Annotated in this window: 59 protein-coding genes (1 of these 59 running past the window's edge); 41 read left to right on the top strand and 18 right to left on the bottom strand. The window is 42.5% G+C overall.

Annotated features, from left to right (window positions below):
• The 3 genes from acnB to J3455_RS17810 all read left to right on the top strand — a co-directional run.
• Positions 1-251, top strand: the end of a protein-coding gene (gene acnB / locus J3455_RS17820) for a bifunctional aconitate hydratase 2/2-methylisocitrate dehydratase (RefSeq protein WP_130049980.1). It extends 2,347 nt beyond the left edge of the window; 251 of the gene's 2,598 nt are visible here — the last part of the coding sequence; its start codon lies beyond the left edge, outside the window; the stop codon is at positions 249-251.
• A 196-nt stretch (positions 252-447) separates the two neighbouring features.
• Entirely contained in the window at positions 448-1,080 is a 633-nt protein-coding gene (locus J3455_RS17815) for a 2OG-Fe dioxygenase family protein (protein WP_054563473.1), read from the top strand.
• A 9-nt stretch (positions 1,081-1,089) separates the two neighbouring features.
• Complete coding sequence (locus tag J3455_RS17810; RefSeq protein ID WP_349562121.1) at positions 1,090-2,328, top strand: cysteine desulfurase-like protein; 1,239 nt, start codon at positions 1,090-1,092, stop codon at positions 2,326-2,328.
• Between the two features lie 114 nt (positions 2,329-2,442).
• Here J3455_RS17810 and J3455_RS17805 read toward each other — a convergent pair whose 3' ends face one another.
• Positions 2,443-4,485 carry a glycoside hydrolase family 97 protein gene (locus J3455_RS17805; protein WP_349562120.1) on the bottom strand — a complete coding sequence of 681 codons (2,043 nt, stop codon included), beginning with the start codon at positions 4,483-4,485 and terminating at the stop codon, positions 2,443-2,445.
• 161 nt (positions 4,486-4,646) lie between these two features.
• Between J3455_RS17805 and J3455_RS17800 the strand changes: the two genes are divergently transcribed.
• The 3 genes from J3455_RS17800 to J3455_RS17790 all read left to right on the top strand — a co-directional run bounded on the left by J3455_RS17800 (position 4,647) and on the right by J3455_RS17790 (position 8,156).
• A complete protein-coding gene (locus J3455_RS17800; protein ID WP_239977116.1) occupies positions 4,647-5,261 on the top strand; it encodes a methylamine utilization protein in 615 nt (204 codons plus the stop codon).
• Positions 5,251-6,480 (top strand): hypothetical protein, encoded by a 1,230-nt coding sequence (locus J3455_RS17795; protein ID WP_349562119.1) that lies wholly within the window; start codon positions 5,251-5,253, stop codon positions 6,478-6,480. Before J3455_RS17800 ends, J3455_RS17795 begins: the two co-directional genes overlap by 11 nt.
• Positions 6,481-6,554: 74 nt before the next feature.
• Positions 6,555-8,156 (top strand): methyl-accepting chemotaxis protein, encoded by a 1,602-nt coding sequence (locus J3455_RS17790; RefSeq protein WP_130049973.1) that lies wholly within the window; start codon positions 6,555-6,557, stop codon positions 8,154-8,156.
• A 56-nt stretch (positions 8,157-8,212) separates the two neighbouring features.
• On the opposite strand, the gene speE is transcribed toward J3455_RS17790, so the two are convergent.
• Entirely contained in the window at positions 8,213-9,076 is an 864-nt protein-coding gene (speE, locus tag J3455_RS17785) for a polyamine aminopropyltransferase (RefSeq protein WP_054562846.1), read from the bottom strand.
• A gap of 198 nt (positions 9,077-9,274) precedes the next feature.
• Between speE and speA the strand changes: the two genes are divergently transcribed.
• From speA to J3455_RS17765, 4 genes are read left to right on the top strand one after another with little or no spacing between them, the layout of a single operon-like run.
• The gene (gene speA, locus J3455_RS17780) at positions 9,275-11,155 is read left to right on the top strand and encodes a biosynthetic arginine decarboxylase (RefSeq protein ID WP_297331366.1); all 1,881 of its coding nucleotides are present in this window, start codon (positions 9,275-9,277) and stop codon (positions 11,153-11,155) included.
• 21 nt (positions 11,156-11,176) lie between these two features.
• Positions 11,177-12,055: a 1-acylglycerol-3-phosphate O-acyltransferase, YihG family gene (gene yihG, locus J3455_RS17775; protein ID WP_178926502.1), complete on the top strand. Its 879-nt coding sequence runs from the start codon at positions 11,177-11,179 to the stop codon at positions 12,053-12,055.
• Between the two features lie 28 nt (positions 12,056-12,083).
• Positions 12,084-13,007: a 1-acylglycerol-3-phosphate O-acyltransferase, YihG family gene (gene yihG / locus J3455_RS17770; protein WP_130049969.1), complete on the top strand. Its 924-nt coding sequence runs from the start codon at positions 12,084-12,086 to the stop codon at positions 13,005-13,007.
• Entirely contained in the window at positions 13,004-14,254 is a 1,251-nt protein-coding gene (locus J3455_RS17765; RefSeq protein ID WP_130049968.1) for a mechanosensitive ion channel family protein, read from the top strand. The genes yihG (J3455_RS17770) and J3455_RS17765 overlap by 4 nt, the downstream gene beginning before the upstream one ends.
• On the opposite strand, the gene chrA is transcribed toward J3455_RS17765, so the two are convergent.
• A complete protein-coding gene (gene chrA, locus J3455_RS17760; RefSeq protein WP_239977112.1) occupies positions 14,251-15,387 on the bottom strand; it encodes a chromate efflux transporter in 1,137 nt (378 codons plus the stop codon). The genes J3455_RS17765 and chrA overlap by 4 nt on opposite strands.
• 33 nt (positions 15,388-15,420) lie before the next feature.
• Here chrA and J3455_RS17755 point away from each other — a divergent pair, with 33 nt between their 5' ends.
• A complete protein-coding gene (locus tag J3455_RS17755) occupies positions 15,421-16,290 on the top strand; it encodes a substrate-binding periplasmic protein (protein ID WP_130049966.1) in 870 nt (289 codons plus the stop codon).
• 80 nt (positions 16,291-16,370) lie between these two features.
• Positions 16,371-17,003, top strand: a complete 633-nt coding sequence (locus tag J3455_RS17750; protein ID WP_130049965.1) for a YiaD family glycine zipper/OmpA-like lipoprotein — start codon at positions 16,371-16,373, stop codon at positions 17,001-17,003.
• A gap of 225 nt (positions 17,004-17,228) precedes the next feature.
• On the opposite strand, the gene J3455_RS17745 is transcribed toward J3455_RS17750, so the two are convergent.
• Positions 17,229-19,001 (bottom strand): ABC transporter transmembrane domain-containing protein, encoded by a 1,773-nt coding sequence (locus tag J3455_RS17745; protein WP_239977110.1) that lies wholly within the window; start codon positions 18,999-19,001, stop codon positions 17,229-17,231.
• Between the two features lie 77 nt (positions 19,002-19,078).
• On the opposite strand from J3455_RS17745, the gene J3455_RS17740 reads away from it, so the two are divergent.
• The 5 genes from J3455_RS17740 (at position 19,079) to J3455_RS17720 (ending at position 28,200) form a co-directional block, all read left to right on the top strand.
• Positions 19,079-19,483: a DUF3224 domain-containing protein gene (locus J3455_RS17740; RefSeq protein WP_130049963.1), complete on the top strand. Its 405-nt coding sequence runs from the start codon at positions 19,079-19,081 to the stop codon at positions 19,481-19,483.
• A 39-nt stretch (positions 19,484-19,522) separates the two neighbouring features.
• Entirely contained in the window at positions 19,523-20,140 is a 618-nt protein-coding gene (locus J3455_RS17735; protein ID WP_130049962.1) for a LysE family translocator, read from the top strand.
• A 186-nt stretch (positions 20,141-20,326) separates the two neighbouring features.
• Positions 20,327-23,221, top strand: a complete 2,895-nt coding sequence (locus J3455_RS17730) for a TonB-dependent receptor (RefSeq protein WP_349562118.1) — start codon at positions 20,327-20,329, stop codon at positions 23,219-23,221.
• 22 nt (positions 23,222-23,243) lie between these two features.
• Entirely contained in the window at positions 23,244-27,560 is a 4,317-nt protein-coding gene (locus J3455_RS17725; RefSeq protein WP_349562117.1) for an alpha-1,6-glucosidase domain-containing protein, read from the top strand.
• 97 nt (positions 27,561-27,657) lie between these two features.
• A complete protein-coding gene (locus J3455_RS17720) occupies positions 27,658-28,200 on the top strand; it encodes a PH domain-containing protein (protein WP_130052212.1) in 543 nt (180 codons plus the stop codon).
• Here the strand turns inward: J3455_RS17720 and J3455_RS17715 are convergent.
• The 3 genes from J3455_RS17715 to J3455_RS17705 form a co-directional block, all read right to left on the bottom strand.
• Positions 28,197-29,987 carry an alkaline phosphatase D family protein gene (locus J3455_RS17715; protein WP_349562116.1) on the bottom strand — a complete coding sequence of 597 codons (1,791 nt, stop codon included), beginning with the start codon at positions 29,985-29,987 and terminating at the stop codon, positions 28,197-28,199. The genes J3455_RS17720 and J3455_RS17715 overlap by 4 nt on opposite strands.
• Positions 29,988-30,049: 62 nt before the next feature.
• The gene (locus J3455_RS17710; RefSeq protein ID WP_130049958.1) at positions 30,050-30,394 is read right to left on the bottom strand and encodes a rhodanese-like domain-containing protein; all 345 of its coding nucleotides are present in this window, start codon (positions 30,392-30,394) and stop codon (positions 30,050-30,052) included.
• A gap of 1 nt (position 30,395) precedes the next feature.
• Positions 30,396-30,584 carry a YgaP family membrane protein gene (locus J3455_RS17705; protein ID WP_054562832.1) on the bottom strand — a complete coding sequence of 63 codons (189 nt, stop codon included), beginning with the start codon at positions 30,582-30,584 and terminating at the stop codon, positions 30,396-30,398.
• Positions 30,585-30,716: 132 nt separating this feature from the next.
• Between J3455_RS17705 and J3455_RS17700 the strand changes: the two genes are divergently transcribed.
• The 3 genes from J3455_RS17700 to J3455_RS17690 are packed head-to-tail and all read left to right on the top strand — an operon-like array spanning position 30,717 to position 35,364.
• Positions 30,717-31,022, top strand: coding sequence for an ArsR/SmtB family transcription factor (locus J3455_RS17700; protein ID WP_130049957.1), 306 nt, complete (start codon positions 30,717-30,719; stop codon positions 31,020-31,022).
• Positions 31,023-31,025: 3 nt separating this feature from the next.
• Positions 31,026-34,313, top strand: a complete 3,288-nt coding sequence (locus J3455_RS17695; RefSeq protein ID WP_239977102.1) for an efflux RND transporter permease subunit — start codon at positions 31,026-31,028, stop codon at positions 34,311-34,313.
• Entirely contained in the window at positions 34,303-35,364 is a 1,062-nt protein-coding gene (locus J3455_RS17690) for an efflux RND transporter periplasmic adaptor subunit (RefSeq protein ID WP_239977100.1), read from the top strand. The genes J3455_RS17695 and J3455_RS17690 overlap by 11 nt, the downstream gene beginning before the upstream one ends.
• Here J3455_RS17690 and J3455_RS17685 read toward each other — a convergent pair.
• From J3455_RS17685 to J3455_RS17675, 3 genes are read right to left on the bottom strand one after another with little or no spacing between them, the layout of a single operon-like run.
• Complete coding sequence (locus tag J3455_RS17685; RefSeq protein ID WP_130049954.1) at positions 35,357-36,034, bottom strand: nitroreductase family protein; 678 nt, start codon at positions 36,032-36,034, stop codon at positions 35,357-35,359. The genes J3455_RS17690 and J3455_RS17685 overlap by 8 nt on opposite strands.
• 28 nt (positions 36,035-36,062) lie before the next feature.
• The gene (locus J3455_RS17680; protein WP_130049953.1) at positions 36,063-36,425 is read right to left on the bottom strand and encodes a DUF5329 family protein; all 363 of its coding nucleotides are present in this window, start codon (positions 36,423-36,425) and stop codon (positions 36,063-36,065) included.
• Between the two features lie 8 nt (positions 36,426-36,433).
• Positions 36,434-37,288, bottom strand: coding sequence for an endonuclease/exonuclease/phosphatase family protein (locus tag J3455_RS17675; RefSeq protein WP_349562115.1), 855 nt, complete (start codon positions 37,286-37,288; stop codon positions 36,434-36,436).
• Between the two features lie 174 nt (positions 37,289-37,462).
• On the opposite strand from J3455_RS17675, the gene J3455_RS17670 reads away from it, so the two are divergent.
• Positions 37,463-37,777 carry a Bor family protein gene (locus J3455_RS17670; protein ID WP_054554401.1) on the top strand — a complete coding sequence of 105 codons (315 nt, stop codon included), beginning with the start codon at positions 37,463-37,465 and terminating at the stop codon, positions 37,775-37,777.
• A complete protein-coding gene (locus tag J3455_RS17665; RefSeq protein ID WP_130049950.1) occupies positions 37,774-38,097 on the top strand; it encodes a Bor/Iss family lipoprotein in 324 nt (107 codons plus the stop codon). The genes J3455_RS17670 and J3455_RS17665 overlap by 4 nt, the downstream gene beginning before the upstream one ends.
• Here J3455_RS17665 and J3455_RS17660 read toward each other — a convergent pair whose 3' ends face one another.
• From J3455_RS17660 to J3455_RS17645, 4 genes are read right to left on the bottom strand one after another with little or no spacing between them, the layout of a single operon-like run.
• On the bottom strand, positions 38,098-39,336 hold the full coding sequence (locus J3455_RS17660) for an ABC transporter permease (protein ID WP_130049949.1): 1,239 nt from the start codon (positions 39,334-39,336) through the stop codon (positions 38,098-38,100). It abuts the gene before it with no gap.
• On the bottom strand, positions 39,329-40,036 hold the full coding sequence (locus tag J3455_RS17655; protein ID WP_063702351.1) for an ABC transporter ATP-binding protein: 708 nt from the start codon (positions 40,034-40,036) through the stop codon (positions 39,329-39,331). Before J3455_RS17655 ends, J3455_RS17660 begins: the two co-directional genes overlap by 8 nt.
• Positions 40,036-41,202, bottom strand: a complete 1,167-nt coding sequence (locus tag J3455_RS17650; RefSeq protein ID WP_239977099.1) for an efflux RND transporter periplasmic adaptor subunit — start codon at positions 41,200-41,202, stop codon at positions 40,036-40,038. Before J3455_RS17650 ends, J3455_RS17655 begins: the two co-directional genes overlap by 1 nt.
• Positions 41,203-41,250: 48 nt before the next feature.
• Positions 41,251-41,961, bottom strand: a complete 711-nt coding sequence (locus J3455_RS17645; protein WP_058586182.1) for a YIP1 family protein — start codon at positions 41,959-41,961, stop codon at positions 41,251-41,253.
• A 170-nt stretch (positions 41,962-42,131) separates the two neighbouring features.
• Here J3455_RS17645 and J3455_RS17640 point away from each other — a divergent pair, with 170 nt between their 5' ends.
• A complete protein-coding gene (locus J3455_RS17640; protein WP_484581680.1) occupies positions 42,132-43,025 on the top strand; it encodes an aldo/keto reductase in 894 nt (297 codons plus the stop codon).
• Positions 43,026-43,088: 63 nt separating this feature from the next.
• On the opposite strand, the gene J3455_RS17635 is transcribed toward J3455_RS17640, so the two are convergent.
• From J3455_RS17635 to J3455_RS17620, 4 genes are all read right to left on the bottom strand, one after another.
• Positions 43,089-43,766: a TorF family putative porin gene (locus tag J3455_RS17635; protein ID WP_130049946.1), complete on the bottom strand. Its 678-nt coding sequence runs from the start codon at positions 43,764-43,766 to the stop codon at positions 43,089-43,091.
• 287 nt (positions 43,767-44,053) lie between these two features.
• On the bottom strand, positions 44,054-45,220 hold the full coding sequence (locus J3455_RS17630) for a hypothetical protein (protein ID WP_130049945.1): 1,167 nt from the start codon (positions 45,218-45,220) through the stop codon (positions 44,054-44,056).
• A 145-nt stretch (positions 45,221-45,365) separates the two neighbouring features.
• On the bottom strand, positions 45,366-45,566 hold the full coding sequence (locus tag J3455_RS17625) for a helix-turn-helix transcriptional regulator (protein WP_130049944.1): 201 nt from the start codon (positions 45,564-45,566) through the stop codon (positions 45,366-45,368).
• An 8-nt stretch (positions 45,567-45,574) separates the two neighbouring features.
• Entirely contained in the window at positions 45,575-45,994 is a 420-nt protein-coding gene (locus J3455_RS17620; protein ID WP_130049943.1) for a hypothetical protein, read from the bottom strand.
• Between the two features lie 224 nt (positions 45,995-46,218).
• Between J3455_RS17620 and J3455_RS17615 the strand changes: the two genes are divergently transcribed.
• The 18 genes from J3455_RS17615 to rplQ all read left to right on the top strand — a co-directional run bounded on the left by J3455_RS17615 (position 46,219) and on the right by rplQ (position 56,918).
• Positions 46,219-48,162, top strand: a complete 1,944-nt coding sequence (locus J3455_RS17615) for an AsmA family protein (RefSeq protein WP_349562114.1) — start codon at positions 46,219-46,221, stop codon at positions 48,160-48,162.
• A gap of 274 nt (positions 48,163-48,436) precedes the next feature.
• On the top strand, positions 48,437-48,805 hold the full coding sequence (gene rplN, locus J3455_RS17610; protein WP_010378257.1) for a 50S ribosomal protein L14: 369 nt from the start codon (positions 48,437-48,439) through the stop codon (positions 48,803-48,805).
• A 10-nt stretch (positions 48,806-48,815) separates the two neighbouring features.
• Positions 48,816-49,130: a 50S ribosomal protein L24 gene (gene rplX / locus J3455_RS17605; protein ID WP_036974032.1), complete on the top strand. Its 315-nt coding sequence runs from the start codon at positions 48,816-48,818 to the stop codon at positions 49,128-49,130.
• 16 nt (positions 49,131-49,146) lie between these two features.
• On the top strand, positions 49,147-49,686 hold the full coding sequence (rplE, locus tag J3455_RS17600; RefSeq protein ID WP_054554390.1) for a 50S ribosomal protein L5: 540 nt from the start codon (positions 49,147-49,149) through the stop codon (positions 49,684-49,686).
• A 10-nt stretch (positions 49,687-49,696) separates the two neighbouring features.
• Positions 49,697-50,002: a 30S ribosomal protein S14 gene (gene rpsN / locus J3455_RS17595; RefSeq protein ID WP_130049941.1), complete on the top strand. Its 306-nt coding sequence runs from the start codon at positions 49,697-49,699 to the stop codon at positions 50,000-50,002.
• A gap of 21 nt (positions 50,003-50,023) precedes the next feature.
• Complete coding sequence (gene rpsH, locus J3455_RS17590) at positions 50,024-50,416, top strand: 30S ribosomal protein S8 (protein ID WP_054554388.1); 393 nt, start codon at positions 50,024-50,026, stop codon at positions 50,414-50,416.
• 13 nt (positions 50,417-50,429) lie between these two features.
• On the top strand, positions 50,430-50,963 hold the full coding sequence (gene rplF / locus J3455_RS17585) for a 50S ribosomal protein L6 (protein WP_054554387.1): 534 nt from the start codon (positions 50,430-50,432) through the stop codon (positions 50,961-50,963).
• Between the two features lie 9 nt (positions 50,964-50,972).
• Positions 50,973-51,323 carry a 50S ribosomal protein L18 gene (gene rplR / locus J3455_RS17580; protein WP_130049940.1) on the top strand — a complete coding sequence of 117 codons (351 nt, stop codon included), beginning with the start codon at positions 50,973-50,975 and terminating at the stop codon, positions 51,321-51,323.
• A gap of 9 nt (positions 51,324-51,332) precedes the next feature.
• On the top strand, positions 51,333-51,839 hold the full coding sequence (gene rpsE, locus J3455_RS17575; RefSeq protein WP_036974018.1) for a 30S ribosomal protein S5: 507 nt from the start codon (positions 51,333-51,335) through the stop codon (positions 51,837-51,839).
• Between the two features lie 3 nt (positions 51,840-51,842).
• Entirely contained in the window at positions 51,843-52,025 is a 183-nt protein-coding gene (gene rpmD / locus J3455_RS17570; protein ID WP_016710201.1) for a 50S ribosomal protein L30, read from the top strand.
• Between the two features lie 4 nt (positions 52,026-52,029).
• On the top strand, positions 52,030-52,464 hold the full coding sequence (gene rplO / locus J3455_RS17565) for a 50S ribosomal protein L15 (protein ID WP_054554386.1): 435 nt from the start codon (positions 52,030-52,032) through the stop codon (positions 52,462-52,464).
• Between the two features lie 10 nt (positions 52,465-52,474).
• The gene (secY, locus tag J3455_RS17560; RefSeq protein ID WP_036974013.1) at positions 52,475-53,803 is read left to right on the top strand and encodes a preprotein translocase subunit SecY; all 1,329 of its coding nucleotides are present in this window, start codon (positions 52,475-52,477) and stop codon (positions 53,801-53,803) included.
• 22 nt (positions 53,804-53,825) lie between these two features.
• Positions 53,826-53,939, top strand: a complete 114-nt coding sequence (gene rpmJ / locus J3455_RS17555) for a 50S ribosomal protein L36 (protein ID WP_002959476.1) — start codon at positions 53,826-53,828, stop codon at positions 53,937-53,939.
• 128 nt (positions 53,940-54,067) lie between these two features.
• The gene (gene rpsM / locus J3455_RS17550; RefSeq protein ID WP_036974011.1) at positions 54,068-54,424 is read left to right on the top strand and encodes a 30S ribosomal protein S13; all 357 of its coding nucleotides are present in this window, start codon (positions 54,068-54,070) and stop codon (positions 54,422-54,424) included.
• Positions 54,425-54,437: 13 nt separating this feature from the next.
• Positions 54,438-54,824 (top strand): 30S ribosomal protein S11, encoded by a 387-nt coding sequence (gene rpsK / locus J3455_RS17545; protein ID WP_036974009.1) that lies wholly within the window; start codon positions 54,438-54,440, stop codon positions 54,822-54,824.
• A gap of 21 nt (positions 54,825-54,845) precedes the next feature.
• Positions 54,846-55,466: a 30S ribosomal protein S4 gene (gene rpsD, locus J3455_RS17540; protein WP_036974007.1), complete on the top strand. Its 621-nt coding sequence runs from the start codon at positions 54,846-54,848 to the stop codon at positions 55,464-55,466.
• A gap of 24 nt (positions 55,467-55,490) precedes the next feature.
• Entirely contained in the window at positions 55,491-56,477 is a 987-nt protein-coding gene (locus J3455_RS17535) for a DNA-directed RNA polymerase subunit alpha (protein ID WP_130049939.1), read from the top strand.
• 39 nt (positions 56,478-56,516) lie between these two features.
• Complete coding sequence (gene rplQ / locus J3455_RS17530) at positions 56,517-56,918, top strand: 50S ribosomal protein L17 (protein WP_004589197.1); 402 nt, start codon at positions 56,517-56,519, stop codon at positions 56,916-56,918.
• Positions 56,919-57,437: the final 519 nt, after the last annotated feature.

Raw genomic sequence — 57,437 nt, 5'->3', positions numbered from 1 at the left:
CAACTGTTGTTTCTACCTCTACGCGTAACTTCCCTAACCGTCTAGGTACTGGCGCGAACGTATTCTTAGCATCAGCAGAGCTTGCTGCAGTAGCAGCAATCCTAGGTAAATTACCTACACCTGCTGAGTACCAAGAGTATGCAGATAAGATCAATGCAACGGCAGCTGATACATATCGTTACCTGAACTTCCACCGTATGCCTCAATACACTAAAAAGGCAGACCAAGTAATCGTTCAACAAGCTGTTTAATTAGAGATAAATTAAATTGCAAGAAAAGCCCGCATTAAGCGGGCTTTTTATTTTAGATAAAATTTCTAAATTACTTGTTTATTCGATCTTAAAACTACATAAACAATCATTGCTGTTTACATAATAACGCAAAAATTTCCTATCAATTGCATTAAAATCCTCGCCAATATTCTCAACGTATTAAGGCGAGATCTAAATGACTACATTAAACAACCAGAACCTTCTACAACTTCGTTTTGTAAGCCAAGCGCATATTGACGCAGTAAAACCTTCTTTTGCTAACCTACCTGCGAATCCATACGCAGATGGTGAGTTTCGTAAGCGTCGTTATTCAGTAATTAAAGTTGTTGATGGAGAATTAAAATTACAACCAACAAAAGCATTCGTGCAAGATGACTCAATTAATACCTTTCAAGGTAATGTTGAGCGTACTTATGAAAATCTAGAAGATAGCTTATTAGCGACTGATGGCATGAAGCAAATCGTTAATCAGTTTCGTGATATGACAGGTATTAGCGATGACCGCGATATTGAAATTCACCAATTTAGAATGCTTGCTATCGACAGCGACACACCTGCTGCGCCTGAAGGTGTTCACCAAGATGGTTTTGATCACGTTTGTGTATGTGGTGTATCACATGAAAACCTAGAAGGTGGTGAGCTACTTGTTTATGAGCACCAACAAGCTGAGCCATGTTTCAAAATGGAAATTAAGGACGGCATGTTTGCGCTTATTAATGACCGTGAAGTATGGCATAACGCAACCCCAATGAATAAATTAGACGCAAGCAAAGAAGGTTACCTTGATTGCTTCGTACTAACTGCGTAAGGGTATATCATGAACTTAACGCAATTACGTCGCCAATTCCCTGCGCTTATGCAACAAGTTGCCGGTCAGTCACCGATTTTCCTTGATGGCCCGGGTGGCTCTCAAGTGCCACAGTCAGTTTTAAGTGCCATGACTGCTTATTTGGGTTACTACAACTCAAACTTAGGCGGTGCATTTTTCTCAAGTGACAAAACAGTAGAGTTAATGGCAAACGCTCGCCAAGCTGCAGCCGACTTATTAAATGCGCCATCTAAAGAGCAAATCGTGTTTGGTGCAAACATGACAAGCTTAACGTTTAGCTTTAGCCGTGCAATCTCGCGTGATTGGACTGCAGGTGATGAAATTATCGTCACCAATGCTGATCACTTCTCAAATGTATCATCTTGGCAGCAAGCTGCTGAAGATAAAGGTGCTACTGTAAAAACAGCCCTTATCAACGAAGCTGATTGCAGCTTAGATATGGCACACTTGGAAAGCCTTTTATCTAACAAAACAAAGCTTGTTGCAGTGACATATGCATCGAACACTACTGGCTCAATTAATGATATTAAACGCATCGTTGAACTTGCACATGCTGTTGGTGCGCTAGTATATGTTGATGCCGTTCATTATGCACCTCATGAGCTTGTGGATGTACAAGCACTTGATTGCGACTTCTTAGCCTGCTCTGCGTACAAGTTCTTTGGCCCTCACCTTGGTATTGTATATGGCAAACGTGAGCACCTAGAAGGTTTCACGCCATATAAAGTTGAGCCTGCAAAAGATGTTGCGCCAGGTCGCTGGGAAACTGGAACACAAAGCTTTGAAGCATTGGCTGGCTTAATTGCTGCTGTGGACTACATTGCTGCAATTAGTGAGCTTGATGATAGTCACTCACGCCGAGATAAATTAGCTGCTGCATTTGCTATCACTAAACAACACGAAATGGCATTAAGTAAGCATTTCTTAACGCGTTTGGCTGATTATCCGCGTATCAAGTTGTTCGGTATTGATGCTTTAGATCGTTTATCTGAGCGTACACCGACTTTTGCACTAACTTTTGCAGGCATTGAGCCACGTATTGTTTCTGAGTTTTTAGGTAAGCAGCACATTTGTGTGTGGGATGGTAACTTCTATGCCCAAGGCTTATGTAAGCAGCTAGGGGTATTAGAAACCGGCGGCGTAGTTCGCATTGGTTGTATGCACTACAACACTATAGAAGAGCTCGATAAAGTTTTTGATTTATTTGATCAATTACTAGCAGAGTAAGTTGCTAGCTTTAAGCCCTAAATGATAAGTTTTAAGCAGCCTGACAGGGCTACTTTTTTATGCCAATAAAAAAGCGCGACATCAAATGCCGCGCTTTTCATAATTTTTAGCAACTTACATCGCTTTAAATCGAATCGCTGTGCCGCCACTGGTAGCAAGCTTTAACGTCAACTTATCATCAGCAGTAACAATGCGTTTTTCTACTTTTAAGTCGTAAGGGTTATTAACCCACTGTGCTTTATCACCGTCACGGTAGATTTGCGCTTCAAACTTTTTGCCTTTATCTAAGAAGTCTAATTTCACTTCTAAAGTGCGGGCTTTTTCGTCTGTGACAGCGCCTAGATACCAGTCGTTACCTGAGTATTGCTCACGCTTGCGCTCTTTACGTGCAAATACAACGTAATCGCCAACTTCGCCTTGTAGTGCAATACTTTGTTGCCAATCAGTTGGTACGTCCTGAATAAACTGAAATGCATCTGGCTTGGCCAAGTAATTACGTGGTAAATCAGCGGCCATTTGAATTGGGCTGTACATTACAACATATAGCGCTAATTGCTTCGCTAGAGTTGTTTGTGGGCGATTGGTATCGGCACCTAGACCGTTAAAGCCCATATCAAAAATACCTGGTGTGAAGTCCATTGGGCCGGCAAGCATACGGGTGAAAGCAAGCATTGGAATGTGCTCAGGTGGGTTCGGCGGTGTACCCCATGCGTTAAACTCTTGGCCACGAGCACCTTCACGAGCAATCCAGTTCGGGTATGTACGACGTAGGCCAGTATCTTTTACTGGCTCATGCGTATTGATACTAATCTTATGCTTAGCAGCAAGTTTCACGTTGTATAGGTACTCGTTTACCATGAACTGACCATCGTGCCATTCTTTACGCACAATGCCGTTTTCATCGATACGCTTGATGTTACCACCGTCAGCTACATAACCTGTTTTAACTTGGCTTACATTTGATTTTTCATATAACGCAAATGCAGCTTCCATTTGGTTACGGTAGTTAGTCACGTTACCTGAAGTTTCGTGGTGACCAATTAATTGCACGCCTTTTTCTTTGCCGTAACGTGTTAGCTCTTCAATATCAAAGTCGTCATAAGGTTGAGTAAAGCTAAATACATCACCGTTATAAAACCAGTCGCCATCCCAGCCAATATTCCAGCCTTCGACTAGCACGCCATCAAAGCCATATTTAGCAGCAAAATCCATATAATATTTAGTGTTTGCAGTGGTTGCACCATGAATTTTACCGCTACCCCAAGTATTTTCATTGATGTGCATACCCCACCAAATACCTACGTATTTACCCGGTTTAACCCAAGATACATCACCGAGTTTATTCGGCTCGTTTAGGTTTAAGATGATATCAGAATTGATTAAATCAACGGCTTCATCACCAATTTGAATTGTACGCCAAGGTGTATTGAATGCGCCGTGCTTTTTAACTGCTACACCGTCTGACCAAGGTGTTAAATCTGCTTGGAAAGTACCATCACGACGTTGATTTAAAACCATGCCTGCATAATCAACAAGGGCAGCTTCGTGAATACTGATATGCACACCCTCTTTATTTTTTAAAGTAAATGGTGTGTGCACAAGTGCGGCTTTATGAAGTGGGGTAGTGTTATAAACATACTCATAACGGTTCCAACCTCGGGCGGGGATCCACCAAGCTGTTGCATCTGATGAATCTGTAATAGCAAACTCTGTAAGCTCTTTAGTGATTTCTACATCATCATAGCCAGCTTGTTTTGGTAATTCGTATCGAAAACCTACACCATCATTAAAAGCGCGAAAACGTACTGTAAACGTGCCACCTTGTGGTTGTGGCTTTTTAAAGGTAACAGCGACTTCGTTATGGTTATCAACTACCGTTTGGCGTTCACCCCAAGGTTGCTCCCAGCTGCTTTTTACCGAATCAGTGGTTTGGCTGCTAATTTTGTAACCTTCGCTCATTGCTGGTTGTTGTTTAAAAACAAGGCCTAACGAAGAGTTAGCAATGACTTGTTTACCTGCAAAGCTGATTTCGTAGCTAGGTGTGTGTTGCTCATCTGAGATAGTTACTTTGATCTGCCCATCAGGTGAACTGACGGTTGTGGTTTGTGCTAGGCAAGTACCTGAAAAGGCTGCTAACATTAAGGCAGTTAATCGCATTGTTGTTCCTTGGCGGCTTATGGTTATGGATTGTTGTCACGTATTCACATACATCCTTAAAGCATAAAGTGACTTGCCGGTTAATACGAGAGATCTGCATACGTATTCAACAAAGTGAACGTTGCGATACCAAGTCCAGCACCTAAAAAGGTTTAGCAAAAATGACAAGAATAACCCTGTTGCTACTACTATTGTTTAGTCAATGTTTATTGGCACAGCAAATACAGATAGTTGATAAGCAGAATCAACCTCTCAAAAATGCCGTGGTTTGGCTTAAAGGTTCAAAACAAGTTACAGCTCTTGATAGTCATTACACTATGAGTCAAAAAAAACGTGCCTTTGTGCCTCATGTGCTGGCAGTGCCACAAGGGGCTAATGTTGAGTTTCCTAACCTTGATTCAATTATGCACCACGTTTATTCATTTTCTAAAACAAAGCAATTTGAGTTAAAGCTTTACCACGATAAACCAGAAAAACCGATTAACTTTGCACAAACAGGCGTTGTCGAGCTTGGCTGTAACATTCATGACTGGATGCTGGGTTATATTGTAGTCGTTGATGGCGGTATTTATGGGCAAACCGATGAGCAAGGTATGGTTGAACTAAGCTTACCTAAAGGTAAGTTTACTTTGGCTGTTTGGCATGACCGATTTAATGATATCAGCACACCAGAAACCATCGAGATCAAAAACACGGCTAAGCAATTAAGTTATCAGTTAAAACAAACTTTATTACCAAAATTAGAACTAAGCAGCGACGAATTTGATGATTATTAATAAATGGCACGCCTTGGCATTATTTAGTGTTGTGGGGTTACCTATACAGGCCTTTGCCGAGCATGATGGGCAGCTAACCGTAACGGCTGTGCGTGGCGACCAACTGTCGAGTTATCAGCGTAAGGGAATCGGCTTATACCGTTATGACCAAGAGCATGATGGTGTCGTAATATCACAAGCTATGCTAAGTAGTCGTTTTGAATTAAATAGCGATTGGTCTGCGCATACTGTGCTTAACGCTCATCCAGATCCTGAACTGACAGTAGGCTTTACTCAGGCTTATTTACAATATCAGCCTCTCACTGCAAGTCGCTACAAATGGGCTGTTAAAGCTGGTGGCTTTTATCCAAAAATGTCACTAGAGAATCCACAAAGTGGCTGGATGTCACCTTATAACTATACTAATTCTGCGATTAATACATGGATTGGTGAAGAGGTACGTGCTTTTGGTTTAGAGGCAAGCATTAAGCGCCCAGGTCGACAGTTTAGAAGTAACCACAGCTTTGAAGGGGTTGCGTCGGTGTTTAAAGGCAATGATCCCGCCGGTACTTTATTGTCATGGCGGGGCTTTGCTATGCATGATAGGCAAACTACCTTTAATGAACGTATTGATTTTGCAACCCCTAATTCATTTAATTGGTATCAGTTAAGTAAGCAAGCTGAGCATGTTGAGCCTTTCGAAGAAGTTGATGGCCGCTTTGGTTATTACGTTGGCGTGCATTGGGATTATCAGAAGCGATCGCAATTACGTGTTTATTATTATGATAACAATGGCGATCCAGGTGCTTTGAATACCGATACTGGTCAATACGCATGGGATACTCGCTTTTTAAGCGTTGCTTGGCTATATAAAGTTAATAAGCAAACACGCATTATTGCGCAATTGTTAGATGGTAAAACTTCAATGGGCCCTCACCGTGGGGTAGATAATGATTTTTATAGTCATTTTGTTTTATTAAGCCACAAGTTAGACCAGCATCGTCTCACAATTAGGTATGATTATTTCAAGGTTAGCGATCATGATGATTGGCAATTTGATCCTAACCAAAGTCGTGGAGAAGCTTTAACCGCAAGTTGGCGTTATCAACTGTCAACTCAGTGGCAAGTAGGTGCTGAATATTCAGTGCTGAGCAGTGACGCTCAAAACAGACCCGGTATGGGATTTAATGAGCATAACTCGCAGCAGCAATTGCAATTTTCAGCGAGTTGGTTTTTTTAATTTCATACACTTTTTTAGTTTTTCTACTAACATTCTAATGAACGTGCTGATTAGAATTTGAATTGGGATAATGTATGAAGTTACAAAGCATTCGCGTCAAAAGCTCTTTACCAATTGTGCTACTTGGCATTGCTGTCGTCATTTTAATTGCCGGCTATACCTATCTAATTAACCTTCAAAAAGAAGCGATTGATGCACAGTCAGAACGTTTCTTAAATGCGGTTTCTGTGGTTGTTAATGCTGACCGAGACCTGTACCAAGCTAAAGTGGCAGAGTTGCATCTTGTTACTCAAATGAAAGGTGATAAAGAGCAACTAACAGATCACCAAGAAAATGCCGAGCAAGTTAAAGAACGATTTAAGCAATATCTATCTTATATGTCGCCATACTCTGAGATTACGAGTCAATTCCGTAACTTTGATAGCGCATTTGATGCATGGTACACAGCATCAACAAGTTACATAAATAACCCTGCTGATGCTTCGCAAAGACAAGCTGCAGAGCAATCCTTTTCGGCACTACGTGATATTTTAGATAAAGCCGGTGAAGCGGCAGATAAAACCTCTCAAGCAGAAACAGAAAAGCTGATGGATAAAGTAATGGGCTTTAAAGTGATGCTTATGCTGATGATTGCAGTTGTTCTGGCAGTTGCTGGTTGGTTTAGTTATTTTGTGCCACGCCAGCTTACAAAACAAATTAACTTTGTCACAGAACGAATTAACGAAATTGCCTCTGGAGATGGAGATTTAACAGGTCGTATTAATGTTAAAACGCAAGATGAATTTGCTGAGTTGGCTACTGCATTCAACCGCTTTTTAGATAACTTACAACAGTTAATCAAAGATATTTTAGAACAAGCGAAAGAGCTACATAATCTTGGTAATGATTTAGACAACTTTGCTAATCAAAACCACCAAGTAAATCAAAAGCTCAGCCAAGCGTCTGAGTCGATAGTCAGTGCTGTACACGAAATGAGTGTAGCAAGTCGCGAAGTGGCCAATGTGGCGCAAAACTCATCTCATGAAGCCGATAATTCACAACAGCTAGCTAAACAAGGCTTAGCTGCGGTTGATAATTCAAGCCGTAAAATTATTGCGCTGTCAGACAACATGGAGCATGCCAGCCAGCGTTCAACAGAATTGCAGCAAAGCTCAGACAACATCGCCAAAGTGCTTGAAGTAATTCGAGCAATAGCTGAACAAACAAATTTGCTTGCTCTGAATGCTGCAATTGAAGCCGCGCGCGCCGGTGAGCAAGGTCGCGGTTTTGCGGTCGTTGCTGATGAGGTTCGTACCCTAGCAACTCGCACACAAGAAAGTACTAATGACATTCAAACTATGGTTGAACAGTTTGCTACAAGCGTTGAGCAGTCACTGCAAGCTATTAATAGTGGTAAGCGCTATGCCGATGAAGCGGTTGAGTCATTTACACAAACCAATGATGTGCTTAACTCAATGCAAGAGTCATCAGTTAAGGTAAATGATATGGCGATGCAGACAGCGCAAGCGACGGAAGAGCAAACTGCTGTGGCAGATGAAATTAGCCAAAATTTATCAGACTTAAACGATCAAACCCAACAAGGGGGCGGCTTAGCAAGTTCAACACAAGAAGTAGCTAATCGTATGAACCAACTCACTGATGAGCTCAATCATTTAGTAAATCGATTTAAAGTCTAATCATAAGCCAACAAAAAAGGGCTCAATGAGCCCTTTTTTACATCTAGCTAAAACGCTTACTTTTTCTCAAAAGCACGCTTCATATAATTTGGTGTCGCTAATGCGCCGTGGTGAATACCTGCATTATAGTACTCTGTGCTTTGCGCCAGTGTATTTGCATCATCTTCACGAAACCCTGCGAATGCTTCTGACTTACGAGCAAGGGTTACTGACCATAAGCCACTTGGGTAAATTGGCTGTGGGAAAGGCAGAGTTTGTAGATCAACAAAGCCCACTTCTGTCATCGCATCGCGCATTTCTACTAATAGTGGCATATGCATAAGTGGTGATTCACTTTGCTGAATTAAGATACCGCCAGGGCGAAGTGCAGTTAAACAGCTCGTATAGAAAGCATGGTTGAATAAACCTTCGCCTGGACCAACAGGATCTGTACCATCGACAATCACTACATCGATTGATTCAGGCGCTGCTTCACGCATGTACTTGATGCCGTCGTCAAACATCACTGTAGCGCGAGGATCTTGATTTGATTCACACAGCTCAGGGAAGTATTTAAGTGACATTTGTGTCACGACTTCATCGATATCAATTTGTGTTACGCTTTCAACACCTGGGTGCTTTAATACTTCGCGCAATGTACCGCAGTCACCACCACCAATGATCACAACATTTTTTGGATTTGGGTGTGCAAGCAATGCCGGATGGCTGATCATCTCGTGATAAAAAAAGTTTTCACGGCTACTTACCATAGTACAACCGTCAATAATCATCAGATTACCGAAGTCAGTTGTTTCGTACATTTCTACTTTTTGAAATGGCGACTGTTGTTCATCAAGCTTTTTAGTAATGCGTAGTGAAAAGGCACTACCATCACGGTCACTAATTTCAGTGAACCAGTTGTTTTGATCTAAATTAGCCATCTTGCTCATACACTTTTGGTTAATGGTAAAAAAGGGGGGCAATTTTGCCAGTGCTTGACCAATTGCTCAATCAAATTTTAATCAGTATAGCGAATATTTTTTATCACTTTGGCATATAGCGCAATTTTTGTTAGCGTGGTCAGCCCTAGCGTATTAAAATGTGCGTTTATATTTAATGAAATTACAGAAGATATTGCCATGACTTGGGGTTTAGACAAAGCACGCGATACATACAATGTTGCTCACTGGAGTGACGGTTACTTTGACATTAACGCGCAAGGTGAGCTGGTGGCTTACCCTGATGGTGATCAAACTAAAGCTGCGGTGTCTTTATCTGAACTGACCGAGCAATTCAAAAAGCAAGGTCTTACTTTACCTGTACTAGTACGCTTTACTGACATTCTACAAAATCGTGTTGATACTCTGACGAGTGCTTTTACCAAAGCGTGTAACGCCCGTGAATATCAAGGTAGTTATACTTGTGTTTATCCAATTAAGGTTAATCAACAGCGCTCTGTTGTGAGTAAACTACTCGCTCATCCAAGTGGTTTAGTAGGCCTTGAGGCCGGCTCAAAGCCTGAGCTTATGGCGATTTTAGGTGTAGCGAAAGAGCCAATTACCATTGTATGTAATGGCTACAAAGACAGTGAATTTTTGCGCTTGGCCTGTATTGGTCAAGGCATGGGGCACAAGGTTCACATTGTTGTTGAAAAACTCTCTGAACTGACTACCTTGTTAGCTGAAATTGATGACTTAGGAATTGAGCCATCAATCGGTATCCGTATTCGCTTAAACTCGGTAGGTAAAGGTAAATGGCAAAATACCGGTGGTGAAAAAGGCAAGTTTGGTTTAACTGCAGGCCAAGTACTTTCTGCGGTTGAGCTACTTAAGTCGCGTAATAAACTTCATTTAATGCAACTAGTGCATTTCCATATTGGCTCTCAGATTGCCAATATCCGTGATATTCATCGGGCACTGCGTGAATGTGCTCGCCATTTTGCTGAGTTAACTCAGTTAGGCGTGCCACTTAATACAGTTGATGTAGGTGGCGGTTTAGGTGTTGATTATGAAGGGTCTGGTTCACGTAGTTCGTGTTCAATGAACTACAGTGTTGATGAATATGCACGTAATGTAGTGAATGCGTTTGCTGAAGTGTGCCAACAACATGACCTTAAACACCCAGCCATTATTACCGAATCAGGTCGTGCGTTAACAGCGCATCATGCGGTATTAATTACTGATGTTATCGATGTCGAGCGTGCGCCAAATCATGAAAACCCAACAGCGCCTGAGGCCGGTAGCGTATTGGTACTAGATGAAATGTGGCAGTGTTTACAGCGTTTAACACCGCGTATGGCGCTGGAAATTTATCATGATGCAATGCATCTATTTAGTGAAGCTCATGATCAGTATGTGCATGGCTTACTCACTATGCTTGAATGGGCGAAGCTTGAGCAGCTGTATTTCACCATTTTACACCGCGTTCGAGCATCCCTCAGCGAAAATGCCCGTGCCCACCGTGAAGTGTTAGATGATTTAAACGAAAAACTGGCCGACAAGCTATTCGTTAATTTCTCATTATTCCAATCACTGCCTGATGTTTGGGGTATTCAGCAATTATTCCCTGTGATGCCTGTTGAAAACCTACACCAGCCGTTAACGCAACGCGCTATTATTCAAGACATTACCTGTGACTCTGATGGACAAATTCGTAACTATGTTGAAGGTACCGGCATTGAGAGCAGCTTACCTATACCTGAGTACAAGCAAGGCCAGCAATATCACATTGCGATGTTCTTAGTGGGCGCGTATCAAGAAATTTTAGGTGATTTACATAACCTATTCGGCGACACAGATTCAGTGCATGTTGAACTTACTGAAGCTGGTTATCAGCTGACTAACGCGATTAAAGGTGACAGCGTTAAGGACGTATTAAAGTTTGTTGATTATGATAGTGACATTCTTGCTGAAAACTTTGCAAAACGGGTTAACTCACTGGCAATTGATGAGCAATCTAAGGCACAATATTTGTCAGAACTAAATGCTGGCCTTTCTGGCTACACGTATTTTGAAGATTAAGCATTAAAGGAATAAGTAGTAATGTCCATGATCCGTTGTGTGTTCAGTTTTTTATTCTACACCCTCAATACACTTTTTTGGTTCGTGCCCATCTTTATTTGTGGCGTGATTAAACTGATCCCAATTAAACCTCTGCAAAAATTAATGAGTTGGGTTGCTAAGCAATGCGCCACTATGTGGGTGAGTTGTAACAGTATTAACCAAAACTTATTTGCTTCTTATAAGCTAAACGTAACCGGACTTGAGCAGCTCAAAGCAAAAGATTGGTACTTGGTGATCGCTAATCATCAAAGCTGGGTAGATATTGTCGTAATGCAACGCGTGTTTAATCGCCGCATTCCTTTTTTAAACTTTTTCTTAAAAAAAGAACTAATTTACGTGCCTTTCTTAGGTCTTGCGTGGTGGGCATTAGATTTTCCCTTTATGACTCGCACTAGCAAATCACAATTAAAGAAAAACCCTAAATTACGTGGCAAGGACTTAGAAACAACGCGCAAAGCTTGCGAAAAGTTCAAAGAAATGCCGGTAAGTATCGTTAACTTTGTTGAAGGCACACGTTTTACTGCCGAAAAACATTCACGCCAAAACAGCCCTTTTGAACACTTGTTAAAGCCAAAAGCGGGCGGGGTTGCGTTTGTTATGCAAGCTATGGGTGAACAAATTTCAAAAGTGGTCAATGTAACCATTCATTATCCTGATGGTATTCCGAGCTTTGTTGATTTTGCCAGTGGTCGTGTTACGCAAGTTGATTTGCGAGTAGAAGTGATGGAAGTGAGCCCTAATTTAATCGGTGATTACACCGGTGATGCTGACTTTAGAGTTAACTTTCAAGCTGAGTTAAATCGCATTTGGAATGAAAAAAATCAGCAGCTAGCCGAGTTAGAAGCAAAAACGCAGTAGTATTGCTAACGCAGTCGAGAGCACATATATGTTAAAGAAATTTTTACCAAATTGGTTAACAGGCATCCTAGTCAGCATTGTTTTGTTTGCTAATGTGATTATTTGGGGCACGCTAGTGCTGCTGTTCGGTGTGCTTAAATTATTACTACCGTTTAAAGTGGTTAGCGATATTCTCCATGTAGCTTATCGTGGTTGGTGCAAAGGTAACCGTTTCGCTTTGTGGTTAGGTTGCCCAACGATTGATATCGATATTAAAGGCAATATCAGTAAAGATGGTTGGTACTTACTTATTTCTAATCATATGAGTTGGCTCGACATTGTTGTGTTAAGTGCGATTGATGTGTTACCTGCGCCAAAATTCTTCTTAAAAGACGAGCTGAAGTATGTGCCGTTCATTGGCACCGGCGCTTGGGCTATGGGTATGCCTTTTATGAAGCGCGTTAGCAAAGCGCAGCTGGCAAAAAATCCCAAGCTGAAAGGACTTGATGTAGAGCGTACCAAACGCAGTTGCCGCGATTTTCGTAATCACCCAACGACTATAATTAACTTTGTTGAAGGCACTCGCTTTACTTGTCAAAAACACAGTAAACAGAATAGCCCGTTTACTTACCTCTTAAAGCCAAAAGCGGGTGGTACTGCATTTGCCCTTGAGGTATTAGGTGAGCAGTTTGATGCATTATTAAATACCTCGATTATTTACCAGGGGGAAGGCGAGCATATTTGCCGAAATCTGATGCGTGGTCGTCTTAATGTCATAAAAGTTGAGATGCATGTGCAAGCAATTAGCGCAGATATGATTGGTGATTATCAGCATGACAGAGCTTTTAGAACAGCTTTTCAACAACATATTAATGAGTTATGGTTGCAAAAAGACGCTCAGCTACTAACTTATCATCAAGCCCAGCAAGCTGAGTACCTTGCCAACATCAATAAAGAGGTTGAAGCGCCATGAAGCAAACTCACCTGCAAGAATTGGTGATGCCTTGGTTTGAATCAATGCCAGACGCGACGCTGTTAAGCGCATTAACGGCGACAGCTATCGGCGTTGGCTCATTACTAATAATCTATACGTTTACCCGCCGCCTGCTACTGCCGGGCATCCAAAAGGTTGTTACTCGTCTTTCACCAGAGCGCATTGGCGCGCTGACACCTATGCTCAATAAGCTCAATCGTCGCTTTGCTGGAGCATTGTGTTGCGTTCTTTATTTGGCAACTTTTGATTACGTATATCCTGTCCATGATGTTGCCTCGTTGGTCCTTAAAACCGTGGGGCAAGTTGCCCTGATCATTTATGGTGGTTTCATTTTAAGTAGTGTGGTGAGTATTGCAGGTGGTATTTATAACCAACTTGACTTTGCCCGTGATATTCCGATTCAGGGTTTGATACAGGTAGTAAAACTTATCACTTTTATGGTTTGTGCCATCCTTATTGTGAGCATTTTACTAGAGAAGTCACCGACATATATTCTCTCAGGTTTTGGTGCGATAGCTGCGGTCACCTTACTGGTGTTCAAAGATACTATTTTGGGTTTTGTAGCCAGTATACAAATTGCAGCTAATCGTTTAGTGACCTATGGTGATTGGATCCAAGTGGATAGCTATGGCGCAGACGGTGAGGTTATCGACCTTGGCTTAAATACCGTAAAAGTACGAAACTGGGATAACACCATTACAACTATCCCAACTTATATGCTGGTTGCTGGATCATTTAAAAACTGGCGAGGTATGCAAGAGTCAGGTGGTCGTCGTATCAAGCGTGCTTTAAATATTGATATGAATAGTATACGTTTAGTCGATGATGCGTTTCGTGAACAAATTGATGCTGCTATCCCACTTAACGATTATATTCGTGTTTCAAGCTTGCCTGATCCGGTGACAAACCTTGGTTTATTCCGTCGTTATGCTGAAGGTTACTTAAAACAGCACGAAAAAATTAATCGTGATTTAACCTTAATGGTGCGTGAGTTACAACCGATGAATCATGGTTTACCCATTGAGTTTTACTGCTTTAGTGAAGATAAGCGCTGGATTTCGTATGAGCACTTGCAAGCAGAGATTATGGATCATCTACTTGCTGTGTTGCCTATATTTGGACTTAGACCTTATCAAAGTGTTACTGGGCAGTTAAGTACAAGCGAATCCCAAACAGGGCTAAAACCAAGTATCAAGGTTGCTAACACTGTGCGTGAAAAAGCTTAAAACTGACTAATCAGTACGCTGATAGCAATAAATCCTAACAATAGCCACCAAATTGGTGGCTTTGCTATTCTTAGCCAAGTAAATGCCGCAATAACTAAAGCTACTTGCCACAGATTTTGCACGGCCGATTGCCAAATAGGTGAATAAAGGGCGGCAGCTAAAAAGCCTACCACGGCGGCATTTAATGCTGAAATACTGCCTGCAAAGCGAGGCTTATCAGCCAGTTGTAGCCAGCTTTTCATAAAAGCTAACATCAATAAAAATCCCGGCAAGAAAATCATGATGGTCGCGACAATTGCACCTATAAGTGGCGTATTTGGAGACACTTGTGCGCCTAGGTATGTTGCTATGGTAAACATTGGTCCTGGAATGGCCTGAGCACTGGCATAAGCAGATAAAAACTGCTCGGTTTCAAGACTCGGCACACCAGCTTGTAAAATGGGTAATACAACATGGCCGCCGCCAAAGACCATAGCGCCTGTTTGGTAAAATGGTGCAAACAAAGAGAACCACTCGCCTAAAGGTAAAAAGCTCATCAGTAACAAGGCGGTAAATAAACCAAGCGGTAACCAAGCAATTTTCACAGGTTTATGTTCTTGGTTCTCTGGCAGTTTAAGCTGAGGATAAAACCAACCTATGGCTGCAGCCGCAATAAGTACTAAAATTTGACTTGATAACTGTGAAAATACAATCAGCGCAACAGTACTCAGTACTGCTATGAGTTTATGTAAGTGGCTTTTGCAAAAGCTCATTGCCATGCTGTAGGTTGCATCGGCAACGATCACTACAGCAAATAGTTTAAGTCCAGCAATGACTGCAAAGTAAATATCACCAAATTGGTGAGCACTGAGAGCCAGAAAAAACATGATTAAAAATGAGGGCAGGGTAAAGCCTACAAAAGCACAAAGACCTCCCAGTAGCCCACCTTTTTCAACCCCCATTGCAAAGCTAACTTGGCTCGACCCCGGGCCTGGTAACGCTTGGCTCAGGCTAATTAGTTGAGCATAACGTTCTGCTGAAAGCCATTTTAAATTATCAACAAAGTGGCGCTTAAAATAACCAAGGTGTGCTGCAGGACCACCAAAGCTCATACAGCCTAATAAAAAGAATTGTTTAAAGATGATAAATAACATTACTTTTGCCGTTCCAGGGTGAATGTTTCTATTATGACAAAATTGTATGACATTTTTGTGGTTTTTATGACACAAGGCCGTCTACAATATAGAGAACGAGTGAACGTAGTTATGAGTATCACTATGAAACGCTATATTACCTGTTTATTGTTATCGCTATGCAGCAGCTTTGCACTTGCAACTTCTTTTGAGAAGGTTGTGGTGGCTGTTGATCATGCGCCTCCTTATGGCATGGTCACTGAAGATGGTAAAGTGAGCGGCGCGATTGTTGATATTATGCGTGAGGTGCGGCGTACTTTACCAATCAAACTTGAGTATGTTGCTTGCCCGTTTTCTCGTTGTCTGAAAATGCTCGAACAAAATGAACTAGATGTGATGGGCGGACTCATTCGCACCAAAGCACGTGAACAAAAAATGCAGTTTCTCACCCCTCCATACATGATGTTGTCGTCTTCTTTTGTGTTTTATGCAAGAACTGATAGCGAGCTTGAAATAAATAGCTATCAAGATTTAGCCGGTAAACGTATTGCTGTAATGCGAGGTGCAGCACACTTTCCTCGTTTCGATAACGATAAAACACTTATAAAAGTTGAGGCTTTAAGTGAAAATAATGCATTTGAAATGCTATTAAAAAATCGTGTTGAGCTAGTGATTGCTGTTGAGAGCACAGCTGATCATGCCTCTGTATTTCTGCAGCGACCTTCACAAGAAATCGTAAAAATGCCGTATCGCCATAAAGATGTCATATATGGTCACATTGCGTTAAGTAAACAATTCGCACGCTCAGATTTGGCCGAAAAAATTCAAGAGCGCCTCAATACGTTAGTCCTCAATGGCCGCTTAACAGAATTGGTCAAAAGATATAACTTACCTCCGATTACTACTGTAACACTTGATAAGTAACCCACTCTTCATCGTTTGTTCATAGAAACTCATTCATAATTGTTAACAATTCAATTTGAATAATTGCCATGGAGAGACACATGACTTTTACAAAATCAGTTTTAACAGTGGGCGTTTTAGCCGTTCTTTTAACAGGTTGTGAGACAACTAATACAGGTAAAGGCGCTGCGATTGGCGCCGCAACAGGTGCAGTTCTAGGTAAAGCAACAGGTGATCACGACGATAAACGTATCTTCATTGGTGCAGCTATTGGTGCATTAGCTGGTGCAGCCGTTGGCGATTATATGGATAAGCAAGAAGAAGCATTTCGCGATGAGCTAGCGGGCTCTGGTGTTGAAGTGGTTCGTGAAGGCGATAATATCCGTCTGGTCATGCCATCAAACATTACTTTTGCGACAGATCAGTCATATATTTCATCAGGTTTCCACAGCACGCTAGACGCGATTGCTAACGTGATGAATAAGTACGAAAAAACGTATTTAAGTGTTGAAGGTCATACAGATAGCACAGGTAAAGATAGCTACAATATGACGTTGTCTCAGCAGCGTGCACAAAGCGTAAAAGATTACCTAGTTAATCATCAGATCATGTCTGCGCGCATTAGCACAAAAGGTTATGGTGAAACGCGTCCTGTAGCGAGCAATGACTCAGCAAATGGTCGTGCTTTAAACCGTCGCGTAGAAATTCAGATCGTACCAAATACACAAGGTTAGATTTTATACCAATCCGCAATAATACTTAGTCATTTTGAGGGATTAAACCTGTCGCTAACTGCGTTAAAAATTTCTGATTTAGAACAACTAAATAACGAAATTTTTGCCTTGTTATCAACGAGGTTTTATTGCCTCAAAATAGACTACTTAATTAAGCTAATTGGTATTACATCTAAAGTTGTGGTCAGGTTTGATATGCCCTTTCAAACCTGACATTCCTCTTTTTTAATCTCGATTAAACTGTAATTCGCACAATTGTTTATACAATGGGTTAGTCTCAAACAATTGCTGATGTGTACCAGTTGCAATTATTTCCCCTTTATCCATTACAACAATTACATCGGCATGTTTAACCGTTGCTAAACGATGGGCAATAATGAGTGTTGTTCTGTCTTTCATTAGATGCTTTAACGCAGCTTGTACATGAAACTCACTTTGTGCATCGAGTGCACTGGTTGCTTCATCAAGCAATAAGATAGCTGGGTCTTTTAATATTGCTCGCGCGAGGACTATGCGTTGTTTTTGCCCACCAGAAAGCCTGACACCTTGCTCCCCTAAAAAGCTGTGATAGCCATCAGGTAGTTGATTAATAAACTCATCGGCATGGGCATATTTAGCCGCAGCATATACTTGTTCGTCGGTGGCGCTTGGGTTGCCATAGCGTATGTTATGCATTACGTCCGAGCTAAATAAAATAGGGTTTTGTGCCACCATACCCATTTGCTGGCGTAAGCAATCAAGGGAAAGCGCTTTTATGTCAATGCCTGCCAGCGAAATACTTCCTGAACTTGGGTCGTAAAAACGTTGCAGTAATTCAAACAGTGTGGTTTTACCAGCGCCTGACGGGCCAACTATAGCGACAGTTTGCCCCCGCTTTACCTGTAAATTCAGTGTATTTAAAGCGGCTTTATCAGGCCTTGAAGGGTAATGGAAAGACACATCATTAAATTGGATAGCAGGGTGGGTGAGCTTGTTTGCTTCAAATTGTGCATCGTTATTCGTATCCGGATTTTGGATCATGCTTTCAACGGCTAGTAGCTCTAACAATCGTGCTGCTGCCCCTGCGGCTCTTTGTAGTTCCCCATATACTTCTGCAACTGTTGCTACAGACATGGCCACCATAATTGCGTAAAACACGAAAGCGCCTAGTTCACCACCTGTCATGGTGCCAGCTAATACGTCACTGCCGCCAACCCAAAGCATCACACTAATGGCACTAAAGGTTAGGAATATAACCGCAGCAATTAAAAACGAGCGCTGTTTGATGCGGCTCTTCGCTACTTGAAACGCTTTGTTTGTCTCTTCGCTAAATGCCGCTTTTTCACGCTCTTCATGGCTATAACTTTGCACGACTTTGATATTTTGAATGATCTCACCTGCATAGGTGCTGATATCGGCAATAGCATCTTGGCTGTAACTTGCGAGCTTTCGTACTTTGCGACCAAAAATCATCATCGGTAGTAATACCACAGGCACGCAGGCAACAACCACAAGGGTTAGCTTTAAGTTGGTGATAAGTAGCATAGCTAGACCACCAATGAGCATTAAGCTACTGCGTAGTGCCATTGAAAAAGATGAGCCGATGATAGATTGCAACAAGGTGGTATCGGTGGTGAGACGCGACATTAGCTCGCCGCTGCGGTTTTCTTCAAAGTAGCTGGGGTGCAACGTAACAATACGATCAAACACAGCTTTACGCATATCGTTACTGACTCGCTCGCCAATCCACGACATTAAATAAAAGCGACAGAAAGTACCTACCGCTAATAAGCTAATCAAACCAATCAGTGCCATTACTGCTTGTTGGAGCTGAGCTTGTGAGCCAGCAATAAAGCCATGATCAATAACAAATTTAACGCCTTGCCCAAGTGATAAGTTCACACCAGCGGTGAGCAACAAGGCGCCAAGCGCTGCAAACACCACCCATTTATAGGGTTTTATAAAAGCTAAAATTGGTAACAGGCTGCTAAATGCCGCCTTTTCTTTATTGTTAGGCATGCTAGATTCTTATTGGTGAATAGGGTATAGATATGGTTATCAACGCTCTAAAAATCAACAGTTATTAAGGGATTAGTATGGAATCTACAACGATCAGTGGTCAATTCAGCGTAAAATTAAACCCAATTGGCGGATATGCCACAGGCCAAGATGGCGTTAATTTAGGACGCATGTCGATTGATAAACAGTTCTCAGGCCCATTAGAGGCAACAAGCCAAGGCGAAATGCTCAGTGCCATGACTGCAACTCAAGGCAGTGCAGGCTATGTAGCAATTGAGCAAGTTGTTGGTAGCTTAGAAGGTAAGCAAGGTAGTTTTGTACTGCAACATTTTGGCACTATGGATAAAGGGACTGACCGATTAACTTTAGAAGTGGTGCCTGACTCCGGTGCTGGAGAGCTTGAAGGTATTTCAGGTAAAATGGCAATTCGAATTGAATCGGGTATTCATTATTATGACTTTGAATACCAACTGATGGACTAACATTACATCAGTTTTATTGTTAATAGAGAATAAAGAATAATGACACTAACTGAGTGGTTGAGTTTAGTTTTAATTTGCGTGATGGGTGCTATGTCTCCGGGGCCAAGTTTAGCTGTGGTTTTAAAGCACAGTCTACATGGAGGTGTGAAGAACGGCATGTTAGCGGCGTTAAGCCATGGTATTGGGGTTGGTTTTTATGCGTGTGCCTCGTTACTTGGCTTAGGCGCGCTGATGACTCAGTTACCAACGCTTTATCAAGTGCTGGTCTATGGCGGTGCAGCATATCTCGCCTATTTGGGGATTCGTATTCTGTTAGCTAAACCTAGCCCGCAAACACTGAATGTTGAGCAGACTAAGCCAAGTCCTCGCATCGCTTTGCAAGATGGTTTTGCCATTGCTTTTTTAAATCCAAAGCTTGCGGTATTCTTTCTAGCCCTATTTTCGCAGTTTATTGACCCAGAGAATCTGACTTTGCAAGTCGGGTTGATCATGTGTTTAACCGTGTTTGTACTCGATACAGGCTGGTATCTACTTGTTGCACTGTTAACCGAAATATCAAAAAAGCGTTTTGGTTTTACTAAGGCGAATCCATGGTTTGAAAAATTGCTAGGGGTAATTTTTATTACCTTAGCAGTTCGCGTCGTTATTACCCTATAAATCTCTCTTTGTTGCGATTACACCACTAATAAAAAGGGAGGTGATCGCAGCTCTCCCCAGTAAGCTCCTATTGCATACGTATTCATCACACAATATTCACCTTTTGGTTACACTTTATTGGTTGTTTTTTGACAACAACAATAACCACAAATACAACACCTCCAACGACAACAGGGTGGGAATCCAATGGGGAAATTCAAGCTAAGTGCGCTTATGCTGGCCTTGGTGGCAGCAAATAGTGCAATGGCGGCGACGGAAGAAGAACGCACATCGGCAAAGGAAGTAGATCCTGAGCTTGAAGTAATTGAAGTGCGCGGCTTCAGTCGCAGCTTAATTCAATCATTAAATCAAAAACGTTTTAGCGACACAGTCTCTGAGCAACTATCAGCTGATGACTTAGGAGCATTACCTGATGTGTCGATGGCTGATGCATTAACACGGCTACCGGGGATCTCAGCGGTACGTACCGGTGGCCAAGCTGCCGAAATAAACATCCGCGGTTTATCCGGTGGATTTGTTTTTTCGACATTAAATGGTCGTGAGCAAGTATCTACCAGTGGTAGCCGTAGTATTGAGTTTGACCAATATCCGTCTGAGTTAATCAGTTCGGCGGCGGTGTATAAGTCACCCAAAGCATCACTTATAGAAGGGGGCGTAGCGGGTACAGTAGAGTTACAAACAGCCAGCCCATTGGATAATGACCAGCAACACAAATTTACCGCTAATGTGCGGGGTATGTATAACGACCGTGCTTCAGAGGTATTCGATGCTACCGAATACGGCGATCGTATTAGCTTCTCTTACCAAGGTAAGTTTCTTGACGATACATTAGGTGTCGCATTGGGTTACGCACGTTTATTCCAGCCAAGTGTGGCGACTCAGTTTATCGGCTTTGCATATAACGGCAATAAAGATGTTGATGGGTTAGCAAATGATACCGATGGCCCTGCAGATAACCCTGCTAATGAATACATCAGCGAGGGTTTTGAGCTTCAGCATTTAGGCGGTGAAGAAACCCGTAATGGCTATTTAACCTCGATTGAATGGGCGCCAACCGATAGCTTTAAATTAAAAGGTGATGCGTTTTTATCTCGTTTTGATAGCGAGTCATTTGCCCGTGGTTTCCGGGTTAAGTTCGGTGGCCCATCTGCTGTATATGCTAACCCAGTACTTGATGGTAATGCGGTTATTGGTGGTGCGATTAACCGCACATCAAATAGCTTTACTCGCGTTGAAATCGTTAATGATGATAACCAAGACTTCGATGAAGTAGATAGCTACGGTATTAATGCAGATTGGCAAATTACCGAGCGTTTAAACATGAACGCTGACGTGTCGCTATCACGTGCTAAGAGTAACTTCCGAAATGGTTTACTTTGGGCATTGGTTGCAGAAGATGCTACCGTTGAAAACCCTGTGTTTGATACCAATGTATCACTTAACTATCAATTGAACGGCTTAAACTTACCTGATATTGGCTTTAATCAAGCCGACGCATTTAGCGATATCGACCGAGTTATGGTGAGTAAATACGGTATTTATCCGTATGAAAATGAAGATGAAGTAAAAGCATTTCGACTCGATTTTAAATATGAGTTAGAGAACAATTGGTTTAGCTCAATTGAATTTGGCGCTCGTTATTCAGACCGTGAGTACAGTAATAATCGCTCTGTATTTGAATACGGTAACGATGGCGCATTCTCTTCGACACAGCCGCCACTTCGTCTAACTGACGATATGACTACAGTAGTTGATTGGCAAGGTGAATTTAGTTATTTCCCATCATACTTAGCGATAGATTTAGATAAAGCGCTCAATGCGTGGTTCCCTGATGGTATTCCACAGCCAGTACAAACTTGGGGTAATGCTGATGGTGTTGTTGATTTAGATGGTGATGGTGAGCCAAATGCACAAGGCTATACTACTAACTATTCATGGACCATGCTACAAAGCGGATCAGTTTACGAAGAAGTGGTATCAGCGTATCTTATGCTTAATATTGATACCGAAATTGGTACTCTACCAGTCACAGGTAACCTTGGTATTCGCAGAGTTGATACAGACCAGTCAGCGACAGTACTTGAAAATGTCGGTGGCGATCCGCAGCTTGGTGCGCAATATATTGTCGATGACAATGGCATTGTTAATGACCTTTATGCGCCTAGCGTGTTAGGTATTAAATACACTGATTACTTACCATCGTTAAACCTGAATTTTAAAGTAAGTGACGCGACACAAATTCGTTTTGCTGCGGCAAAAGTGATGGCGCGTGCTCCAATTAACCGTTTAGCAGGTGATGCTAGTGCATCGGTTAACAATGACGGCGAAATTAACGGTTCAAGTACCAATAATCCATTCTTAAAACCTTTCTATGCGGACCAGTACGATATCTCATACGAGCAATACTTTGAAGACACAGATGGTGCTCTGGTTGTTGCTGCGTTTTATAAGAATATTGACTCATTCATAGATACGGTAGCCATAGAGAACTTTGACTTCAAAGGTAATGGTTTTAACGTACCAGAATACATTGTGGACCCTGTCAGCGGTGAGCAAATCGAAACTACTAATGGTGTGTACACTACTGCGGTTAATAATGCCAAAGGTGGTTATATTCGTGGGATTGAGCTTGCCTATACGCAAGTTTTCTCTTTCTTACCATCACCGTTTGAAGGTCTAGGCATTAACGCTAGTTACTCATATACCGAGAGCGAAGTGCAATCTATTACTGATTTAGGTGGCGATTCTGTGTCGCAAGATTTGCCTGGCCTTTCAAACAATGTCTTTAACGGCATACTTTTTTACAGCTATGAAAACTTTGAAACACGTTTGAATGTGCGTTATCGCGATGACTTTGTTTCAGAGCAAGTTGCTGTCAATGAGCAAGTGGTGAATTTTGATGCGGAAACGGTTGTCGATTTCCAAACATCGTATCAGTTCACAGATTCATTCGGCATGTTATTACAAGTGAATAACCTGACTGATGAACCAACACAAAGCTACTTTGGAACAACCAGTAAAACAGGGACCACGCAATTCTTTGGTCGCCAGTTTTATCTAGGTTTTACCTATAACCATTGATCAGTAAGCTGGAGATAAAAACATGAAAATAATAGCTAATTTTAGCCGCTTACTGATTGCATGCAGTATGGTATTGCTAGCTGCATGTGGTGGTGGCGCAAGTAACGATATAGATTCAGGGCAAGTTTTATTGACCTGTAGTGTCCCGCAAGTCCCCAATGAAGCGGGTACTGAGTGTGTTGATCCACCGCCGATTAGTTGTCCGGCACCAACGGTACCAGATGAGAATAATGAGAGCTGTGTAGTTGGTGCTGATCCAACTCTTCCTGACCCTGTGGTTTTCCCCGCAGATGACGAAGCCATCTTATTTTATAACCGCACCAGTGATGATGCCTATGAAGGTTACCGTCTTCACTCATGGAATAATGATGACTGTGATGCGTACGCAGCGCCGTTTGATGCCACTGATTGGGCCAATGGGCATGAATACGATGGTATTGATCCTAACTATGGTGCGTACTGGATTGTAAAACTAAAAGAAGGTTATAACGAGTGTGCTAACTTCATCGTGCATATTGGTACCGAAGGATCTGGCAAAGCGTTTGGTGATGTCGATTTAAAAATGCCATTGATGCAGGACGATGAAAAGTTCCAACGAATGAACTTTACTATTCATGGTGAACCATCAGTATTTGAATACCCAATTGTTAGCTTAGGTGAGCGCCCGGTGAGTATTTCTGGTGCATCAGCGCATTGGATTGATTTATCTACTGTGATTTACCAGCCAAGTAATGAGCTGACAAGCATCATTAAATTACACTCATCAAACAATGCAGATTTAGCTGTCGATGAAGATACTGGTGAGTTAAATGGTCAAGTGGTTGAGCTTACATCGACATCTTTGAGCGATGAACAAATCGCTAAAGTGCCACACCTTGCTGGATGGAATGCATACCAAGGTAGCTGGGATGCAACTGCAGCAAAAGAGCTTATTAAACAACAGTTGGTTGTGGCAGGCTATGATGCTGATGGCAAGCTAATTGAAGCAACCTATGTGCAAACAGCTAAAGCCCTAGATGATTTATATACCAGTGGCGAAAGTGACGCTAATGAAGCACAACTAGGTGTGCATTACACCAATAATGGCATTGATGTGTCGGTATGGGCGCCGACTGCCAGCAATATGAAATTAGCGCTTTATGATGCTGATAAAACAGAGCTTGAACAACTTGCTATGACCTTTGATAGCGCAACGGGTATTTGGTCAAGCAATCTCGATATCAATCACGATCGTCATTACTACCGCTTTATGTTTGATGTTTATCATCCTACGACTAAGAAAATTGAAAGCTTATGGAGCACAGATCCCTATTCATTGAACGTTTCAACCAATGGTTTATACAGCCAACTGGTTAACCTTGATGATGAGGATACTAAACCGACCGGTTGGGATGAGCGTATGGTGCCAACGGTTGATTACCCTGAGCAAGCGGTCATTTACGAAGGTCATGTGCGTGATTTTAGTGTGCGTGATGAAACGGTCAGCGAAGCAAACCGGGGCAAGTATCTAGCGTTTACTGAGCTTGATAGCGCACCAATGCAACATCTTAAAAAGCTAGCAGATAATGGTTTAACACATTTTCATTTACTGCCACTAACAGATATTGGCACCATTGATGAAGATGCCAGTCAGCGTGTTGATATTACCGCAACCTTAGGTGATTTATGTAGCCGCATTGACGACAATGCAGATGCATGTAAAACCGAAGACAAAAACGCATTAATTGTTGACCTTATGGCGTCATACCTACCTGGCTCTGATGATGCACAAGCGCTTGCCAATGCAATGCGTGGTGTTGATAGCTTTAACTGGGGTTATGATCCGCACCACTTTATTGCTCCAGAAGGTTCTTACGCTTCATCGCCAGAAGGTATAGCGCGAGTTAAAGAGACGCGTGCGATGATCCAGTCTTTACAAGAAATTGGTTTGCGTGTTGTGCTTGATGTTGTTTACAACCACACTACATCATCTGGTGTTTGGGACAAATCAGTCTTCGATAAACTGGTACCAGGTTATTACCATAGATATAACGAAACATCGGGTGATATTGAGCGCTCAACGTGTTGTGAAAATACTGCAACAGAACATGTCATGATGGATAAGTTTGTTGCTGACTCTATGGTGATTCTAGCTCGTGATTTTGGTTACGATAGCTTCCGCTTTGACGTGATGGGGCATATGCCAAAAGCATCAATTATGACTGCACTTAGTGCAGTGCAAGCAGTTGACCCTGATACCTATTTCTACGGTGAAGGGTGGAACTTTGGTGAAGTGGCAGATAACCGTTTATTTGTGCAAGCGAAACAAATGGATATGGCTGGCACTGAGGTAGGTACCTTTAATGACCGTATCCGTGAAGCAATTCGCGGTGGTGCGTTCTTTAGCAATAATGCCACAGATGGCAATTTATCTGAGCAAGATACGTTGCGTTTATCACTGGCAGGTAACTTACAAAACTACATTCTTAAAGACTTTAAAGGTAATTCAGCAAAAGGCAGCAGCTTTAGCTGGAGTGGTCAGCCAGCGGCTTACGCCCTTGACCCGGCTGACAGCATTAACTATGTCTCTAAGCATGATAACGAAACACTATGGGATCAGCTGCAATACAAGCACGGCACTAACTTAAGTATTGAAGAGCGTGTACGTGTTCACAATATGGCTCTAGCTATGCCACTGATGAGCCAAGGTATTCCATTTATGCAAATGGGTGCGGATATGTTGCGCTCTAAATCAATGGATCGTAACAGCTATGATTCTGGTGATTGGTTCAACTTTGTTGATTTTAGTATGGATACCAATAACTGGAATGTAGGCCTACCGCCTGCGCAAGATAACCAAGCGAAGTGGGGCGAAATTGCGCCTATTTCAGCAAATCCTAACGCACAAGCGATGGCAAGTGACATTGAGTACGCAAGTAATGTATTTACTGAATTCTTGGCAATTCGTAGTGCCAGCCCACTCTTTAGTTTAACCACAGAGCAAGACATTTTAGACCGTGTTGGCTTTCACAATATTGGTAAGCGTCAACAGCAAGGTTTAGTTGTGATGAGTATCGATGATGGCGTTGGGTTGACTGACCTAGATAGCCAATACGATGCCATTGTAGTGGTTATGAACGGTACTGAGCAAAGCTTATCGCATACGGTATCAACGGCTGCGGGTTTTGAGCTACATCCAGTTTTAAAAGCCAGTGTTGACTCAAGTATGTCAGCGGCAAGCTTTATAGCTGGTGAGGGTGAAGGTACCTTTAATGTTCCGCCATATACTGTTGCAGTGTTTGTGAAACCACAAGGTGATGCACAAGGCGAAGGCCTAAGTGCGGATGCTACTGTAGGTGCGCCAGATATCGTGCCATTTGGTAGCACAACGGTTTATGTTCGTGGCTCATTAAACGACTGGGGCACGGCAAATAGCTTTGAATATGTGGGTAATGGCGAGTACAAAATTGCGATTCCTTTAACAGCGGGTAGCTATGAGTTTAAAGTCGCTTCTGAAGATTGGTCTACCGTTGATTTTGGTGCGCTTTCTGCAGATGATGCTGAAGTGATCGAAGGCGAAGATGAGCCATTGACACGCAGTGGTGCCAATATGACCTTTACGGCGGCAATGGATGCTATTTATGTATTCTCATTCGATGCCACAGACACCGATAACCCAATACTTAAGGTATATAACGAAGAGCCATTTGTTAGCACACCGATTTATGTACGCGGTAGCTTAAACGATTGGGGTACCAGTGACGAGTTGATGTATCAAGGTAAAGGTATTTACACCTTCACTAAACAATTATCTGCAGGTAGCTATGAATTCAAAGTGGCCTCTGAGGATTGGAGCACGGTGGATTATGGCTCAGGTGAGAGTAGTGCGGCTGTGACTTTAGGCACAGAAAAACAGCTTGCAGTAAAAGGTGCAAACATGACAATTGATATTACAACCGATGGTCAATATCAGTTTGTATTTGACGCCAGTAATCTCGAAGAGCCTCTTATGGCTGTGTTCAACGCAGAAATGTTTGGGGAAACTCAAGTATACTTACGCGGCAGCGTCAATGGCTGGGGAACGGATAACCCTCTAATTTATGCAGGTGATGCGATGTACAGTACAACCATGACATTAGAAGCTGGTGACTATGAGTTCAAAGTTGCTTCTGAAGATTGGAGTACAGTAGATTATGGCGGCAGTGGTGATGCACCTGTCGCTGTGATTGGTGAAGCGGCCTTACTAGAAGCCGTTGGTGCTAATATCGCCTTGAATATCCCGACAGCGGGTGATTACCGTTTTACCGTGCAAGGACCCGATCTGAGTAAACTAACAGTGACGGTTGAAGCAGTGGAATAGCTTTCCCTGCAGTACCTTTAAGCCGGGCTTAGCTCGGCTTTTTTTGTATTTAATGAAAAGTTTGTATATTGTCATAACTCTTATCAAGGAGTCTATGATGACAGAAACCAGTTTATTGAGTGCCAGTTTTGATCCCAAAGTAAAACGGTATTGGTTATTACTGGGTATTTTTACCTGTATGATTAGTATGGTAGGTATCCCTTTCATTCCCATTGTTGCGTTAATAATCTGGCTGGTGGCAGGGCGTATTTTAGCGGCGATGTCAGCTACTTTGTTAACTCGTAAATTAGTGGTGAAGCGTGGTGTCTTTTTTAAAGAAGAAAAGTCGATCCCACTTGAAAAAATAACCGATGTAGCACTAAGTCAAGGTCCCTTAATGCGTCAATTTGGTCTCTATCGACTGAGCTTTGAAACGGCAGGTCAGTCGGGGCAAGGTGCATTGGTATCATTACTCGGAGTGATTGATGCTGAGAAGTTTCGCGAAGCAATCTTGAAACAAAAAGATGAGATGACTCAAACTAGCAGCGCTAAACCAGAGCATCAACCTGAAGACAGTCAGTTAGAACTGCTACGTTCACTTACTTATAGCGTAAAAAACATTGAGCAAATGTTAGTTACGCTATTAGATGAAAAGCGTTAGGCCATTTGTAAAGTAGGGCTACCAGCTTGTACGCTGAGCGCTTTTTGACGCTCGTTAAGCAGTGTGTAATCGGCTGTTTTGACACTACTTACATAATGCCACTGGGCAACTGCTTGTTGCTGAGTAAAGGTGACAGTTAAGTAGCCGCGTTCAACTAAGTTGTTATAAGCTAAGTCGTTAACCAGCAATGCAATGACTTGCTCAATTTGTGCGACAGCTTCGCTCGATTGTGTATTTAACGCTAAGTAGTTCTCAAGTCCTGGTGAAGAAACCGAAGATGTCGCAAACTCAACACCGGCAGCGGCTTGAGCAGAAACAGGATTGCTGGCATCAGTGACTAATTGTCCTGCCCAGCTGTTATGTGTATCACCCGCTAAAACGACAAGGTTCTTTTGCGCTGCAATTGCTGTCCCAAGTATTACCTCACGTTCATAAGCATAGCCATCCCATGCGTCAAGATTATAGGGCGCTGTCGTTTCTACGCGTGCTCGCTCTTGTGCTGTAACACTTGGATCTCCAGCTAAAATGCGTCCTTTAATTTGCGCAAGCTCATTAAATAACGTGTTTGCTTGAGCGAGTAATGCAGAAGGATCAGCACCGCTAGCTTGAATTACTTGAATATTCATTAGTAATTGCAGAATCTCAAATGGCAAATGCATTTTAGTCATCAGCACTTGTTGTCCAAGTACTTGCCATTGTGTTGTTGCTGTCGTTAAACCATCGGTAAGCCAAGTGAGTTGCTCGTTACCTAATAAAGCACGAGTAGGTGAGCTGATTGCTGCAACAAAGTCAGTTTGCCCTTGGCTAGTGGCCAAATCGAAATCAGCATAGTTAATTTGTTCATCGCGAGCTAAAACACGGGTATCGAGCATGTGTAATGACACTAAATTGCCAAACTCAAAGCGTCGATAAATACGTTCTTTATCGGCGACATTGCGTATTGGCATCCATTCGAAATAAGCTTGTAGCGCATGCATTTTTCGCTCGCTAAATTCACCTTCGCCGTCGTTGTGATTTTCTGCGCCACTGTGCCATGTATCATTTGCTATTTCGTGGTCGTCCCAAACAGTAATAAATGCACAATGACTATGGGCAGCTTGTAGGTTCTCGTCTTTACGATAATGGCCGTAACGTTTGCGGTAATCAGCTAAAGAAATGATTTCATCGCTATTGTCATCAGGTAATAAACGGCCTAGCTCGGCGGCATCTTCAGTGGCATAACCTGTATTACCATATTCATAGATGTAGTCACCTAAGTGCAGTACTGCATCTAAATCGGTTTGTTTTGCAATTTCACCATACACATGGAAGTAGCCTGCAGGGTAGTTAGCGCAAGAGATAACGGCAAATTTTACTTGTTCTATATTGTCAACTGGCAGCGTTTTACCTGCTCCTGTGGGTGAGGTTTTACCATTACTTATGAAGCGGTAGTAATAAGTGGTGTTTGCATCGAGACCTTGCAGATCAACTTTCAAGGTATAGTCGGTTGCATCACTTACTTGAGTTTCGCCATCATGGCTTATAGTTGTGAAGTTAGCATCCGTTGAGGCTTGCCAAACTACGTTAACACTTTTGACGTTTTCAAGTGGGGTTATGCGAGTCCAAATGATGAGGCTATCAGCTAGCGGGTCGCCACTAGCAACACCGTGATCAAAGCTGACAGGGGTCTGCTTTGTGGTTTCCTCATCATCGTCATTAAGACTACAGCCAGTTAAACCGAAAGATAAAACGGCGGCTCCAAAACCAGCCGCCGATGCTTTTAAAAAGCGTCTGCGTGTAAAAGTCATTGCTCTGTACCTACAAATAGAAAAGTACGAGCTTATCCGACCAGTGTTACTATTCTATGAAGCTAAAACACTTGGCAAATTTGTTCTGCATTACAGGTGATTACAGTGACATTTTCGTAGCCAACACGAGTAAGTGCTTCGGCACTAAGTGTGGCACGGGCACTACTTGCACAGTGTAAGTAAATTGGCCTTGCAGGATCTTTTTCAATTTCCATTAATTTCATTTCAAGTACACCGCGCGGGATATTTATAGCACCTGTCGCTGCTTTTGTGGCGTGTTCAGCCGGCTCACGTACGTCTATTAATAAACCGTGATTTTCGCTTAATTCTTGTTTTGCTTGGTCAGCGTTAATGCGGCGCTGGTTTGGGGCAATAATTTTCATTAAGTCAGGAATTGGTGTCAGCATACTAATCCTCCATGCCAAGTTTGCGTAAGATAGTGATCATTGGGCACCACTTAGTGAATGCCGATTGAATTAAGTTTAGAGCAATAAATACCGTAAACCAAATCCACAACGGACTGTGAAACTGTTGTAGCAACAATGAAATACAGATCATTACACCAGCAATTAGGCGAAGCGCGTCATTTAGTTTCATAATAAGACCTCAATAACAGAGTGATGCATTTAATATATTAGAAAAACCTACATTAGTAAATTCTAATATTAGACTTTTCTAATATATCAATCTATACTTTAGCGGTATTTAAGAATATAGAGTAGTGTGATTATGAACATCGATTTTGCGGCTATGGCCGACAATGTGGAACAAGCAGAGCAAATGCTAAAGATATTGGCGAATAAAAATCGCTTGATGATCTTATGTTCGCTGCAAGATGGTGAAATGAGCGTGAGCGAATTAAACGAAGCTGTGCCGTTGGCACAGTCAGCATTATCGCAACACTTAGCGGCGCTGAGAAAAGCGCAGATAGTCTCGACTCGACGTGAAAGCCAAACTATCTATTATCGCGTGGTTGATAAAAACGTGGTATCGATCTTAGCGACCCTACATGGCTTATTTTGCAAAGGTAATTAAGCAATGAATGCTATCGATAATGCAGTAAAAAACAGCTTGAGCGGTCGCCTCCCCGTCATTATTTTTATTATGTCGGTGCTGCTTGGCTTAATGGCATTAAAGCAAACCCCTCGTGAAGAAGAGCCGCAAATTGTGGTTCCTATGCTTGATATATATGTGGCAGCGCCAAACGTTGAAGCGCCAGAAGTAGCCAGGCTGGTAACTGAACCATTGGAGAAGTTATTGGCGCAGTTAACGGGCGTTGAGCATATTTACTCGACTACACAAAGTAATGCTGCTGTTGTTACTCTTCGCTTTGAAGTTGGTCACGACCGTGAGCAAGCCATTCTCGACACTTACGCTAAACTCTATAGCTATCAACACACGATGGCGTCAGTGATCAGTTCATGGCAAATACGCCCGGTTGAAGTGAACGATGTACCCATTGTGATGCTGGGCTTATTTAGTAAAGATCCAAAACTTTACGATGATTACCAACTAACCCGCTTTGCCAACGAAATCGCTAACAGTTTACAGCGCATCGAAAACACCAGCGAAGTGAAAGTGATTGCTGGTAGAACTCGTCAATTAACGATTAACCTTGATGCAAGCGCGCTTGCTGCACATCAAACAACCCTAACCGATGTGTATTATGCGCTTAGCGTATCTAACCAATTAGTCAATGTGGGCAGTGTTGTTGAAGGTAAGCAGCAAATTGCCTTACAAGTGGGTGATGTTTTACGTTCTCAATCTGCGATAGAACGCCTTGTTGTCAACGTGGTTAACGGTAAGAGTGTTTACCTAAGTGATGTGGCCGAGGTGAGTGATGGTCCAAGCGAAGCACAAAGCTATCAATGGTTGGCTCAATCAGATAACCAGCAACAACTTCCTTTAGTTACCATTAGTGTCGCTAAGCAAGCTGGCACTAATGCGGTAGCTGTAGCCAATGAAGTACACAGCATGATGGACAGCTTATCGGCTAATTTGCTGCCAGATGAAGTGGGCTACACCGTACTGCGAGACTATGGCCAAACAGCGAACGAAAAAGTAAATAATCTTACCTCGAGTTTAGTATTTGCGGTGTTTACCGTGGTTATTTTTGTTGGCGTATTTTTAGGCTGGCGACCAGCAATTGTGGTTGGTTTAGCTGTGCCTATTTGTTACGGCATAACCCTGACACTTGATTTTGCCTTTGGTTATACGATTAACCGAGTCACGCTGTTTGCATTAATACTTTCTCTAGGTTTATTGGTTGATGATCCCATCACAGGCATAGATAACATAAGTCGTTTTTTAACGCAAAAAGGTGATAAAAAACAACGCATAGTTGATGCTATGAGCGAAATACGCGTGGCGTTGTTTATGTCAACATTGACTATTATGGTGGCATTTATCCCGCTTGCGTTTATTACTGGCATGATGGGCCCTTATATGGCACCTATGGCATTTAATGTGCCAGTCAGTGTGATGGTTTCTACCATTGTGGCATTTTTTGTAACGCCTTGGTTGGCCATGAAACTGCTGAAAGCGCCCGTTGATGACAGTATGCAACTAGAAGCCAATCCGCATAGTTTGTATGAGCGCATCTTATCGCCATTACTTGAGTCTAAAGGCCGTGCAAAACTCGTTCTATGGACCACATTAGGCCTGTTTGTCGCCAGTGCCATGCTACCCGTCATGCGTGTTGTGCCTTTAAAGTTGCTACCGTTCGATAATAAAAACGAGTTGCAAGTTTTAATCGATATGCCAGAGGGCACGAGCCTTGAGCAAACCGCAGCTTTCACGCGAAAAGTACAAACTGTCACTTGGAAATTAAATGAGGTAAGCGAGGTGGCAGCCTACGTTGGCCAGCCATCGAGTATGGACTTTAATGGTATGGTACGTGGTTATTATCGACGCGAAGCCGCCAATCTTGCTGAGCTAAGAGTATTACTGCTTGATAAAACTGAGCGTGATCATCAATCTCATGCTGTGGTCATGCGCTTGCGTGCAGCATTAGCACCACTGGCAACCGATGGCATTGTTATTAAAGTGGTTGAAGTACCACCAGGCCCGCCTGTTTTAAGTACCTTAGTGGCTGAAGTTTACAGTGAGCCATTTGTTGATACAGACACTCACTATCAAGCAGCTCTTGCAGTTGCGGCAAGGTTAAAGCAAGAGCCGCATGTGGTTGAGGTTGATACCAGTATTGCTGCCAATGCACCCTTACAACGTTTTGTTACCGATAAAAGTAAAGCGTCATTGTCGGCGGTCTCTACGCAAGATATTGCCCAGACCTTAGCCATTGCCTCGCATGGGCAAAATGTTGGGGTGTTATATGTTAGCGGCGAAACAGACCCTGTTGATATTAAACTGCAACTGCCGTATCAAGACCGAAATCAATTTGCTCAATTGCTCGCATTGCAGGTTCGCGGTGACAGAGAACTCGCAAAAACCAGTGATGAATTTGGGCTGCAAAGTGCACCGCGTCCGCTGGTGGCATTATCTGAATTAGGCGAGTTTCAGTATCAAGATGTTGCTAAACCAATTATGCGTAAAGATCAGCGTAATGTTGTGTATGTAATGGCTGAGCTAAACGGTCGTACACCCGCTGAGATCATTGCTGACGTCAATGCCGACTTAGGTATCAGCGCTGACGAATTTAGCCAAACTGATTGGCAAAGTAGGCACTTTTTCAATAATGGTGGTAGCCAAGCTTGGCAATTACCTGCTGGCACTGACGTAACCTTTAGTGGAGAAGGTGAATGGCGAATTACCATTGATGTATTTAGAGATATGGGCATTGCCTTTGCGTTTGCGCTAACTGCAATTTTCATCATCTTACGAATTCAAACAAATTCTGCCAGTTTGTCACTGATCATCATGTCGGCTATTCCATTAACCGTGATAGGTATCATGCCGGGCTTTTGGTTATTAAATCAATTTGGAGAGCGCACCATTGCTGGTGCTCCAGAGCCGGTGTTATTCACTGCAACAGCCATGATAGGCATGATCGCACTTGCCGGTATTGTGGTCCGTAACTCACTTATTTTGGTTGAATTTATTAATCAAGCTCGTAGCCAAGGTATGGCAATTAAACAAGCTTTAATTGCCGCAGGTACAGTGCGTATGCGTCCAGTGTTACTGACTGCAGGAACTACCTTATTAGGTAACTTAGTGATCACCCTAGACCCGGTATTTAGCGGTCTAGCGATTGCAATTATTTTTGGTATTGTGGCATCAACATTGTTCTCATTATTTGTTGTGCCCCTGGTTTATTATTTAGTGTTTGCAAAGGATGCAGCCATAGAGGAACAAGCTCATGCAGGGTAAATCAAAACTTATTGGTTCAATTATCGCGTTATTTGTGATCATTGTGGCGGTACTTTACATGGCGGGCAGTTTTTCTGATAAGCAAGCTGCAGGCATGAAAAACCCATCGGCAAACGATTACAATGGTCAGTTAGTGACAGTGACACTGGCAGATATCGCTCGTGATGAAGTTGTGCCAGGAACCGTGATTGCAAAACAAAATACGCAAATCTCATCGCGAGTTATGGCACAAGTTGAGCGTTTAAATGTACGCGCTGGCGATACTGTAAAACAAGGTGATGTATTGATCACCTTGCAGCAAGATGACTTTAAAGCTGGGCTTGCACAAAGCGAAGCACAAATAAACGCAATTAATGCATCGCTGACTCAAGCAGAGAAACAGCTTAAACGTATCAACGATTTGTACAAACAAGGCTTGGTATCTGTTAGTGAATACGACGATGCTAAAGCAAGGTTCGATAATTTAACTGCGAACCTAGCGATTGCTAAACAACAGCAAACACAAGCACAAGTCGCGTTGAGTTTTACGCAAATTAAAGCGCCGATTTCAGGTGTTGTGGTTGAGCGTTTCGCAGAACCTGGCGATACCGCAACCCCTGGTACGCCATTACTCGCACTGTATAACCCACAGCAATTGCAATTAGCGTTTAATGTCAGAGAACAACAAGCAATTAAATTGAATGTTGGCCAAGCTCTGACAGTCAAATTACCCGCTTTATCAACGTCAATGCCTGCCACTGTGACAGAAATAGTGCCCGTTGCTGATAGTGCTGCGCGCAGTATGGAAATCCGTTTAGAAACAGATGTGCAAACTGGGCTAATGCCTGGGCTTTATGCGCAGTTACAATTACCGCTCGCCACTGAAAAAGGGGTGTTGATTGACTCAAGTTGGGTGCATCAATATGGCCAATTGAGTATGGTCTATTTACTTGAAAATAATCTGATAGTGCGTCGATATGTACGCCTTGGCGAAATGGTTGATGGGCAGCAGCACATCGTTTCAGGTTTAAACCCAGGTGATGTGCTAGCTGTTGATTTTAAAACTAAATAAAGGTCGCTATTTCGTCCAGCGACTTTTTCACTAAGGCATGCTCAGGGATAGTTGCATCTGTGCCTGGGTAGCCTGCAATGAGCAGCATGTAAGGGCGCTCATTATCTTTATCGCGGCCACAAATTTCGGTTAAAAAGCTCATTGGCTTTGGTGTATGCGTGAGGGTAGCAAGGCCTGCTCTGTGTAGTGCTTGAATTAAAAAGCCGGTTGCTAGGCCAACAGATTCATGAACATAGTAATTGGTATTTTTGTCATCGGCAGAAATACCGCCTTTCTTTTGACTAAACACGGCAATTAGCCAAGGTGCATGCTCAAGGTAGGGCTTACTGGCATCTGTGCCAAGTGGTTTTAAAGCATCTAACCATTCTTCACCAGCTCGGCCTTCATAAAATGAGCGCTCTAGCTTTTCGGCTGCTTCACGAATTTGTTTCTTAACATCGCTACTGTGTATTGCCACAAAGTGCCAAGGTTGATGATTGGCACCACTTGGTGCAGTGCCTGCCGCTTTAATACAAGTTTCGATTATTTCTTTTGGCACAGGGCGGTCGCTAAAGCTGCGAATACTATGGCGACGCTGACTAACGGCTAAAAACTCTTCGGCGCGTTTAAGCATTTCGTCATGAGGGTATTCAATAAAGTCGTTGAGTGGTTGATTATTGTGTTCTTGCATGGCTTTTCGCTTCTTGTGTGTTGATGATTTAATTATGAATATGTTGGTTTCGACGGTACTCTTCTAATTCATTGCTCAACCAATCTTTTGCATTGAGTAACGATCCATTGCTGAGTCTTACTTTATAGGGCTTACCGCTCCAAGAGCTTTTGCTCGCTAGGTTTTCGATAAACTTGTCGGCGGTATTTGCATAGCGGGTCGCTTTTCGATATTTCATAGCGAGGTGCTCGGCAGCATCTTGGCTTGAGTGTTCTGTGTCATTGCGTATAAATACGGCATCGCTTTTAGCGACAAAATCAATTAAGTGATTAATTTCTTGCTCTGGAGTGGCTGCAATACAGAATTGACTAATGCTCAAGAACATTAATGCGATAAACCAATATCTTTTCATTGTTATTTTCACTGTTCTTTTTGCTCTATGGTTAAGGTTGCAATTATTGGATTATGATCTGAGCTTGCAAGCTCAGGCACTATAGTTGTTTCTATTTTGACACCTCGCACCCATATTTGGTCAAGTGCTAATCCAAATGTTTTGGTGCGTTTATCATCTAAATAGATAGCCTCGTGTAGGCCTAGTTGGGTCAACGTTTGCTGCAATAAGGCTTGGCGCTCATCACTCCAGGTATTGAGATCACCGGCAAATACGATAGGTCCTTTATGCGTTCGCATAATGGCGGCGGCATCGTCTAGCTGTTGCTTAAAGTCACTTACACCAACCGTAAAGTTAATGGCATGCAGGTTAATACTCAGTAATAACAGTTGTTCAGGCAGCGCATACTCCACAATATTGGTGGCTTTTGGGCTACGTAGCCAAGGCTCTTTGTGAGTGAGTGTGCAATGCACAGTGGCGGGCCAACGGCTGAGTGTCATAACTCCAGATTGCACACTGCCACTCTTATAGCCTTTAGCAAAACGCCAATATGGTTTGAGCTTTGTAAGAGCTGGTTCTTCGATAGCTTCTTGAAGTAACACAATATCAGCATCGTCATTTAGGTTTTGTAAATCTGTGAGTAAGCCATCTATTTGTGCTTTGTAGATATTCCAACTCAATAACTTGAACTGATAGGGCAAAATGTAATGCGCTGCGTAAGTTTGCATGCGACTTTGTGCTAACTGCTGTTGGCAATTAACAAGGTTCACGGCAGTTTTGGTTATACCTTGCTGCTCATCAGAGCTAGGATCGCTTGAAAAGCTATACCAAGACAGCGCGCTCAAACACACAAGTAATAAAAATATACGCAGATATGCCGTCATAATGACCTTTAGTTACTTTCCTTGAGAGTTAGTCGTTGTTAGCCCAGTTTAGTTCAAAGGCTAAATGTTAGAAACTGTAGTATTTCCTACAATTTCTATACGCTTTCTTACCCAAAATGAGTACTCATATTCTTATACTTACTGAGCTTAACAACTCAGACAAAGGAACTACTCATGAAACAAATGGCCTGTATGCTGCTTGCCTTATCGGTGACAGCGTGTTCATCAGTCACCATAGTGCCAGAAAAAACAACCAATAAATTAGCCACTAAAGCCGATTACCAAGATAGCCGTCCATTCTTTTTGTGGGGCCTCGTTGGTGAAGAGCGCGTTGATGTAAAGGCTATTTGCCAAGATAAAAAAGTTGCCCAAATGCAATCGCAACAAACATTCGCTGATGGCGCATTAGGACTAGTTACACTCGGAATTTATGCTCCTCACACAGTAAAAGTATGGTGTGAGCAACAAGCACAGGAGCAACAACTATGAAAAGCTTACTAATAACAGCGGTGTTAGTTGCAACCTTAAGTGGTTGCACAAATATCTACTTCGATAATGGCAGTGCAGCGCAAGGCAATAAAGCGCCTGCAACAGAGCAGTGGCATCATAACTTTGCCGCGGCGCTTTACGAAGGTTCAAAGCCTGTCGACTTATCTGAACAATGCCCTGACTCTGAGTGGCAAACCGTTCACACTTATAAGTCGTTCACCAATGGTCTTGCTGAAATTGCAGTAAACCAAGTTGGGCCTATTTGGTACCCGAAAACAGTTGAAATAAGCTGTGCTCAAGTACCTTATAAGCCAGACTAGTTATTCATAACGCAGTGCATCAATTGGGTTTAAGCGTGCCGCTTTAATAGCGGGCGCTAAGCCAAACACAATACCAATCAATGACGTAAAGCCAAATGACAGCATAATCGCCCAACCCGGTATGTAGGCATCTGGCATGCTCGGCACTGATAACGAAATCAGTGCCGCGGCACCATACCCTATCGCTAAACCAATTAAGCCACCAAAAAGCGATAGCACCACCGCTTCAACTAAAAATTGCAGCATAATAAAGCCAGGTGTTGCCCCTAATGCTTTTAAAGTGCCGATCACACGAGTGCGTTCTGTTACCGAAACCAGCATGATATTCATCACACCGATACCCCCAACCACCAGACTGATACCGACTATCCCCGCGGTAATTGCGGTTGCACTTCCGGTAAATTTATCGATATTAGCACGGGCTTTTTCGGCGGTTTCAAACTCAAAGTCGTCATCTTCGCCGTCTTTTAGTTTATGTAATTGACGCAAGATGCGGCGAATTTTACCCAGTACTTGCGTTTCGTTAGCATCGTCTTTTAAACGAAACATCATTTGCACATTAGTATCAACACTGCCGCCTTCTAGCGCACTCATGGTACTTATTGGAATATTAATGTAATCGTCTTGGTCAAAACCTAATAAGCTACCTTGTTTTTCAGCAACACCAATAATGCGAAACCACTCACCACCGAGTTTGATATATTCGCCTACAGGGTTTTCAGGCAGATTAAGCTTTTCGATAATTGAAGGGCCGATAAACGCCACTCGACGGCGTTTTTCATCATCTTCTGCGCGAATAAACCGGCCGAGTTCAGGGTAGGTGCGGTAAGCTTTTTGGTAGTCTTGCTCGGTACCCATTACCCGTGAAGCATGACTTTTATTGCCGTACTCTGCTGCACCAGAAAAGCGCCAAGTAAACATCAGCGCAGTAAAGGTTTCGGCTTCTTTAACGCGTGCTTTTAGGGTTAAAAAGTCGCTGTAGGTTAGCTTTGCTTGTTGGCCTACCATTTCTTTTTCTACGCTAGTGTAAGGTTTTATATTGGTCACATCAGGAGACATGTCGGCAAGTTGATCATTAATTTGCTTAGTGAAACCTTGCATTACTGCCACTACGGTCACAACCGCTGCAACACCAATGATAATACCTAAGCAGGTAAGGGCACTACGCATCGCGTTTGCTTTAATTGCCATGAGTGCGGCTTTAGTGCCTTCCATAACAGCGATAGCAGATTTAAACATGTTGCCTTGCTCCTTCGCCTTTACGGGTATCACTGACAACCTTGCCATCAACTAAACGAATAACACGTTGGCAGTGATCAGCAATATCTTGTTCGTGAGTAACCAAAATAATGGTGTGCCCTTCGTTATGAAGCTCATCAAACAGTGCCATGATCTCAGTGGTGGTTTTACTATCTAAGTTACCTGTAGGCTCATCACCAAGTAAAATATGCGGTTTAGTAACAAGTGCACGAGCAATCGCGACACGTTGACGTTGCCCACCAGAAAGCTGGCTCGAAAGGTGATTTACCTTATCGCCAAGACCAACCCGCTGTAATGATTCGAGCGCTTGCTGCTTTCGCTCTTTGGCAGAGATAAATCGATACACAAGTGGCTGCATAACATTTTCTAGGGCTGAAGCTCGCGGTAATAAATTGAAACTTTGAAAAATAAAGCCAACACTTTCATTACGCTGATGAGCAAGCTCAGTTTCGGTCATTCGCTTTACCAGCTTATCTTTTAAATAGTAGTCACCACTTGTAGGGGTATCTAAACAGCCAAGCAAGTTCATTAGTGTTGATTTACCTGAACCCGAAGGGCCAATAATGGCAACATACTCATTTTGAGCAATTTCAATATTGATATCATCAAGGGCTTTGAAAACTTGTTCGCCCATTTTATATTGCTTATTGATATTACTGAGTTTTATCACCGCCGACATTAGCTAGCACCTTTTTCAGGGCTGTTTTTAACGGCTACCGTATCACCCTCTTTTAGTGAGCTGAGAGGTCTGGCTGGGCCGATAACAATACGATCCCCCTTTGCAACACCGCTGGTTAGTGCTTGTTCGATATCTGAAGAAATGCCTACCGTTACAGTTGTTTTAGTTACTGTATTATCTGCGTTAAGCTTCCAAACAAAGTAGCTATCATCCTCTTTTTGAATTGCTTCAATGGGGAGTTTTAAGCCGTTTTCGGCAATACTTGTCGCAATTTCAGCACGGCAACTCATTCCGGCATAAAGCTGGCGGTCAGTGGCATCAAGCAGTACTTTGACTTTAAATGATAAGCCCTGAGAACCAGCTTGATTTTTTGCTGATGTGCCAATGTTTATGACTTTGCCAGTAAAAGGTTGATTTGGGTAAGCGGCAGCATAGATATCTGCATGTTGGTCTAATTTGATACCGGCAATATCGGTTTCATCCACGCGAAGTTCGGCTAATATTGCGCTTGGATCTGCTACTAGCATCAGATCTGAGCCAATAATGTTGGTTGTTCCGGCAATTACGGTTTCACCTTCTTTAATATTTACCGATGCAAGTAGCCCACTCATTGGTGCGCGAAATACACTTTTATTTAAACGGTCTTCAGCAATGAGTAATGACGCTTGGGCTTGGTTGTAAGCTTCACGTTTTGCTTCAATATCTATTTTCGCTAAATCGCGGGCATTTTGTAGGTTTTCATACACTTCTTGGCCAGCGAGGCCAACTTCATAAAGCTCTTTTTGGCGGCTTAGCTGGCGTTCGATATTTTTCAGTCGGGTTTCGCTGTGCTTAATATCAATTTCAGTAGCGCGAAGCACGGCTTTGTTGCGTGCAACTTCAGATTCAAACGCTGTAGTATCTAGACGCATAAGAATATCGCCCTCAGTGACACTTTCTCCTTCTTCGACAAACACTTTCGCTACGCGGCCAGTCACTTCAGAGCGCAGCTGCACTTGGGTGTTAAAGACTAGGTTGCCAGAGGCTAAAATTGAATCGGCAATATTGCCTTGTGCAACTTCTGCAATATGCATTTCTGGTGCATCTTTATTGCCTGTGACTTGTTTTGATACTAGTAAAGCGACAAATGCTGTAACAGCGAGGCCAATAATAATGGCTTTTTTCATGTTACTTCCTTGGTAGTTAAGAGCGGCATATCGCCGCTCAAAGCAGAATTAAACGAGAGCGATTACAGTCCAAATACCGTAAATAACAATACTTGGCAGGGCTGCAAAAAGTAGCGCCTTATTGAAAGTGAAATTAGTCCAGCTCTTCAAACCTATAGCTGCGATGAAAATGCCCCAAATAGAAAAGATATTTAGGCTCTCCAATAAGGTGTAGAATGGATGGCCAATTTCTAAGCCAATTAAAAGTTGGTTAATCGAAGCATAGTTAAATAACGTCTGTGAAATTTGGTCGGTACTTGCAGTTAATACTAAAATGAGCAAACCGAGGCTTGATATAATCATTGGCATCATGGTCCACACACCAAAGCCATACCAAGCACCATAACCATAGTTAGCTTCTGGGTCTTGCTTAGATACAAATAAGTAGTAGCCTGCCATCAGAGCATTAATAACAGCCAAACCAATGATGCCACCAAAGATGGCAAACCAAACCTGCATATCTATGGTTTGCTCCATGCTTTGGCGAATCATTTTTTGCTCAGCAATAGTGGCATCAACACTGGCGGCTGCCACTTGTTGATCGATTAAAAATTGCGGGTCAGCTTTATTATAAAAAGCAAACATGCTGGCGGCGAGAATGCCGGCAAGTAAAATAAAGGCAACAAAAGACCAACCTTTTGCTTCTTTTAAACCATTAAAGGCTTTACTCGGGCTGATAAAAATATCAACCAATGCGGTCATTACATTTGATGATTTCATTTTTTATTCCTTGTTTTATAACATTTGTTTTTAGGTACTAAAATATCCTGTTTAGTAACAAATTAGCAATTTGTTTTGTAACTGTATGTTAACAGCTGTGATTAGTAAATCTGTGATATGGTTAAAGGATTAATTTGAATCGAACTTATTAGGAAAAGTAGGTCGTTATGGTGAATAGCAATGGTCGTTGTATTGATGAGTTGGTATTAGGGTTCTGGCGCTTGTTAGATTGGCAGGTAACGCCCCAGCAATGCTTAAGTTTTTTAGAAAATGCAATCGATATGGGAGTTTCACATACCGATCATGCTGACATCTACGGTGAATACGGTTGTGAAGCTGAATTTGGTAAAGCACTTAAACTAAAACCAAGTATTCGTGATGAAATCAAAATCATCACTAAATGTGGTATTAAGCCTGCGTTTGCAAGCCTAGGATTACAAGGCAAAGCAAACCACTATGATTCAAGTGCCGCGCATATTATTGCCTCAGCACAGCAGTCACTAAAAAACTTCAACACTGATCGTTTAGATGTATTACTTATTCATCGCCCTGATTACTTGATGAATGCCGATGAAATGGCACAAGCATTTAATACCCTAAAAGCAAATGGTGATGTGATTGACTTTGGTGTATCTAACTTTACGCCATCACAACTTAGCTTGTTACAGTCGCGTTTAGACTTTGAACTAGTGACCAATCAAATCGAGTTTTCACCCTACGAAATGAAAGCCCTTGATGATGGTAGCTTAGATCAATGCCAGTTGCTTGATATTAAACCTATGCTTTGGTCACCATTGGCAGGGGGGCGTTTATTCTCAAGCGATGATGAAAAAGCAGTGCGTTTACGTGCCGTGTTAGAGCAGGTTGGTGCTGAAATTGGCGCCACAGCAATTGATCAAGTTGTTTATGCTTGGTTGTTAATGCACCCGAGTGCACCGTCTGTGGTACTTGGTACGGGTAACATTGAACGTGTTAAATCAGCGGTTGAAGCTAAGCAGCTCTCTATGAGCCGTGAACAATGGTATCGCATTTGGCAAGGCTCAACTGGTCATAGTGTGCCTTAACGAATAGCCCTAAACGAGAAAAGGGCCTTACGGCCCTTCGTGTTGCAGCAAGTAACACATTCTTTATAAAGTGAAGTCAACCGCGTAAGCGACGTACACTTTTACATCTGAACCATCGATGTCATTGTCTGAAAGACCGAAAGTAAAGCCGTCTTTCGACACTGAAACGCCGTAGTCGATGATGTCATCATCACCAATGAAATCCCCTGAGTAATGACCTAAATGAAGGGCCATTTCTGCACCGGTACTGCCAACTGGGAAGCTGTAGTCAGCATTTAAATAAAGTGAATCACCAAAGTCTGTACCGTCACCGCTAGCTGCTGATGTTGCTAGTACTGCTGCACCAAAGGTGAAGCTACCCATGCTAATGCTACCGTAGATTTCTGAGAAATCTGCATCTGTGTAAGATGCTGCATCTGGGTATGCATAATAAATGTAGCCAACATCGTAGCTAAAGGTTTCATTGATTTCACCGCCAAAACCAGCATAAAGGTCTAGCTCGTAAGTCATGTCGTCAGCCCAGCTAGCATTCGATACCCAAGTACCCGCATAAAAGCCAGATTCACTTGCGTAGTCGATACCACCTTGGATTGCAGCATCACCGCCAGTTTGCTCTTGACCACGCCATAAGTAATTTGACGTTGCCGCAGCGTTTGCTGTGACTTCTGCATAACTATATGTCGAGCTCAAAGTTAATAGCGCAAGAGCGCTTGCTGCGACCGTTTTTTTTAGTTTTAGCATGTTTCTGTATCCTGTTGTTATGTTGATTTTGTCCCATTTCAGATTGCAGTCTGGTTATTATTCGAGGACATTTATTATGTGTTGTCTGGATACGATATTGCACTGGTTGTGCCAAGTTCATTTTGAATAGGATATTTTATGCTTAAATGCTTTAAAAACAGACTTCTAAGATGGCTTAATTGAAAAAATAGTGGATATTTGAATTGTTCATGCGCACTTGTGTGGTGCAAAAAATAACCCGGTTGCACAATTGCGAAGCACCCGGGTTTCTCTTATTTGAGAGTGACTTAGCCGAAAATCGCTCGCATCAGACTAATAGTCTCTTCAACACTTCGGCCTTTTTCAACTTCACTGATGATTGAATCGCGCTTTGCTTTGATATGTTCAGGGATATCATCACTTGCTAATGCACGGTCTACCAGTATCTCAGCTGATTCTTTGCCACGGCGTACGGTCTTTTTACCTGCTGAGCTCGTGGTACTCTTAGGTTTGTTTAACAACTTAATATAGTTTGAGTTATCGGCGGTACTTTTATCTGCATAATAAAAGAAGCTAGGTAATAGGGCTTTAATTTCAACTAAAGATTGCTCAAGTTCATTTGCGGCGCTAGCCATTTTGAACCAAGGCATATTATGGATTGCTTCTACAATATCTTGCCAGTAGCGCTCAAAATCACGGTTATTTAATTTGGTAATACCTAGTGCCCCACAAAGGGCATCAAGTTTACTATTTACGATTGGTGTAAACACATCAGGTCGGCGCATCGCAAGTAAGCGAGTTGCAGGAGCAAGCGTTGGCTTTTCATCGCTACCATTAAATGCCATCAAGTATGCAACCATAAAGTGTTGATAATGCTCTTGGGTTATTTCGCCTTCAAGTGGAATGTGCGCTAAGGCTTCATCGAATGCACCAGGCAAATCACTCAACATTTGGTGAAAGCCTTTTGCGTTCTTCGTAGAAGCAAACCATTCAACATCGAAGTTATAGCTGCTTGGATCAAGCGACGCACTGTGTTTACCTGAAAACGCTAAACGGTCTTCAGGGATCATCTCTTTTAATGATTGTGATTTAATCGCTGCAATGTAATTAGCTAAACGTAGTTGCTCATCAAGTGCCACAAGCTCTTTATGCTGTTCGATGAAGCCTGCGATAACTGGCCATGGTGCAACTCTTAAGGTTTTTAATTGCAAAAAGCTGATGGCAGAAATTAATAAGTCATGAAGTTTCTTAAGTGTCGGTAATTGCTTATCTTCTAATAGATCGTAGTTAATGCGATCGCGGCTTGCACTTAATAGCTCATAGCACCAGCCTAAAAAGTCTTCAGGGTGGTTTTCTACTTTAACTGCCATTAGGTTTAAGCTGATATCAGAGGCCTGCTTGAGGATGTTTTGATAAATTTGACTTTCTTGCTCGCCAAGCGCCATTTTTGACGGTGAAATAAGCAGTTTCTTCATGCTTAATCGATACTCCAGTTTTGACCAAATTAGGTTGTTTGATTTTAGTACACAGGGTGCAAAAACAACAGGGTCGTGCATCATACCGAAGTAATGAAATGATGCAATCTTACTGATAGAGCAAGATTGCGATTGACTTGATTAATTAATCATTATCATCAAGTGTAAATAATTGCTCAACGGTAAGTTCAAAGTGGGTTGCAATTTTTAACGCGATAATAACCGAAGGTATAAAGCGGCCTGTTTCGACTGTGCTAATGGTTTTACGTGATACTGCAATGGCATCAGCGAGTTCTTGCTGCGATAAACCCTTCTCTTTACGGAATTTAGCGATATTATTTTCCACTATTATACCTAGTCTCTACTCTGCCAAAGAATTGATACGCCGTATACTAAACACATTTGAGCGAGGTAAAATGTGGCCATCATGCTATGAGATACATTTAAAGCAAGGTCATCAGACAATAAAAAAATAACCCCCATGCTAAAAAGTAATCCAAGAACCACATGTTTATAAGCGATGGTATCAATTGTCTTTAAAAATTCATCGGTATACATAAGGCGATACCCAAGTTTCCATGTAAACCCACCTCTAATCACAAACATAAAAAATGAACCTAAAAAAGCGGCAGCGCCGATAAACAGTAAAGGTGCTGATGTTTGCTTAAGCATTGGGTAAACACTAATGATTAATAACGTAATTCCCATGAATATTGAAAACCATGCGTTATGGCTCATAAACTTTTCTTCCGTTTGTATATCTTGCTTAGACATAATCTTTTCCTTTTGATTTAAATGTAACCTCTAGGTATCAATGTAACCCTAGGGTATCATTCGGTCAAGATTTATTTGTAACCTAAAGGTATCAAAATATTTCAGCGCTGATTCATGTTCTTATACCTAAGCTTGTTTACAAACCTTTTTGTGGATTGGGCAATGCATTTGCGCCTAACTCCCGCTATGATATGAACATTGTTTGCCCATTTTTAAGGATGATTATGAAAACCTTACTGAAAGTTGTTGGTGTCATTTTCTTATTACTAATTGCATTAGTAGTCGCAGCACCATTCCTCATTCCTACAGACGCGATATTTAATAAAGTATCGGAGCAAGTAGAACAAACCACAGGTCGTAGTCTGACTATTAATGGCGATAAAAAGCTGTCGGTATTTCCATCATTAAAGCTAGAACTGAATGATGTAAACTTTGCCAATATGCAAACTGGTTCGCAAAAAAATATGGCAAGTATGCAGCAACTTGCTATCCGTATTCCTTGGATGTCGTTATTTGGCGGTGAGTTTAAGCTAGATAAATTTGTTATTAACGAACCAACGATTTTGTTAGAAACCGATAAAAATGGTAAAGCAAACTGGCAGCTATTTGATGCGGTTGCAGAGCAACCACAGACTGATCAGCAAAAGAGTTCTGGTGCCGTTAACTTACCAGATAACTTTGATATTGAGCTTGGCGAAGTGGCAATTTATGGTGGTACCTTTACTTATCTAGACGGTAAAACTGGGGCAAAACAACAGATAAGTGATTTAGAGTTAGCCATTTTATTACCTTCTCTTCGTAAAACCCTTGAGTTAAAAGGCGGTATTACCTATATGGGTGAGCGTTTTGATTTGGATGTAACGCTAGATACACCCGTAAAAGCGATTGAGGGCGAAACCTTTAATGTCAGCACTGAGGTTGATTCACGCTTGATCGATTTGAATTTCAAAGGGGCAATTGCAGAAATGGGTAATGATGTGCAAGGGCTTCTATCTGTCAGTGGTGACTCAGTTAAAAACATTGCGAATTGGCAGGGTGTTGAGCTTAATGCTAAAGAGAATGCTTTCAATGCGTTTAATGTAAAAGGTTCAATGCATTTAAAAGGTGAGCAGTTTAAACTGGCTGAGCTACTTGCCACCCTAGATGAGCTACAAATTAAAGGTAAAAGCGATATTAAGCTTGGCGACCGTTTAGTTGTTAATGCCGATATTGATTTAGGCATGCTTGATTTAAACCCTTACTTACCTGAGGGGGTAGCTAAAGAAGAGCAAGCAGAACCAGCCTCAGATGCGCCAGCGCAGCCAATTGTTTGGGATGATACAACAATTGATATGAGCGGCCTAAATGCACTTGATGCAAATGTTGTTGTGCGTTCAAGTGGTTTAAAAGCAAATGATATTACACTTGGCGAAAACCAGTTAACAGTGAACCTTAAAAATGCAGTAGCTAACATCAGCTTAGATAAGTTTGTTGCATACGAAGGTAATGGCAAAGGTGTAATCACCGTTAACGCTAAGCAAACACCTTATAAAATTAGCACTAACTTTTCTTTAGATAAAATCGATGCACAGCCATTACTTACTGATGCGGCCGGTTTCGATAAGTTAATGGGTAAAGGCTCTTTAAACTGGGATCTAACGACCACAGGTCAAAGTCAAAAAAGCTTTATTAATGCCCTTAACGGCAAGGTGGGCTTTGAGTTTGCAGATGGTGCAGTGAAAGGAGCCAACATTGCAGAGATGGTTCGTAAAGCAAAAGAGCTTATAAAAGGTAACTTAAGTGCAGTATCAGAAGGTTTAGATACTGGCTTTGATAACTCACAACAGACAGACTTCTCAGCACTTAAAGGTAGTTTTGTATTCACAAATGGTATTGGTGAAAATACAGACTTATCTCTATTAAGCCCGCTTATTCGTATTACCGGCTCAGGTAAGATTGATTTACCAATGACCACTGTAGACTACCGTTTAGTGACGGGGATTGTTGATTCAATCGAAGGGCAGGGTACGACAGATGACAGCACTGGGTTTAAAATTCCTCTGCGTATAAAAGGCCCATTCCATGATGTAGGTTATAGCTTAGATGTGAGTGAGGCTGCTAAAGAAGAAGTGAAAGAAAAAGCCAAAGATAAAATAAAAGACAAATTAAAAGGTCTATTTGGAAATTAATAAAATTTAATTAAAGTCAAAAACAGGGCGCATTAGCGCCCTGTTTGTTTTATAATCAATAACAAACCAGCAAGTCGCTGTAATTCCTTAATGCAAGCAGCACGATTAATTCCAAATTAATTAAAAAATAACCTACCACTTCCTTGTCATTGCTGCTACAATTGCCCGCCCTTAAGAGACAACTTGCTTGTTTTTTGAGTGGAATTTAACCGAAATGTCTTGATTTTAAACAGAATTAAGGCGTGTTGTAATTTCTACACCGGAGGTCATTAACATGATCCAAATGCAAACTCAGCTGGACGTTGCTGATAACAGCGGCGCTCGCAAAGTGCAGTGTATTAAAGTCCTTGGCGGTTCGCACCGTCGCTATGCAGCGGTTGGCGATATCATCAAAGTTTCTGTAAAAGAAGCTATTCCTCGCGGTAAAGTGAAGAAAGGTGATGTTAAAAACGCGGTAGTTGTGCGTACTAAAAAAGGCGTTCGTCGTCCGGACGGTTCTTTGATCCGTTTCGATAGCAATGCGGCTGTTATCTTAAATGATAACTTACAGCCAATTGGTACTCGTATCTTCGGCCCTGTGACTCGTGAACTTCGTACTGAAAAGTTCATGAAAATCGTTTCACTAGCACCAGAAGTACTATAAGGAGTCTATCATGGCAGCAAAAATCCGTCGTGATGACGAAGTAATCGTACTAGCCGGTAAAGACAAAGGTAAGCGCGGTAAAGTGCTTTCAGTTGTTACTGAGTCTGGTCGAGTATTTGTCGAAGGCATCAACTTAATCAAGAAGCACCAAAAGCCGGTTCCACAGTTGAACCAAGCTGGCGGTATTGTTGAGAAAGAAGCGTCTATCGACGTATCAAACGTTGCGATCTACAACTCGGAAACGGGTAAAGCAGATCGTGTAGGTTTCAAGATTGAAGATGGTAAGAAATTACGTATCTTTAAATCTACTGGTAAAACTATCTAATAGTTGGAGTAGAATGATGGCGAAACTGCATGAAGTATATAAAGACAAAGTAGTCGCTGAACTTCAAGAGAAGTTTGGTTTCAGCTCTGTCATGCAAGTCCCTCAGATCGAAAAGATCACATTAAACATGGGTGTGGGCGAAGCTCTAGCTGACAAGAAGATCTTAGATAACGCTGTTGCGGATCTAGAAGCAATCTCTGGTCAGAAACCTCTAATCACTAAAGCACGCAAATCAGTTGCAGGCTTCAAAGTGCGTGAAGGTTACCCAATTGGTTGTAAAGTAACCCTACGTGGCGAGCGTATGTGGGACTTTTTTGAGCGTTTGGTTTCAATCGCTATCCCGCGTATCCGTGACTTCCGTGGTGTAAGTGCTAAGTCTTTTGATGGACGTGGTAACTACAGCATGGGCGTACGTGAGCAAATCATCTTCCCAGAAATTGATTATGATAAAGTAGACCGTGTTCGCGGTATGGATATCACAATCACTACTTCTGCGAAAACAGATGATGAAGGCCGTGCGTTGTTAGAAGCGTTTAACTTCCCATTCAAGAAATAAGGGTAGGGTTATGGCAAAGAATTCTATGAAAGCGCGCGAAGCAAAGCGCACTAAATTAGTTGCTCAGTATGCTGAAAAGCGTGCGGCACTAAAAGCTATCATCAGTGATGTAAATACATCTGACGATGATCGTTGGGACGCGGTATTAAAGCTACAAGCTTTACCACGTGATTCTAGCTCTTCACGTCAACGTAATCGTTGTAACGTTACGGGCCGCCCACATGGTTACCTTCGCAAATTCGGCATGAGCCGTATCAAAGTTCGCGAAGCAGCTATGCGCGGTGAAATTCCTGGCCTTAAAAAGGCTAGCTGGTAATAGTATCACGGGAGTAAGACTATGAGCTTGCAAGATCCTATTGCGGATTTGTTTACACGTATCCGTAACGGTCAGTCAGCGAAGAAAGTATCAGTAACGATGCCAACTTCAAAACTGAAAGTAGCAGTAGCTAAAGTATTAAAAGATGAAGGTTATATCGCAGATTACGCTGTAAGCGGTGAAGCGAAGCCTGAGCTTTCTATCGATTTAAAATATTTCGAAGGCAAAGCTGTTATTGAAAATATCCAGCGTGTTAGCCGCCCTGGTCTACGTATCTATAAGAAACGTGACGAATTACCAAAGGTAATGGGTGGTCTTGGTATCGCTATCGTATCAACTTCTAAAGGCCTAATGACAGACCGCGCAGCACGTAGTGCCGGCGTTGGTGGTGAGATCATTGGCTTTGTAGCTTAATCGGAGGGGAACTATGTCTCGCATAGCAAAGGCACCAATCAATGTTCCTGCCGGTGTAGAAGTTACATTAAAAGGCCAGGACATCACAGTTAAAGGCAAAAACGGTGAATTAACTCGTACTATCAACGACGCTGTTGAAGTACAAGTTAACGACAACGTTATTACAACTTTACCTCGTGAAGGCGTAGCTAATGCATGGGCACAAGCAGGTACTGCTCGCGCTCTAATCAACAACATGGTTGTTGGTACGCATGAAGGTTACGAGAAGAAACTTCAGTTAGTAGGTGTTGGTTACCGTGCAGCAGCTAAGGGCAAAGTATTAGACTTAACTCTTGGTTTCTCACACCCAGTGAATTTCGAAGTACCAGAAGGTATTACGATTGAAACACCAAGCCAAACAGAAGTTCTAGTTAAGGGCGTAGACAAGCAGTTAGTTGGTCAAACAGCTGCTAACATCCGTGCATACCGTAAACCTGAGCCTTATAAAGGTAAAGGTGTTCGTTACGCGGACGAGAATGTACGCCGTAAAGAGGCTAAGAAGAAGTAAGGTAAGACGATGGATAAAAAAACAGCTCGTCTACGTCGTGCTAAACGCACTCGTAGAAATTATATTGAACAAGGCACAACGCGTCTTGTTATCCACCGCACGCCACGTCACATTTACGCTCAAGTAGTTACTGCTGAGGGTAATGTACTGGCTGCTGCTTCTACTGTTGAAAAAGCAATTAGCGAAACAGTTAAAGGCACAGGTAACGTTGCAGCTGCTCAAGCAGTTGGTAAAGCGGTTGCTGAACGTGCAGCTGACAAAGGCATCGAAAAGATTGCTTTTGATCGCAGTGGCTTTAAATATCACGGCCGTGTGAAGGCGCTTGCTGATGCAGCGCGTGAAGCCGGTCTGCAATTCTAGGAGTAGACAATGGCTAACGTAGAAGCAAAGCAACAACAGCCTGATTTGGCTGAAAAGCTAATCGCGGTAAACCGTGTGTCTAAAGTAGTTAAAGGTGGTCGTATCTTTAGCTTTACTGCACTAACAGTAGTTGGTGACGGCGCAGGTAAAGTAGGTTTTGGTTATGGTAAAGCACGTGAAGTTCCAGCTGCTATTCAAAAAGCAATGGAAAAAGCACGTCGCAACATGATCAGTGTAGACCTTAACGGTAACACGCTACAGCACCCAATCAAGGGTCGCCACGCGGGTTCTAAAGTATACATGCAGCCTGCTTCTGAAGGTACAGGTATCATCGCCGGTGGTGCGATGCGTGCAGTACTAGAAGTAACTGGTGTACAGAACGTATTGTCAAAAGCATACGGTTCAACTAACCCGATCAACATCGTTCGTGCAACGATTGCTGCTCTAGAGAACATGAATTCTCCAGAGTCAATCGCTGCTAAACGTGGTCTTAGCGTTGACGAAATCACGGGGTAAACCATGGCTAATAAAACTGTAAAAGTAACACAAGTAAAGAGCTCTATCGGTCGTTTACCGAAGCATAAAGCTACATTACGTGGTCTTGGTCTACGTCGTATCAATCACACTGTTGAGTTAGAAGACACAGCATGTGTGCGTGGTATGATTAACCAAGTTTCTTACATGGTAAAGGTTGAGGGTTAATTCGATGCATTTGAATACACTTTCACCTGCTGCTGGTGCAAAAACTGAAAAGAAACGTCTAGGTCGTGGTATTGGTTCTGGTCTTGGTAAGACTGGTGGCCGTGGTCATAAAGGCCAAAAATCACGTTCTGGCGGTAAAGTTCGCGTTGGTTTCGAAGGCGGTCAAATGCCTATGCAACGTCGTCTACCTAAATTTGGTTTCACTTCACGTAAATCATTAGTATCTACTGAAGTTAACCTTTTTGAAATCGCTAAAGTTGAAGGCGATGTAGTAGACGTAAACGCGTTACAAGCAGCTGGTCTAGTTAAAAAGAACATCCAGTTCGTTAAAGTAGTTAAATCTGGCGAAGTTTCACGCGCAGTTACCGTTAAAGGTCTTAAAGTGACTAAAGGTGCTCGCGAAGCTATCGAAGCTGCCGGAGGCAAGGTAGAAGACTAAGGAAGTACTAATGGCTAAACCAGGTCAAGATATGAAAAGTGCACAAAGTGGGCTTTCGGAATTGAAGCGTCGATTACTATTTGTATTAGGTGCTATCATTATTTACCGTCTAGGTTCATTCGTGCCGATCCCTGGGATTGACGCCGCTGTACTTGCCGATTTCTTCGAGCAACAAAAGGGCACCATTGTTGAAATGTTTAACATGTTCAGCGGTGGTGCGCTTGAGCGCGCTTCAGTGTTAGCACTGGGTATTATGCCGTACATCTCGGCTTCGATTATTACGCAACTATTAACGCATATGTATCCGCCGTTTATAGAGCTTAAGAAAGAAGGTGAGCAAGGGCGTAAGAAAATTAGCCAGTACACACGCTACGGCACGCTTGTGCTTGCTACTATCCAATCAATCGGTATTGCTACAAGCTTACCGGGCATGATGGACGGGTTAGTTGTTAACCCTGGTATCGGTTTCTACTTCACTGCTGTAGTGAGTTTAGTAACTGGTACTATGTTCCTAATGTGGTTGGGCGAGCAAATTACAGAACGTGGTATCGGTAACGGTATTTCTGTTCTGATTTTTGTTGGTATCGTAGCTAACCTGCCGTCTGCTATTGGTTCGACAGCCGAAATGGCGCGCCAAGGTGATCTGAATGTACTTGTACTGTTATTGATTGCTGTAATCGTATTCGCTGTTACTTACCTAGTTGTATTCTTTGAGCGTGGTCAACGTCGTATCGTCGTTAACTATGCGAAGCGTCAACAAGGTCGTCAGGTATTTGCTGCTCAAAGCACGCACTTACCACTGAAAGTAAACATGGCGGGTGTTATTCCACCAATCTTTGCTAGCAGTATAATTCTGTTCCCTGGTACAATTGCAAGCTGGTTCGGCCAGGGTGAAGGTCCGGTCGCTGATGTGCTACAAGCAATCGCTACAACGTTGACTCCAGGTCAACCTTTATATGCGATGGTTTTAGCTGCGGCTATTATCTTCTTCTGCTTTTTCTACACCGCGTTGGTATTTAACCCGCGTGAAACAGCAGATAACCTGAAAAAATCTGGCGCATTTATCCCAGGTATTCGTCCAGGTGAGCAGACATCTAAATACATTGATAAAGTGATGACACGCCTGACATTGGCAGGTGCTTTGTATATAACCTTTATCTGTCTGGTGCCCGAATTCATGACTATGGCATGGCAAACGCCATTCTATTTCGGCGGTACATCAATTTTGATTATCGTTGTTGTAATCATGGACTTTATGGCACAAGTACAGACGCATCTGATGTCACATCAGTATGATTCTGTGCTGAAAAAAGCAAACCTTAAAGGCTACGGTCGATAAGGTCATTTTACGGAGTTGAGCAATGAAAGTACGTGCTTCCGTTAAGAAAATATGCCGTAACTGTAAAGTTATTAAACGTGCTGGTGTAGTACGCGTAATTTGCAGTGAGCCTAAGCACAAGCAAAGGCAAGGCTAATTAAACAGTCGTGCAGGCTGAGTTATTTACTCGGCCTGTGTTTTTAGTTGTGATTTGGTCTTCGTTTGAGTATCCTTACGGGCTTTTCAAACAGATGATTACCAAATTCAAATATAGGAGATGTGTTAGTGGCCCGTATCGCTGGCATTAACGTCCCTGATCATAAACATGCAGTTATCGGTTTAACTGCTATTTATGGCATAGGTAAGACTCGCTCTAAGGCTATCTTAGCAGCGACTGGTATCGCCGAGACCACAAAAATCGGTGAACTTTCAGACGAAACACTTGACGTATTGCGTGAAGCAGTTGGCAAGTACACTGTAGAAGGTGACCTTCGTCGTGAAGTTACATTAAATATCAAGCGCCTTATGGACCTTGGTTGTTTCCGTGGCCTACGTCACCGTCGTTCGTTACCACTACGTGGTCAACGTACTAAGACTAACGCGCGTACTCGTAAGGGTCCTCGCAAGCCTATCAAGAAATAAGGTGGGGTAGATTATGGCTAAAGCACCAATTCGTCGTAAGAAGGTTAAAAAGCAAGTTGCTGATGGTATGGCTCACGTTCATGCTTCTTTCAACAACACTATTGTAACAATTACCGACCGTCAAGGTAATGCACTATCTTGGGCAACAGCAGGTGGTTCAGGTTTCCGTGGTTCACGTAAATCTACTCCATTCGCGGCTCAGGTTGCTGCAGAGCGTGCAGGTACTGCTGCTCAAGAATACGGTTTAAAAAATCTAGAAGTTTTCATCAAAGGTCCAGGTCCAGGTCGTGAATCTGCTGTACGTGCTTTGAATGCTGCTGGTTACCGTATCACCAACATCACTGACGTGACGCCAATCCCTCATAATGGTTGTCGTCCACCGAAGAAACGTCGCGTTTAACAATAGGTTAGGAGAAATAACATGGCAAGATATTTGGGCCCTAAGCTCAAGCTGAGTCGTCGTGAAGGTACTGACCTGTTCCTTAAGAGCGGCGTAAGAGCTATCGACTCTAAGTGTAAACTTGAGACTGCACCTGGTCAGCACGGCGCTCGTAAAGGTCGCTTATCTGATTACGGTTTACAGCTACGTGAAAAGCAAAAAGTTCGTCGTATCTACGGTGTACTAGAAAAGCAATTCCGTAACTACTACAAAGAAGCTGCTCGCCTTAAAGGTAATACAGGTGAAAACTTGTTACAGCTTTTAGAGCAACGTTTAGACAATGTTGTATATCGCATGGGTTTTGCTAGCACACGCGCTGAAGCACGTCAGTTAGTAAGCCACAAAGCGATTTTAGTTAATGGTCGTGTAGTGAATATCCCTTCATACGTAATTACTCCAGAAGATACTGTTGTAATTCGTGAGAAGTCGAAAACACAAGCACGTATCATCGCTGCTCTAGAGTTGGCTGAGCAACGTGAAAAGCCGACTTGGGTTGAAGTTGACGGTAAGAAAATGGAAGGCAGCTTCAAGCGCCTACCTGAGCGTTCAGATCTGTCTGCGGACATTAACGAACAACTAATCGTCGAACTTTACTCTAAGTAAAGTTAAGAGTTAAGAGAGGATAAAATGCAGGGTTCTGTTACCGAATTCCTAAAACCAAGGTTAGTCGATATCGACGCTATCAACCCAACGCGTTCTAAAGTAGTTTTAGAGCCATTAGAGCGTGGCTTCGGTCACACTTTGGGTAATGCCTTACGCCGTATACTGTTATCATCTATGCCTGGATGTGCAGTAACTGAAGTAGAAATCGACGGTGTATTGCATGAGTACAGCGCGAAAGAGGGCGTACAAGAAGACATCATTGAAATTCTGTTAAACCTTAAAGGTCTAGCAGTAACTTTAGAAGGCAAAGATGAAGTTTTTCTGACCCTGACTAAATCTGGTGTAGGCCCTGTGACTGCGGCTGATATTCAGCACGATGGTGATGTAACTATCGCCAACCCAGATCACGTTATCTGTCACCTTACGACAGCTAACAGCGAGATCAGCATGCGTATTCGTGTTGAGCGCGGTCGCGGTTATGTGCCGGCATCTAGTCGTTTATCCTCTGATGACGATGAGCGTCCAATTGGTCGTCTGCTGCTTGATGCATCATTCAGCCCAGTTGAACGTATTGCGTACTCGGTTGAATCAGCCCGTGTTGAGCAACGTACAGACTTAGACAAGTTAATCATTGATATGGAAACAAACGGCACTTTAGATCCTGAAGAAGCGATCCGCCGTGCGTCTACTATCTTAGCTGAGCAATTAGATGCATTCGTAGATTTACGTGATGTAACTGAGCCAGAAGAGAAAGAAGAGAAGCCAGAATTCGATCCTATTCTACTTCGTCCAGTTGATGATCTTGAGCTAACAGTACGTTCAGCAAACTGTTTGAAAGCCGAGCAAATTCAATATATCGGTGATTTAGTTCAGCGCACTGAAGTTGAGCTTCTTAAAACGCCTAACTTAGGTAAGAAGTCTCTAACTGAAATTAAAGACGTGCTAGCTTCACGTGGTCTTTCTCTAGGTATGCGCCTAGAAAATTGGCCGCCTGCAAGCCTAGCTGAATAATCTAAATCACTATATTAGTTTAGTTAGAAGGATAGGGTCATGCGCCATCGTAAGAGTGGTCGTCAATTAAACCGTAACAGCAGCCATCGCAAAGCGATGTTCAGCAACATGGCTGGTTCTTTGGTGAAACATGAAATCATCAAAACAACTTTGCCTAAAGCTAAAGAGTTGCGCCGTGTAATTGAACCTTTAATCACACTGGCTAAGACTGACAGTGTAGCAAACCGCCGTTTAGCGTTTGCTCGCACGCGTGATAATGAAGTAGTTGGTAAATTATTCAGCGAAATCGGTCCACGTAATACAGACCGTCCTGGTGGTTACACTCGTATTCTTAAGTGTGGCTTCCGTGCTGGTGATAATGCACCAATGGCTTATATTGAACTAGTTGGTCGCCCAGCGACAAACGAAGAAGTTCAAGAAGACGCGCAGTCTGCAGAGTAAGTCGTAAAGACACCAAAAAGCCGAGCTTATGCTCGGCTTTTTACTTTCTGAAATTCATTTCTAATAAAATAACTCTATCAATCCACAATCATCACCATACCATCTTGAAGCAACTAGCAACTAGCAACTAGCAACTAGCAACTAGCAACTAGCAACTAGCAACTAGCAACTAGCAACTAGCAACAAAGATCACATGTAAAGATCATTACGTTTCTCTTTATTAAGTGAGCCCATCTTTATACAAACTCAAATAAGTTTTTTACTTCTTATATTGTTTAAATAACCCAAATACTGCTAATTTAGTGTGGTTTTTGCACGTTTCGTTCGTATTTTGCGCGAACAGTCATTTTTTTAATAAAAACTGCAAAAAACAGTTGATCTGAATTCGGATCTCCCTATAATGCGCATCCACCGACACGGCGGACTGCTTACAAAAAAGCAAAACGACGAGTTGGTTGAGTCAAGTAAAACTGAGTTTTGAAAAAATAAACTTTTCTCAAAATTAAGTGTTGACAAAAA

It is taken from the genome of Pseudoalteromonas sp. NFXS39 (assembly GCF_040148775.1).
Lineage (GTDB): Bacteria > Pseudomonadota > Gammaproteobacteria > Enterobacterales > Alteromonadaceae > Pseudoalteromonas > Pseudoalteromonas apostichopi.
The sequence above is the reverse complement of the archived record's forward strand: the minus strand, read 5'-3'. Positions and strand labels throughout refer to the sequence as shown.

Bases quoted from the DNA above. Each gene is read 5' to 3' on its own strand.
- J3455_RS17815 (WP_054563473.1), top strand. From the start codon at position 448: ATGACTACATTAAACAACCAGAACCTTCTACAACTTCGTTTTGTAAGC.
- J3455_RS17810 (WP_349562121.1), top strand. From the start codon at position 1,090: ATGAACTTAACGCAATTACGTCGCCAATTCCCTGCGCTTATGCAACAA.
- J3455_RS17805 (WP_349562120.1), bottom strand. From the start codon at position 4,485: ATGCGATTAACTGCCTTAATGTTAGCAGCCTTTTCAGGTACTTGCCTA.
- J3455_RS17800 (WP_239977116.1), top strand. From the start codon at position 4,647: ATGACAAGAATAACCCTGTTGCTACTACTATTGTTTAGTCAATGTTTA.
- J3455_RS17795 (WP_349562119.1), top strand. From the start codon at position 5,251: ATGATTATTAATAAATGGCACGCCTTGGCATTATTTAGTGTTGTGGGG.
- J3455_RS17790 (WP_130049973.1), top strand. From the start codon at position 6,555: ATGAAGTTACAAAGCATTCGCGTCAAAAGCTCTTTACCAATTGTGCTA.
- speE (WP_054562846.1), bottom strand. From the start codon at position 9,076: ATGGCTAATTTAGATCAAAACAACTGGTTCACTGAAATTAGTGACCGT.
- speA (WP_297331366.1), top strand. From the start codon at position 9,275: ATGACTTGGGGTTTAGACAAAGCACGCGATACATACAATGTTGCTCAC.
- yihG (WP_178926502.1), top strand. From the start codon at position 11,177: ATGTCCATGATCCGTTGTGTGTTCAGTTTTTTATTCTACACCCTCAAT.
- yihG (WP_130049969.1), top strand. From the start codon at position 12,084: ATGTTAAAGAAATTTTTACCAAATTGGTTAACAGGCATCCTAGTCAGC.
- J3455_RS17765 (WP_130049968.1), top strand. From the start codon at position 13,004: ATGAAGCAAACTCACCTGCAAGAATTGGTGATGCCTTGGTTTGAATCA.
- chrA (WP_239977112.1), bottom strand. From the start codon at position 15,387: ATGTTATTTATCATCTTTAAACAATTCTTTTTATTAGGCTGTATGAGC.
- J3455_RS17755 (WP_130049966.1), top strand. From the start codon at position 15,421: ATGACAAAATTGTATGACATTTTTGTGGTTTTTATGACACAAGGCCGT.
- J3455_RS17750 (WP_130049965.1), top strand. From the start codon at position 16,371: ATGACTTTTACAAAATCAGTTTTAACAGTGGGCGTTTTAGCCGTTCTT.
- J3455_RS17745 (WP_239977110.1), bottom strand. From the start codon at position 19,001: ATGCCTAACAATAAAGAAAAGGCGGCATTTAGCAGCCTGTTACCAATT.
- J3455_RS17740 (WP_130049963.1), top strand. From the start codon at position 19,079: ATGGAATCTACAACGATCAGTGGTCAATTCAGCGTAAAATTAAACCCA.
- J3455_RS17735 (WP_130049962.1), top strand. From the start codon at position 19,523: ATGACACTAACTGAGTGGTTGAGTTTAGTTTTAATTTGCGTGATGGGT.
- J3455_RS17730 (WP_349562118.1), top strand. From the start codon at position 20,327: ATGGGGAAATTCAAGCTAAGTGCGCTTATGCTGGCCTTGGTGGCAGCA.
- J3455_RS17725 (WP_349562117.1), top strand. From the start codon at position 23,244: ATGAAAATAATAGCTAATTTTAGCCGCTTACTGATTGCATGCAGTATG.
- J3455_RS17720 (WP_130052212.1), top strand. From the start codon at position 27,658: ATGACAGAAACCAGTTTATTGAGTGCCAGTTTTGATCCCAAAGTAAAA.
- J3455_RS17715 (WP_349562116.1), bottom strand. From the start codon at position 29,987: ATGACTTTTACACGCAGACGCTTTTTAAAAGCATCGGCGGCTGGTTTT.
- J3455_RS17710 (WP_130049958.1), bottom strand. From the start codon at position 30,394: ATGCTGACACCAATTCCTGACTTAATGAAAATTATTGCCCCAAACCAG.
- J3455_RS17705 (WP_054562832.1), bottom strand. From the start codon at position 30,584: ATGAAACTAAATGACGCGCTTCGCCTAATTGCTGGTGTAATGATCTGT.
- J3455_RS17700 (WP_130049957.1), top strand. From the start codon at position 30,717: ATGAACATCGATTTTGCGGCTATGGCCGACAATGTGGAACAAGCAGAG.
- J3455_RS17695 (WP_239977102.1), top strand. From the start codon at position 31,026: ATGAATGCTATCGATAATGCAGTAAAAAACAGCTTGAGCGGTCGCCTC.
- J3455_RS17690 (WP_239977100.1), top strand. From the start codon at position 34,303: ATGCAGGGTAAATCAAAACTTATTGGTTCAATTATCGCGTTATTTGTG.
- J3455_RS17685 (WP_130049954.1), bottom strand. From the start codon at position 36,034: ATGCAAGAACACAATAATCAACCACTCAACGACTTTATTGAATACCCT.
- J3455_RS17680 (WP_130049953.1), bottom strand. From the start codon at position 36,425: ATGAAAAGATATTGGTTTATCGCATTAATGTTCTTGAGCATTAGTCAA.
- J3455_RS17675 (WP_349562115.1), bottom strand. From the start codon at position 37,288: ATGACGGCATATCTGCGTATATTTTTATTACTTGTGTGTTTGAGCGCG.
- J3455_RS17670 (WP_054554401.1), top strand. From the start codon at position 37,463: ATGAAACAAATGGCCTGTATGCTGCTTGCCTTATCGGTGACAGCGTGT.
- J3455_RS17665 (WP_130049950.1), top strand. From the start codon at position 37,774: ATGAAAAGCTTACTAATAACAGCGGTGTTAGTTGCAACCTTAAGTGGT.
- J3455_RS17660 (WP_130049949.1), bottom strand. From the start codon at position 39,336: ATGTTTAAATCTGCTATCGCTGTTATGGAAGGCACTAAAGCCGCACTC.
- J3455_RS17655 (WP_063702351.1), bottom strand. From the start codon at position 40,036: ATGTCGGCGGTGATAAAACTCAGTAATATCAATAAGCAATATAAAATG.
- J3455_RS17650 (WP_239977099.1), bottom strand. From the start codon at position 41,202: ATGAAAAAAGCCATTATTATTGGCCTCGCTGTTACAGCATTTGTCGCT.
- J3455_RS17645 (WP_058586182.1), bottom strand. From the start codon at position 41,961: ATGAAATCATCAAATGTAATGACCGCATTGGTTGATATTTTTATCAGC.
- J3455_RS17635 (WP_130049946.1), bottom strand. From the start codon at position 43,766: ATGCTAAAACTAAAAAAAACGGTCGCAGCAAGCGCTCTTGCGCTATTA.
- J3455_RS17630 (WP_130049945.1), bottom strand. From the start codon at position 45,220: ATGAAGAAACTGCTTATTTCACCGTCAAAAATGGCGCTTGGCGAGCAA.
- J3455_RS17620 (WP_130049943.1), bottom strand. From the start codon at position 45,994: ATGTCTAAGCAAGATATACAAACGGAAGAAAAGTTTATGAGCCATAAC.
- J3455_RS17615 (WP_349562114.1), top strand. From the start codon at position 46,219: ATGAAAACCTTACTGAAAGTTGTTGGTGTCATTTTCTTATTACTAATT.
- rplN (WP_010378257.1), top strand. From the start codon at position 48,437: ATGATCCAAATGCAAACTCAGCTGGACGTTGCTGATAACAGCGGCGCT.
- rplX (WP_036974032.1), top strand. From the start codon at position 48,816: ATGGCAGCAAAAATCCGTCGTGATGACGAAGTAATCGTACTAGCCGGT.
- rplE (WP_054554390.1), top strand. From the start codon at position 49,147: ATGGCGAAACTGCATGAAGTATATAAAGACAAAGTAGTCGCTGAACTT.
- rpsN (WP_130049941.1), top strand. From the start codon at position 49,697: ATGGCAAAGAATTCTATGAAAGCGCGCGAAGCAAAGCGCACTAAATTA.
- rpsH (WP_054554388.1), top strand. From the start codon at position 50,024: ATGAGCTTGCAAGATCCTATTGCGGATTTGTTTACACGTATCCGTAAC.
- rplF (WP_054554387.1), top strand. From the start codon at position 50,430: ATGTCTCGCATAGCAAAGGCACCAATCAATGTTCCTGCCGGTGTAGAA.
- rplR (WP_130049940.1), top strand. From the start codon at position 50,973: ATGGATAAAAAAACAGCTCGTCTACGTCGTGCTAAACGCACTCGTAGA.
- rpsE (WP_036974018.1), top strand. From the start codon at position 51,333: ATGGCTAACGTAGAAGCAAAGCAACAACAGCCTGATTTGGCTGAAAAG.
- rpmD (WP_016710201.1), top strand. From the start codon at position 51,843: ATGGCTAATAAAACTGTAAAAGTAACACAAGTAAAGAGCTCTATCGGT.
- rplO (WP_054554386.1), top strand. From the start codon at position 52,030: ATGCATTTGAATACACTTTCACCTGCTGCTGGTGCAAAAACTGAAAAG.
- secY (WP_036974013.1), top strand. From the start codon at position 52,475: ATGGCTAAACCAGGTCAAGATATGAAAAGTGCACAAAGTGGGCTTTCG.
- rpmJ (WP_002959476.1), top strand. From the start codon at position 53,826: ATGAAAGTACGTGCTTCCGTTAAGAAAATATGCCGTAACTGTAAAGTT.
- rpsK (WP_036974009.1), top strand. From the start codon at position 54,438: ATGGCTAAAGCACCAATTCGTCGTAAGAAGGTTAAAAAGCAAGTTGCT.
- rpsD (WP_036974007.1), top strand. From the start codon at position 54,846: ATGGCAAGATATTTGGGCCCTAAGCTCAAGCTGAGTCGTCGTGAAGGT.
- J3455_RS17535 (WP_130049939.1), top strand. From the start codon at position 55,491: ATGCAGGGTTCTGTTACCGAATTCCTAAAACCAAGGTTAGTCGATATC.
- rplQ (WP_004589197.1), top strand. From the start codon at position 56,517: ATGCGCCATCGTAAGAGTGGTCGTCAATTAAACCGTAACAGCAGCCAT.